General features: G+C 73.1%; 47 protein-coding genes (2 of these 47 only partly in view). 25 read left to right on the forward strand and 22 right to left on the reverse strand.

The genetic code is table 11. From position 1 onward, the window contains the following. On the reverse strand, positions 1–1,058 hold the 5' portion of the coding sequence (locus HCN51_RS02260) for an alpha/beta hydrolase (RefSeq protein WP_240972307.1). The gene continues 358 nt to the left of window position 1, outside the view; 1,058 of the gene's 1,416 nt are visible here — the first part of the coding sequence; its start codon is at positions 1,056–1,058; the stop codon falls past the left edge of the window. A gap of 153 nt (positions 1,059–1,211) precedes the next feature. Between HCN51_RS02260 and HCN51_RS02265 the strand changes: the two genes are divergently transcribed. Further along, entirely contained in the window at positions 1,212–1,580 is a 369-nt protein-coding gene (locus HCN51_RS02265; RefSeq protein ID WP_168006163.1) for a hypothetical protein, read from the forward strand. Between the two features lie 60 nt (positions 1,581–1,640). On the opposite strand, the gene HCN51_RS02270 is transcribed toward HCN51_RS02265, so the two are convergent. Continuing rightward, positions 1,641–2,060, reverse strand: a complete 420-nt coding sequence (locus HCN51_RS02270) for an SRPBCC family protein (protein ID WP_168006165.1) — start codon at positions 2,058–2,060, stop codon at positions 1,641–1,643. 143 nt (positions 2,061–2,203) lie between these two features. Between HCN51_RS02270 and HCN51_RS02275 the strand changes: the two genes are divergently transcribed. The 7 genes from HCN51_RS02275 to rhaS all read left to right on the forward strand — a co-directional run bounded on the left by HCN51_RS02275 (position 2,204) and on the right by rhaS (position 13,806). Further along, complete coding sequence (locus tag HCN51_RS02275) at positions 2,204–3,751, forward strand: TIGR02677 family protein (protein WP_206066406.1); 1,548 nt, start codon at positions 2,204–2,206, stop codon at positions 3,749–3,751. Beyond that, positions 3,748–4,947, forward strand: coding sequence for a TIGR02678 family protein (locus tag HCN51_RS02280; protein WP_168006167.1), 1,200 nt, complete (start codon positions 3,748–3,750; stop codon positions 4,945–4,947). Before HCN51_RS02275 ends, HCN51_RS02280 begins: the two co-directional genes overlap by 4 nt. Beyond that, on the forward strand, positions 4,944–8,978 hold the full coding sequence (locus HCN51_RS02285) for a TIGR02680 family protein (RefSeq protein ID WP_206066407.1): 4,035 nt from the start codon (positions 4,944–4,946) through the stop codon (positions 8,976–8,978). Before HCN51_RS02280 ends, HCN51_RS02285 begins: the two co-directional genes overlap by 4 nt. Before the next feature lie 181 nt (positions 8,979–9,159). After that, positions 9,160–10,677 carry a sugar ABC transporter ATP-binding protein gene (locus HCN51_RS02290; RefSeq protein ID WP_168006169.1) on the forward strand — a complete coding sequence of 506 codons (1,518 nt, stop codon included), beginning with the start codon at positions 9,160–9,162 and terminating at the stop codon, positions 10,675–10,677. Continuing rightward, on the forward strand, positions 10,674–11,699 hold the full coding sequence (locus HCN51_RS02295; RefSeq protein ID WP_168006171.1) for an ABC transporter permease: 1,026 nt from the start codon (positions 10,674–10,676) through the stop codon (positions 11,697–11,699). Before HCN51_RS02290 ends, HCN51_RS02295 begins: the two co-directional genes overlap by 4 nt. Next, complete coding sequence (locus tag HCN51_RS02300; protein WP_168006173.1) at positions 11,692–12,729, forward strand: ABC transporter permease; 1,038 nt, start codon at positions 11,692–11,694, stop codon at positions 12,727–12,729. Before HCN51_RS02295 ends, HCN51_RS02300 begins: the two co-directional genes overlap by 8 nt. A 9-nt stretch (positions 12,730–12,738) precedes the next feature. Beyond that, entirely contained in the window at positions 12,739–13,806 is a 1,068-nt protein-coding gene (gene rhaS / locus HCN51_RS02305) for a rhamnose ABC transporter substrate-binding protein (RefSeq protein WP_168006175.1), read from the forward strand. Positions 13,807–13,826: 20 nt separating this feature from the next. Here the strand turns inward: rhaS and HCN51_RS02310 are convergent, their stop codons facing one another. Then, complete coding sequence (locus tag HCN51_RS02310; protein WP_168006177.1) at positions 13,827–14,747, reverse strand: carbohydrate kinase family protein; 921 nt, start codon at positions 14,745–14,747, stop codon at positions 13,827–13,829. A 125-nt stretch (positions 14,748–14,872) separates the two neighbouring features. Between HCN51_RS02310 and HCN51_RS02315 the strand changes: the two genes are divergently transcribed. Genes HCN51_RS02315 through HCN51_RS02330 form a run of 4 tightly spaced genes read left to right on the forward strand, consistent with a single transcriptional unit; the run spans position 14,873 to position 18,680 of the window. Then, positions 14,873–15,856, forward strand: coding sequence for a sugar ABC transporter substrate-binding protein (locus HCN51_RS02315; protein ID WP_168006179.1), 984 nt, complete (start codon positions 14,873–14,875; stop codon positions 15,854–15,856). A 2-nt stretch (positions 15,857–15,858) separates the two neighbouring features. Continuing rightward, positions 15,859–16,830 (forward strand): ABC transporter permease, encoded by a 972-nt coding sequence (locus HCN51_RS02320; protein ID WP_168006181.1) that lies wholly within the window; start codon positions 15,859–15,861, stop codon positions 16,828–16,830. Beyond that, positions 16,827–17,636, forward strand: a complete 810-nt coding sequence (locus tag HCN51_RS02325) for an ATP-binding cassette domain-containing protein (protein ID WP_168006183.1) — start codon at positions 16,827–16,829, stop codon at positions 17,634–17,636. The genes HCN51_RS02320 and HCN51_RS02325 overlap by 4 nt, the downstream gene beginning before the upstream one ends. Positions 17,637–17,681: 45 nt before the next feature. After that, complete coding sequence (locus tag HCN51_RS02330; RefSeq protein ID WP_206066408.1) at positions 17,682–18,680, forward strand: LacI family DNA-binding transcriptional regulator; 999 nt, start codon at positions 17,682–17,684, stop codon at positions 18,678–18,680. 114 nt (positions 18,681–18,794) lie between these two features. Here the strand turns inward: HCN51_RS02330 and HCN51_RS02335 are convergent, their stop codons facing one another. Continuing rightward, the gene (locus HCN51_RS02335) at positions 18,795–22,250 is read right to left on the reverse strand and encodes a S8 family serine peptidase (RefSeq protein WP_168006187.1); all 3,456 of its coding nucleotides are present in this window, start codon (positions 22,248–22,250) and stop codon (positions 18,795–18,797) included. Between the two features lie 109 nt (positions 22,251–22,359). Here HCN51_RS02335 and HCN51_RS02340 point away from each other — a divergent pair, with 109 nt between their 5' ends. After that, on the forward strand, positions 22,360–23,367 hold the full coding sequence (locus tag HCN51_RS02340) for a helix-turn-helix domain-containing protein (protein ID WP_168006189.1): 1,008 nt from the start codon (positions 22,360–22,362) through the stop codon (positions 23,365–23,367). A 29-nt stretch (positions 23,368–23,396) separates the two neighbouring features. Here the strand turns inward: HCN51_RS02340 and HCN51_RS58870 are convergent, their stop codons facing one another. The 3 genes from HCN51_RS58870 to HCN51_RS02355 form a co-directional block, all read right to left on the reverse strand. Further along, a complete protein-coding gene (locus tag HCN51_RS58870) occupies positions 23,397–25,088 on the reverse strand; it encodes a PQQ-dependent sugar dehydrogenase (protein ID WP_168006191.1) in 1,692 nt (563 codons plus the stop codon). 160 nt (positions 25,089–25,248) lie between these two features. Next, complete coding sequence (locus HCN51_RS02350) at positions 25,249–26,076, reverse strand: PIG-L family deacetylase (protein ID WP_168006193.1); 828 nt, start codon at positions 26,074–26,076, stop codon at positions 25,249–25,251. 54 nt (positions 26,077–26,130) lie between these two features. Further along, complete coding sequence (locus HCN51_RS02355) at positions 26,131–27,528, reverse strand: tetratricopeptide repeat protein (RefSeq protein ID WP_168006195.1); 1,398 nt, start codon at positions 27,526–27,528, stop codon at positions 26,131–26,133. 156 nt (positions 27,529–27,684) lie between these two features. Between HCN51_RS02355 and HCN51_RS02360 the strand changes: the two genes are divergently transcribed. Further along, a complete protein-coding gene (locus HCN51_RS02360) occupies positions 27,685–28,506 on the forward strand; it encodes a DUF1206 domain-containing protein (RefSeq protein WP_230466353.1) in 822 nt (273 codons plus the stop codon). A 7-nt stretch (positions 28,507–28,513) separates the two neighbouring features. Here the strand turns inward: HCN51_RS02360 and HCN51_RS02365 are convergent, their stop codons facing one another. The 6 genes from HCN51_RS02365 to HCN51_RS02390 form a co-directional block, all read right to left on the reverse strand. Continuing rightward, positions 28,514–29,608 carry a glycerophosphodiester phosphodiesterase gene (locus tag HCN51_RS02365; protein WP_240972308.1) on the reverse strand — a complete coding sequence of 365 codons (1,095 nt, stop codon included), beginning with the start codon at positions 29,606–29,608 and terminating at the stop codon, positions 28,514–28,516. Positions 29,609–29,759: 151 nt separating this feature from the next. Next, entirely contained in the window at positions 29,760–30,878 is a 1,119-nt protein-coding gene (locus HCN51_RS02370) for a methyltransferase (RefSeq protein ID WP_428981525.1), read from the reverse strand. Positions 30,879–31,107: 229 nt separating this feature from the next. Continuing rightward, complete coding sequence (locus HCN51_RS02375) at positions 31,108–33,177, reverse strand: NACHT domain-containing protein (RefSeq protein WP_168006199.1); 2,070 nt, start codon at positions 33,175–33,177, stop codon at positions 31,108–31,110. A gap of 33 nt (positions 33,178–33,210) precedes the next feature. Further along, positions 33,211–34,821, reverse strand: a complete 1,611-nt coding sequence (locus HCN51_RS02380) for a GMC oxidoreductase (protein ID WP_168006201.1) — start codon at positions 34,819–34,821, stop codon at positions 33,211–33,213. Positions 34,822–34,831: 10 nt separating this feature from the next. Next, positions 34,832–35,389, reverse strand: a complete 558-nt coding sequence (locus HCN51_RS02385; RefSeq protein ID WP_168006203.1) for a carboxymuconolactone decarboxylase family protein — start codon at positions 35,387–35,389, stop codon at positions 34,832–34,834. Next, positions 35,386–36,474, reverse strand: coding sequence for an NAD(P)H-dependent amine dehydrogenase family protein (locus tag HCN51_RS02390; RefSeq protein WP_168006207.1), 1,089 nt, complete (start codon positions 36,472–36,474; stop codon positions 35,386–35,388). Before HCN51_RS02390 ends, HCN51_RS02385 begins: the two co-directional genes overlap by 4 nt. Positions 36,475–36,757: 283 nt before the next feature. On the opposite strand from HCN51_RS02390, the gene HCN51_RS02395 reads away from it, so the two are divergent. Continuing rightward, positions 36,758–38,818, forward strand: coding sequence for an ATP-binding protein (locus tag HCN51_RS02395; protein WP_168006209.1), 2,061 nt, complete (start codon positions 36,758–36,760; stop codon positions 38,816–38,818). Positions 38,819–38,865: 47 nt separating this feature from the next. On the opposite strand, the gene HCN51_RS02400 is transcribed toward HCN51_RS02395, so the two are convergent. The 7 genes from HCN51_RS02400 to HCN51_RS02430 all read right to left on the reverse strand — a co-directional run bounded on the left by HCN51_RS02400 (position 38,866) and on the right by HCN51_RS02430 (position 45,003). Beyond that, on the reverse strand, positions 38,866–40,200 hold the full coding sequence (locus HCN51_RS02400; RefSeq protein ID WP_168006211.1) for an amidase: 1,335 nt from the start codon (positions 40,198–40,200) through the stop codon (positions 38,866–38,868). Between the two features lie 73 nt (positions 40,201–40,273). Next, positions 40,274–41,107, reverse strand: a complete 834-nt coding sequence (locus HCN51_RS02405; RefSeq protein ID WP_168006213.1) for an ABC transporter permease subunit — start codon at positions 41,105–41,107, stop codon at positions 40,274–40,276. A 19-nt stretch (positions 41,108–41,126) separates the two neighbouring features. Continuing rightward, complete coding sequence (locus tag HCN51_RS02410; protein ID WP_080040528.1) at positions 41,127–41,795, reverse strand: amino acid ABC transporter permease; 669 nt, start codon at positions 41,793–41,795, stop codon at positions 41,127–41,129. Continuing rightward, positions 41,795–42,622 carry a glutamate ABC transporter substrate-binding protein gene (locus tag HCN51_RS02415; RefSeq protein ID WP_080040527.1) on the reverse strand — a complete coding sequence of 276 codons (828 nt, stop codon included), beginning with the start codon at positions 42,620–42,622 and terminating at the stop codon, positions 41,795–41,797. The genes HCN51_RS02410 and HCN51_RS02415 overlap by 1 nt, the downstream gene beginning before the upstream one ends. A gap of 33 nt (positions 42,623–42,655) precedes the next feature. After that, positions 42,656–43,399 (reverse strand): amino acid ABC transporter ATP-binding protein, encoded by a 744-nt coding sequence (locus HCN51_RS02420; RefSeq protein WP_080040526.1) that lies wholly within the window; start codon positions 43,397–43,399, stop codon positions 42,656–42,658. Positions 43,400–43,480: 81 nt separating this feature from the next. Then, the gene (locus HCN51_RS02425) at positions 43,481–44,323 is read right to left on the reverse strand and encodes a glutamate ABC transporter substrate-binding protein (protein WP_230466351.1); all 843 of its coding nucleotides are present in this window, start codon (positions 44,321–44,323) and stop codon (positions 43,481–43,483) included. Next, a complete protein-coding gene (locus tag HCN51_RS02430) occupies positions 44,320–45,003 on the reverse strand; it encodes a response regulator (RefSeq protein ID WP_080040525.1) in 684 nt (227 codons plus the stop codon). Before HCN51_RS02430 ends, HCN51_RS02425 begins: the two co-directional genes overlap by 4 nt. Positions 45,004–45,158: 155 nt before the next feature. Between HCN51_RS02430 and HCN51_RS02435 the strand changes: the two genes are divergently transcribed. From HCN51_RS02435 to HCN51_RS02470, 8 genes are all read left to right on the forward strand, one after another. Beyond that, positions 45,159–48,059 (forward strand): response regulator, encoded by a 2,901-nt coding sequence (locus tag HCN51_RS02435; protein ID WP_168006215.1) that lies wholly within the window; start codon positions 45,159–45,161, stop codon positions 48,057–48,059. Positions 48,060–48,136: 77 nt separating this feature from the next. Next, the gene (locus HCN51_RS02440; protein WP_080040523.1) at positions 48,137–48,523 is read left to right on the forward strand and encodes a hypothetical protein; all 387 of its coding nucleotides are present in this window, start codon (positions 48,137–48,139) and stop codon (positions 48,521–48,523) included. Further along, a complete protein-coding gene (locus tag HCN51_RS02445) occupies positions 48,523–49,401 on the forward strand; it encodes a WXG100-like domain-containing protein (RefSeq protein WP_168006217.1) in 879 nt (292 codons plus the stop codon). Before HCN51_RS02440 ends, HCN51_RS02445 begins: the two co-directional genes overlap by 1 nt. An 8-nt stretch (positions 49,402–49,409) precedes the next feature. Then, positions 49,410–49,724, forward strand: coding sequence for a YbaB/EbfC family nucleoid-associated protein (locus tag HCN51_RS02450; protein WP_168006219.1), 315 nt, complete (start codon positions 49,410–49,412; stop codon positions 49,722–49,724). Positions 49,725–49,814: 90 nt separating this feature from the next. Then, positions 49,815–50,720 carry an ATP-binding cassette domain-containing protein gene (locus HCN51_RS02455; RefSeq protein ID WP_168006229.1) on the forward strand — a complete coding sequence of 302 codons (906 nt, stop codon included), beginning with the start codon at positions 49,815–49,817 and terminating at the stop codon, positions 50,718–50,720. After that, positions 50,717–51,535 carry an ABC transporter permease gene (locus HCN51_RS02460; protein ID WP_168006231.1) on the forward strand — a complete coding sequence of 273 codons (819 nt, stop codon included), beginning with the start codon at positions 50,717–50,719 and terminating at the stop codon, positions 51,533–51,535. Before HCN51_RS02455 ends, HCN51_RS02460 begins: the two co-directional genes overlap by 4 nt. A gap of 62 nt (positions 51,536–51,597) precedes the next feature. Beyond that, positions 51,598–52,764, forward strand: a complete 1,167-nt coding sequence (locus HCN51_RS02465; RefSeq protein WP_346433502.1) for a sensor histidine kinase — start codon at positions 51,598–51,600, stop codon at positions 52,762–52,764. Beyond that, complete coding sequence (locus HCN51_RS02470; protein WP_168006236.1) at positions 52,755–53,399, forward strand: response regulator; 645 nt, start codon at positions 52,755–52,757, stop codon at positions 53,397–53,399. Before HCN51_RS02465 ends, HCN51_RS02470 begins: the two co-directional genes overlap by 10 nt. 4 nt (positions 53,400–53,403) lie before the next feature. Here HCN51_RS02470 and HCN51_RS02475 read toward each other — a convergent pair whose 3' ends face one another. Further along, on the reverse strand, positions 53,404–54,147 hold the full coding sequence (locus tag HCN51_RS02475; RefSeq protein ID WP_346433503.1) for a sulfotransferase family protein: 744 nt from the start codon (positions 54,145–54,147) through the stop codon (positions 53,404–53,406). A 101-nt stretch (positions 54,148–54,248) separates the two neighbouring features. Between HCN51_RS02475 and HCN51_RS02480 the strand changes: the two genes are divergently transcribed. Next, on the forward strand, positions 54,249–55,064 hold the full coding sequence (locus HCN51_RS02480; RefSeq protein WP_168006240.1) for an aldo/keto reductase: 816 nt from the start codon (positions 54,249–54,251) through the stop codon (positions 55,062–55,064). A 93-nt stretch (positions 55,065–55,157) separates the two neighbouring features. Continuing rightward, on the forward strand, positions 55,158–56,285 hold the full coding sequence (locus HCN51_RS02485; protein ID WP_168006242.1) for an acyl-CoA dehydrogenase family protein: 1,128 nt from the start codon (positions 55,158–55,160) through the stop codon (positions 56,283–56,285). A 33-nt stretch (positions 56,286–56,318) separates the two neighbouring features. Here the strand turns inward: HCN51_RS02485 and HCN51_RS02490 are convergent, their stop codons facing one another. Continuing rightward, positions 56,319–56,961, reverse strand: partial view of a maleylpyruvate isomerase family mycothiol-dependent enzyme gene (locus HCN51_RS02490; RefSeq protein ID WP_168006460.1) — the 3' portion only. The gene runs 149 nt beyond the window's last position; the window shows 643 of its 792 coding nt (coding positions 150–792); its start codon lies off the right edge, out of view — the gene reads right to left on this strand; its stop codon occupies positions 56,319–56,321.

The following is a 56,961-nucleotide window of genomic DNA, read 5'->3' on the forward strand; positions in this document are numbered from 1 at the left end:
GGCCGGCGCCCGTTGCCCTCGTCGGCCAGCAGCAGCAGCTTCGTGCCGTCGCCCCTGAACCCCGCCGCCAGCGCCTGGCGCAGCCTCGGCCACGTGTGCACGTCGTACATCGAGTAGTCCACGGCGGCGCTCACCACGGCCTCGGTGACCTGCCGGCCGTCGTACTCGTTGCGCAGCGGCGACCGGTCGGCGCGCGCGTACAGCTCATCGAGCTGCTTCATGCCCGCCTCGACCGTGTGCTCGCGGAACGGGCAGCCCTTGACCCTGAAGCAGTCCTTCAGGAACGACTTCGTCGCCACCTCGAACCCGCGGTCCTGGTCGGCCACCAGGTCATCGCCGTTCTGCGAGGGGTCCTCGGCGCCGTCGAGCACCATCGAGCGGATCCGCGTCGGGAACAGGTCCGCGTAGACGGCGCCCAGGTAGGTGCCGTAGGAGAAGCCCAGGTACGTCAGCCGCCGGTCGCCCAGCGCGGCCCGCATCACGTCCATGTCGCGCGCCGAGTCGGCCGTGCCCACGTGCGCCAGGAGTTCTTTCCCGGAATTCTTCGCGCAATATTTTGCGAAAGCCTGATCCCAGCTTTCCGCTTTCTTGACCTCCGCCTTGGTGTCGGGCGTGGGATCCAGCGCGAAATACGCGTCGAGATCCAGGGTACCGAAACACCGCACCGGAGAGGACGCGCCGACGCCGCGCGGATCGAAACTCACGACGTCGAACCGCTTGCGGATGTCCGCCGAGACGACGTCCTTGCTCGCCTTGAGCGAATCCACGCCGGACCCGCCGGGGCCGCCGAAATTCAGCACGATCGAGCCGATCTTCGGGCCCGTCGCGGGCAGCCGGACCATGCTGATCTTAATCCGCTTGCCGCCGGGCTTCGAATAGTCGAGCGGCACCGACAGTTTCGCGCACTCGTACCCGTTGCCGCAGCCGGACCAGGCCGGTCGCTGGCCGTAATAGGAGTCGAGCCGGCCCGGCGCAGCGGCCACCGCCGTCGCGGAGGTGCCCGTGACGGCGATGAGCCCGGCCAGGACCGGCATCAGGATTTTGCTTGCACGTCGCATAGGAGAACATTCGTTGGCAATACTTGCGGCGTTCTTTATAGGCGCTGTAATAGATCCAATGCAAACCGGAATAGATCCACTGCGAGAAGCGTTTCCGAAAGGGCAGTGACGTGGGGTGACCTGTACGCCTTATCCACGGGGGAGCGAGAGCCCATGTCGCAGCAGAACCGCCCGGTGCGGGGTGACCATCCGTACGAGCAGGAGATCACCTCGACGGACGAGCACGAGGAACGCGCCGGCCGCAGCCTCATCACCACCGACCACGACGTCATCCGCCAATGGGCGGAGGAACGCCAGGCCCGCCCTTCCACGGTGCCGGGCACGGAGCATGACGGCAGGGCGGGCGTGCTCCGCTTCGACTTCCCGGGGTACGGCGGGGGCGACCTGGAGGAGATCTCCTGGGACGACTGGTTCAGGACGTTCGACGAGCGCGGCCTGAACTTCATCTACCAGGAGCACCGCAAGGACGGGAAGCCCAGCAACTTCTTCCGCCTGGAGAACCCGGACCGCGAGGACGCCTGACGCGCGCGACCGTCACCACCGGCGCCTCGGTGGTGACGGTCCCAGCGGTAGCGCGGGCGGTCAGCCGGCGTCGGACACGCGCCGCTGCACCTCGTCGGCCAGCTGGTCCAGTGACCGGTCCAGCAGCTCCCGCACCTCCTCGGCCCGGGCGCCCGACTGGGCTTCGTCCAGCAGGCTGATGTGGACCGTCACCTCGCTGGTGCCGGCGGCGGAGTCGGCCACCTGGAGCCAGCCCGAGTAGTCGGGGTGGTCGCGGCCGCCCCACTCCACCCTGAGCTGGTCTTCGGAGGCGCGGAACAGACCCTCGTGCCGGCCGTCGCCCGGCACCAGCGAGCCGTCGGCCTCCACCGTGCCGGGGCCGCTGTCGTGTACCGACAGGCCCTGCGGCAGCCAGCGGTCCATGATCTCCACGTCGGACGCGACCCCGAAGACCACCATGCTCTCCGCCGGCATCCCGCGCGTCGCCTCGAACTCCGCCATGACCGCCCCCAGAAGGCTCTCCGGACTCCAATGCCAGCGCCGTACCCCTGTGATCTGCTCGCAAACAGCGGTCGCCGCGAGGCCGTCTCCCGCTACGGTTGCGGTGCGTGAGGTAGTCGTTACGGCGAGGGGAGAGCGGGGCGATGGCGCAGCCGCCACGGGTGCCGCCGGAGATGTTCCGGTTCACCAGCACCGAGCGGGCAGACCTGCACACCGCGGTCCTCCACGCGTTCGCCGAGGCGGGGGAGCGGCTGGAGACGGCGCCGGCGGTGGAGGAGGTGCGCGAGCGGCTGCGCGCGACCGGCTGGTACGCGCCGGTCTCCGAGCAGGACCTGGCCGCGACGCTCAAGCAGCTCGCCGGCTGGGGGCTGCTCGACGTGATCTTCGACCACGGGGGCAGCTTCGCGACCGCGGAGGAGTACGAGCGCAGGAACCTGCGCTACGCGCTGACCAGGCGCGGCGAGGCGGCCGTCGCCGGCGTGCGGCACGCGATGGCGATGCTGGCCTCCGGCGGGGCGCTGCGGGCCGCGTCGCTGGACGCGATCGCCGAGCGGCTGGAGGAGCTCGACGGGCTGCTGCGCGATCCCGACCCCGGCCGCGACCGGCGGATCTTCGCCTGCCTGCGCGAGCTGGAGGAGCACTTCGACGGGCTGCGCGGCGACGTGCGGCGCTTCAACGGCGAGCTGCAGCGGCTGCTGCGCGCCGAGGGCGCGGACCTGGCGACGTTCCACGAGGTCAAGGCCGCGACGGTGGCCTACTTGCAGGAGTTCGTGACGCGGCTGGAGCAGCGCGGCGAGCGGATCGCCGCCGCGCTGGAGGCGGTGGCCGGCCACGACGTGGAGGTGCTGCGCGCCCGCGCGCTCGGCGGCGCCGACCTGCCGCGCTGGCCCGGCACCGATCACGTCGCGCCGTGGCTGGCGGCGCGGGCCGAGCGGTGGGAGGGGCTGCGGGCGTGGTTCGCACCCGAGGACGGAAGCGAGCCGCGGGTGCGGCGGGTGCACGACGTGGCCCGGCGGGCCATCGTGTCGCTGCTGGAAGTGCTCGACCGCGTCTGCGAGGCGCGCCGCCGCTCCTCCAGCGCCGCCGCCGACTTCCGTACGCTGGCCCGCTGGTTCGCCGCCGCGCCCGGCGAGGACGACGCGCACCGGCTGTGGGACGCGGCCTTCGGGCTCGGCTCGGCCCGGCACGCGCATCTCGGGCACGCCGACGCGGAGCTCGTCCCGGCGGGCGTGCCGTGGGCGGAGGCCGCGCCGGTCGAGGTGTCGGCGCTGCTGCGCTCGCGCGGGCGCACCGAGCGGATGGGCCGCACCGGCAAGGTGCGGGACGTGGCCGCGCTGAAGGCCGCGCGCCGGGAACGGGCCGAGAAGGAACGGGCCGAGCTGGAGGCCGCCCGGGCGGCCCTGGCCACCACCGGGCCGCTGCGGCTGTCGCAGCTCGGCCAGCTCGGCCACGACACCTTCGGGCGGCTGCTCGACCTGCTCGGCCGGGCGCTGGCCGAGCGGCCCGACTCGACCGGGTTCCGGCGGGCGGTCACCTCCGACGGAAGGGTGGAGATCGTGCTGCGGGCGCCCGACGACGGCGCGGTGGCGGTGCTGCGCACCCCCGAGGGCTGGTTCCGCGGCCCCGACTTCCTCATCGACGTGCGCACCCTCGGCGAGCCGTGGGCGCACGGGCGGGCGGCGGGCGCATGAGCAGACTCGCCAACCAGCTCGTCAGGGCCGAGAAGGAAGAGATCGCGCGGGCGATCAGGACCCTGCTCGGCCGTCCCCTCGTCTCCGCGCACGACGACCCGGCCGCCTTCGACCTGATCAGGAAGCGGCGGGGGCCGCTCGTGCAGTGGTTCGACTACTTCTGCGGCTGGCGGCTCATCGTGGAGCCGCGCCAGGGGTACGCGCGCCTGGTCAAGGCGGGCCCGCCCGGCCCGCGCTCGGCGACCAGGCCCGCGCGGCGGCGCCGCACCACCCGCGCGCCCTTCGACCGCCGCCGCTACACGCTGCTGTGCCTGTGCGCCGCCGAGCTGCTCACCTCGCCGGTCACCACCATCGGGATGCTGGGCCGGCGGGTCGCGCAGGCGGCCGCGGTGGAGCCCGGCGTGCCCGCGTTCGACCCGGTCAGGAACGAGGAACGGGCCGCGTTCGTGGACGCGCTCAAGCTGCTGGAGCACTACGGCGCCGTCACCGCCATGGACGGCGACACCGAGACCTACCTGGGCGACGAGGACGCCAAGGTGCTCTACCGCGTGGACACGACGCGGGTGATCCGGCTGCTGGCCGCGCCGGTCCCGCCCTCCAGGGTGGCCGCCACCGACGGCGCCGGGGCGCTCGCCGAGCTGACCGCCGAGCCCAGGTACGGCGGCGACGAGCCGACCGGCATCCAGCGCGCCCTGTGGGCCCGCCACTCCCTCATCCGCCGCCTGCTCGACGAGCCCGCCGTCTACCACGACGAGCTCACCCCCGCCCAGCGCGCCTACGCCGGCTCCCTGACCGGCCGCCGGATGCTGCGCAGGGCCGCGGAGGAGGCCGGGTTCGTGCTGGAGGAGCGGGCCGAGGGGTTCCTCCTGGTGGACCCCGACGCCATCGCCACCGACACCAGGTTCCCCGACGACGGCAGCCACGCCAAGGTGGCCGCCCTGCTTCTGCTCGACCTGCTCGCCACCGCCGGCCCCGTCACCGCCGCCCGGCTCGACGCCGAGGCCGCCAGGCTGCTGCGCCGCTTCCCCCAGTGGGCCAGGGCGTACCAGTCCGACGGCGGCGGGCCGCGCCTGGCCGCCGACGCGCTGGAGGTGCTCACGCAGTTCGGGCTGGCCCGCCGTAGCGGTGACCAGGTCGCCGCCCTGCCCGCCGCGGCCCGCTACCGGGTCGGGCGCGCCGTACAGGAGGAATCGTGACAGTCACCGAGCTGGCCCCGCCGCGCGCCGCGCACGGGGTGGACGCCCGCTGGACGCCCGTCCGCGCCGGGATCGTGAACGTGTGGCGCTACTACGACGAGGTGTTCGAGTTCCACCGGGGCAGGCTGCTGCTGCGCGGGCCCAACGGCAGCGGCAAGTCCAAGGTGCTGGAGCTGCTGCTGCCGTACGTGCTCGACGCCAGCCTCAAGCCGAGCCGGCTGTCCACGTTCGGCGGCACCGAGCGCACCATGCACTGGAACCTCATGGGCGACGGCGCCTCGGGCACCACCCGCGTCGGGTACGTGTGGCTGGAGTTCCGCCACTCCGACGGCCGCTGGTTCACCTGCGGGGCCCGGCTGCAGGCCACCGTCCACACCAAGAACGTCACCGCCGCCTACTTCACCACCGAGGCCCGCGTCGACACGCCCGACGGCATCCGGCTCACCGGCGAGACCGGGCAGCCGCTCACCAGGGCGCAGCTCGCCGAGGAGCTGGGCACGTCCGGCGTGGTCCACGAGTCGGCGGAGTCGTACCGCACGGTGGTGCGGCAGACGCTCTACCGGGCGCTCAGCGAGCAGCGCTACGACTCGCTGCTCACCGCGCTGCGGCAGCTCCGCACGCCCAAGCTGTCCGAACGCCTCGACCCCGGGCTGCTGTCGGAGCTGCTGTCCAGCGCGTTGCCGCCGCTCGGCGAGGGCGAGATCCACGAGATCGCCGACGGGTTCGAGCGGCTCGACCGGCGGCGCGAGGAGCTGCGGCTGCTCGACCGCGACGTGGAGGAGGCCGACCGGCTCGCCGAGCGGCAGCGCGGGTACGCCCGCCGGGTGCTCGGCGCCGCCGCCGCGGCCGTCACCTCCGCCGCGCACGCCCTGGAGACGCTGACCGCCGAGGTCAAGGGCAAGCGGGAAGCCCTCAAGGAGGCCGAGCGGGAGCTCGACGCGACGACCGTGCGGCTGGGGGAGGAGGAGGCGCAGGAGCTGGCCCTGGCCGCGCGCATCGACGGGCTCAAGGAGAGCGAGGCGTACCGGGCGGGCGGCGACCTGCACCGGCTGCGCGCCGAGGCCCAGGCGGCGCACGAGGTCGCGGCCCGCATGCGCGACCAGGCGGGGCGGGCGGCGCGGGCGGTGACGGCCCGCCAGGAAGCGGCTGCCAGCGCCGCCGCCGACGCCCGCGCGGCGGCGGCACTCGCCGACCGCGCCCGCGCCGACGCCCGCCACGCCGCCGAACGCGCCGGCCTCCTCACCGCCCACGAGGAGACGGAACGAGCAGCGAACCCGGAGGACGGCAAGGACGGCGCGGAGGCCGTGCGGCGGGCGCGGGAGCTGTTGCGGGCCGCCGTCACCAGCCGGGCCGCCCAGATCAGGGAGGTCAGGGCGGGCGTGGCCCGGCACGACGAGGCGGTCGAGCGCCGCACCGCCGCCGAGCACGACCGCGACCAGGCCAGGGACGACCTCGCCACCGCCCAGGAGGCCCACGACCGGGCCGAGCGGCTGCGCGACGACCGGGCCCGCGACCTGGCCGCCGCCCTGGCCGACTGGGCGGCCGGCTGCACGCAGCTCCAGCTCGAACCGGCCGTGCTCGCCGGGCTGGCCGAGGACTTCGAGCGGGCCGACGAGCTGGTCTGCACCGCCCGTACGATGGCCGCCGTCGAGCTGGCCGCCCGCCAGCAGCACCTGACGGCCCTGCGGGAGCGGCTGGCCGCCGAGCGCGCCGGCCTGGCCAGGGAGCGCGACGGCCTCGACGACACCTCCGGGCCGGAGCCGCCCGCCCCGCACACCCGCGGCGCCGCCGCCCGGCGGGAACGCCCGGGTACTCCGCTGTGGCGGGCCGTGGCGTTCCGGTCGGGGCTCGACCCGGTGGCGCAGGCCGGCGTGGAGGCGGCGCTGGAGGCGTCGGGGCTGCTCGGCCTGTGGTTGCGGCCCGACGGCGGGTTCGACGCGGGGGAGCACGACGCGTTCGCCGTGGCCGCGCTGTCGCGGCCCGCCCCCGGCTACAGCCTGGCGCACGTGCTGTTCACCGAGGCGGGCTCGCCGGTCTCGGCCGACACCGTGCTGAGCGGCATCGCGTTCGCCCCGACCGCGATCGGCGTCGACCATCCGGCCGTCGTCGGCGCCGACGGATCCTGGCGGCTGGGCCCGGCGGCCGGGCGGTGGGTGAAGCCGGAGCCGTCCTACATCGGCGCCACCGCCCGCGAGCGGGCCAGGCGCCGCCGCGTCGCCGAGCTGGACGACCGCCTCGGCGAGCTGGCCGGGCGGCTCGCCGAGTGCGACCACCAGCTGGCCGTGGTGGACGCCGACCGCGACACCCTGGCCGCCGAGCTGCGGCGCAGGCCCGACCGGGGCCCGTACGCCGAGGCCGTCCAGGCGCTCGACGGCGCCGTGCGGCGGGTCGCGCTGCTGGAGGACCGGCTCCGGGCCGAGGAGGAGCGGCTGCGCGAGCGCGAGCAGGACGTCACCAGGTCGCGGCGCCGCCTGAACGAGCTGGCCGGCCGGCACGCCCTGTCCGCCGCGCCGGCCGCGCTCGGCAACCTGGAGGAGGCGCTGCGCGCCGCCGAGACGGCGGGCGCCGTCTGGCACGACCGCCGGGCCGACGCCCGCGCCGCCCGCGAGCGCGCCGCCCTGGCCGCGGAGACCGCCGCCGGGTACGAGCAGCTCGCGATCGAGGCCGTCGAACGCGCCGAGGAGGCCGCGGCCGCCGCCGTCGTGCTGGCGGAGCGGCTGGCCGCGATCGAGCCGGCGGCCGGCGCCGGGCACGAGGACGTCCTGGAGCAGCTCCAGCAGGCCCAGCACGCGCACCGGGCCTGCCGCCGCCTGATCAGGTCGGTCAACGACGACCTGGCCCGGCTCAACGCCACGCTCGGCCGGCTGCGCGGCGAGCTGGGCGCCGCCGAGGACAGGCAGGCCGAGGCGGGCCGGGCGCGCGACGAGGTGTGCGGCCGCTTCCGCCGCCTGGTGGCCGGGCACCTGCCGGTGGACGCCGGGGTGCGCGTCGAGCTGCCCCCGGAGGCGGGGGCGCGGGCCGTCCTGGAGGCGGCCAAGGGGGTGGCCGGGCAGCTCGCGTCCGTCCCGTGCGAGCACAAGAACGTCAGGGAGGCCGAGGCGCGCCTGCGGGACGCCTTCCACCACGCCAGGGAGGTGCTGTCCGGGCGGGCCGACCTGGAGCTGGCGCCCGACGAGGACGTCCAGGTGCTGACCGCCACCGTGCACGGCGTGCGGGCGGGGGCGGCGGCGCTGCGCGACGCGCTGCGCGAGGAGCGCGACGAGCGGCGCCGCGCCATCACGGAGGCCGAGCGGGACCTGTTCGACCGGACGCTGGCCGGCGACACGCGGCGGCACCTGGCCGACCGCATCAGGCAGGCGAGCGCCCTGGTGGAGGGCATGAACCAGCGCCTCGAACGCGTCCGCACCGCCTCGCGGGTCGCGGTGCGCCTGGTGTGGCAGGTGGACCCGGCCCAGTCGCCCGGCACCCGCGCCGCCCGCGACCTGCTGCTGCGCGACCCGGCCGGGCTGTCGGAGTCCGACAGGGAGGCGCTGTACGCCTTCTTCAGGGACCGGGTGGAGGAGGCGCGCGCCGACGACTCCTCGGCGAGCTGGGAGGACCAGCTGATGAAGGTGCTCGACTACACGGCCTGGCACCGGTTCGTGGTGCGGCTCGACCGGGGCGACGGGCAGGGCTGGCAGGACCTGACGAGGAAGCTGCACGGGGCGCTGTCGGGCGGGGAGAAGGCGATCGCGCTGCACCTGCCGCTGTTCGCCGCCGTGGCGGCGCACTACCAGAGCGATCCCGGGTGCCCGCGCTTCATCCTGCTGGACGAGGTGTTCGTGGGGGTGGACCGGGCGAACCGGGGCCAGGTGTTCGACCTGCTGGTGGATCTGGGGCTGGACCTGGTGCTGACGTCGGACCACGAGTGGTGCGAGTACCGCGAGCTGGACGGGATCGCGATCCACCAGCTCATCACGGGCGACGGCGACGACGCGGTGACGACGGCCCGTTTCGTGTGGAACGGCTACCGGACGGTCCCGGCCGAGTAAAGAGCATAAATCGATTTAAGATCATCGCTCCAATTCGCCAACCTACGCGTTGCCGTGTCGAGGCGTCAAGGGGTGATTTCCCCGGCCCGGCAAGCGCTTTCCTCCGTTGACACGTTACACGCCGCCGTTTTACGTTCTGGACACCTTAAAACGTTTTGCCGAAACGTTGGCCGGAGGGCACATGAGTGAACCGCCTCCTATCCTTTCGCTGCGTGACGTGAGCAAATCCTTCGGCGCCGTGCGGGCACTCCAGGACGTACGGCTCGACCTTCGGCCCGGAGAGGTCCACGGCCTGGTGGGCGAGAACGGCGCCGGCAAGTCGACCTTGGTGAAGATCCTGGCCGGCGCCCATCAGGCCGACACGGGAACGTTGACAGTGGACGGGAAGGAGCTGAGACTCGCCGGCCCCGGCGACGCGCAGGCGGCGGGCATCGCGGTGATCTACCAGGAGCCCACACTGTTCCCCGACCTGTCCGTGGCCGAGAACATCTTCATGAGCCGCCAGCCCCTGCGCTCCCTGCGCCGCATCGACGCCAGGGCGATGCGGGCCGCGACCGCCGAGCTGTTCGCCAGGCTCGGCATCCAGCTCGACCCCGACCGGCCCGCGCGCGGGCTGTCCATCGCCGACCAGCAGCTCGTGGAGATCGCCAAGGCGCTGGCGTTCGACGCGCGCATCCTGATCATGGACGAGCCGACGGCGGCGCTGTCGGGCGTGGAGGTCGAGCGGCTGTTCTCGGTGGTGGCCTCGCTGCGCGAGGCGGGCGCGGCGGTGCTGTTCATCTCCCACCGCTTCGACGAGATCTTCGCCTTGTGCCGGCGTGTCACGGTCATGCGCGACGGCCGCTGGGTCTCCACCGGGCCGGCCTCCGAGCTCACCGTCGAGGAGCTGGTGCGCCGGATGGTCGGCCGCGAGGTGTCGTCCCTCTACCCCAAGACGGGGACAGCGGCGGGGACGGCGGCGGGGAAGGCCCGGCTGGAGGTCAGGGGGCTGGCGCGGCACGGCGCCTTCACCGACGTCTCCTTCACCCTGCACGCCGGCGAGATCGTGGCGCTGGCCGGGCTGGTCGGGGCCGGGCGCAGCGAGGTGGCCCGTGCCGTGTTCGGCGTGGACCGCTACGACGAGGGCGAGGTGCTGGCCGGAGGCGAGCGGCTGCCGAAGGGCGACACGGCCGCCGCGATCGCGGCCGGGCTGGCCCTCGTCCCCGAGGACCGCCGCCAGCAGGGCCTGGTGATGGAGCTGTCCGTGGAGCGCAACGCGACCCTCACCCGGCGCTGGTCGCTGAGCCGGCTCGGGCTGCTGCTCGGCGGCGGCGAGCGGGCGGCGGCGCGCGAGTGGGGCGAGCGGCTGCGGGTCAAGACGGCCCGGCTCACCGACCCCGTCTCCACGCTGTCGGGCGGCAACCAGCAGAAGGTGGTGCTGGCCAAGTGGCTGTCCACGCGGCCGCGGGTGCTGATCGTGGACGAGCCGACGCGCGGCATCGACGTGGGCACCAAGGCCGAGGTGCACCGGCTGCTGTCGGAGCTGGCCGGGCAGGGCGTGGCGGTGCTGATGATCTCCAGCGAGCTGCCCGAGGTGCTCGGCATGGCCGATCGGGTGCTGGTGATGCACGAGGGCCGCCTGGCCGCGGAGATCCCGCGAGCGCGGGCGGACGAGGAGTCGGTCATGCTCGCCGCCACCGGCCAGAGCGGTGCCGCATGACGGCGGTCGGGGTGCTCGGCGGGGCCAAGGAGGGCACCCGGCTGGTGCACCGCGTGCTGGTGATCAGGGAGCTGGGCATCGCGGTCGCGCTGGCCCTGCTGGTCGGCGTGACGGTGCTGGTCAACCCGCGCTTCCTGACCGCCCAGGGCGTCAAGGACCTGCTGCTCGGCTCGACCATCCTCGCCGTGCTCGCGGTCGGCCAGAGCATCGTGGTCATCACCCGCAACGTGGACCTGTCGGTCGGCTCGGTGCTGGGCCTGTCGGCGTTCGCGACGGGCAGCCTGTTCGTGGCGAACCCGGGCCTGCCCGTGCCGCTCGCGCTGGCCGCCGGCGTGTTGCTCGGCGCGGCCTGCGGGGTGGTGAACGGCGCGCTGATCGCCGCCGCCCGCGTCCCCGCCCTGGTGGTCACGCTCGGCACCCTGTACGTCTTTCGCGGCGCCGACTACACCTGGGCGACGGGCCGCCAGATCAACGCCGCCGACATGCCGCCGGGCTTCCTGCGCATGGGCAGCGCCACGGTGCTGGGCGTGCCGGTGCTCGCGTTGTTCGCCGTGGTGGTGCTGGTGGCGGCCGGCTACTACCTGCGTACCTACCGCGGCGGCCGGGAGCTGTACGCGATCGGCTCCAGCCCGCCCGCCGCCCGTTTGGCCGGCATCCCGGTCGGTAGGCGGGTGTTCGCCGCGTTCGTCGCCAGCGGCGCCCTCGCGGGTTTGGCCGGAGTCCTGTACGCGGCCCGCTTCGGCACCCTGGACGCCAACGCGGGCACCGGCTTCGAGCTGAACGTGGTGGCGGCCGTCGTGGTCGGCGGCGTGGCCATCTTCGGCGGCAGCGGCTCGGTCTACGGCGCCGCGCTCGGCGCGGTCCTGCTCACCACGATCAGCAGCGCGCTGCCGGTGCTCGGGGTGAGCCCGTTCTGGCAGCGCGCCGCGGTGGGGGCGCTGATCCTGGCCGCGATCGGCCTGGACCGGGCGCTGGCGGTCCGCCTGGCCCGGTCCCTGAGAGGAAGGAACGGCAATGGCTGAGCGCGCGACGCGGGCTCCGGGAAGGGGCGAGCGCGCGACCCGCCTGCGAGCCGTGGCCGGCTCCTGGGACGCCGTCCTGCTCGTCGCGCTGGTCCTGGTGGCCGGGGTGGGCGCGCTGGCGATCGAGGGGGTGGCCAGCCCGCGCTTCTGGCGGTTCGTCACGCTGGAGGTCATCCCGATCGCGTTGATCGCGCTGCCCATGACCCTGGTGATCGTCACCGGCGAGATCGACCTGTCGGTGGCCAGCGTGCTCGGCCTGACCTGCACGGTCATGGGCCAGCTCTGGCTGTGGGGCGTCACCTCGCTGCCCGTGCTGGTCGTGGTGGCGCTGCTGCTCGGCGCGCTGCTGGGCGCGGTCAACGGCCTGTTCGTGACCGCGTTCGGGCTGCCGTCGCTGGCGGTCACGATCGGCACGCTCGCCCTCTACCGGGGGCTGGCGTACGTGGTGCTCGGCGACCGCGCGGTGGCCGACTACCCGCCGGAGTGGACGATGGGGGCGATCGCCCCGATCCCGGGCCTGACCATCCCGTGGATGATCATCGTGGTGGCGGTGCTCGCGCTCGTGTTCGGCCTGGTGCTGCACGCCACCCCGATCGGCCGCGGCCTGTACGCGATGGGCAACAACGCCGAGGCCGCCCGCTTCACCGGCATCAAAGTGGCCCGCACGAAGTTCTGGCTGTTCGTGGCCACCGGCACGATGTCGGCGCTGGCGGGGGTCTTCTGGACGCTGCGCTACGCCAGCGCCCGCGCCGACAACGGCAACGGCCTGGAGCTGGCCGTGGTGGCGGCCGTCCTGCTGGGCGGGGTGTCCATCTTCGGCGGGCGCGGCCGGCTGACGGGCGTGCTGGCCGCGGTCGTGCTGCTCGGCGTCCTGCGCAACGCGCTGCAACTGGCCTACGTCCCGGCCAACACCCTGACCATCATCACCGGATCCCTGCTCATCGTCTCGGTCGTGGGCCCCAACGTCGCCGCCATGCTGCGCGAGCGATGGCGCCGGCGGCGGCCCGTCACCCCCCTGCCCCAGGAGTGAGGACACACCATGTCAGCGAGAATGCGAGGCGGCCGGGCGGTCGCCCTGGCGATGCTCACCGCGCTCACCCTCGCCGCCACCGGCTGCGCCAGTGCCGAGGAGCCCGTCGCCCCCGCTCAGACGGGGGCGAGCGGCGGCGCGAAGACGATCAAGGAGGGCTTGAAGATCGCCTTCCTGCCCAAGCAGGTCAACAACCCCTACTTCGACGCCTCCGACAACAAGGGCGGCAAGGTCGCGGTGGCGGAGTTCAAGGGCGTCTACAGCCAGACCGGCCCGTCGGAGGCCAGCCCGTCCGCCCAGGTCTCCTACATCAACACGCTGTCGCAGCAGGGCACGGACGTGATCGTGGTCTCGGCCAACGACAAGGACGCCATCTGCGGCGCGCTGCAGGAGGCCCGCGCCGCCGGCGCGAAGGTGGTCACCTACGACTCCGACACCAACCCGTCCTGCCGGGACGCCTTCATCAACCAGGCCAGCGCCGAGGGCATCGCCGCCTCCCAGATCAAGCTGATCAGTGAGGCGGTCGGCCCGGACGGCGGGGAGATCGCGATCCTGTCGGCGACGGCGAACGCGACCAACCAGAACGCCTGGATCGCGATGATGAAGACCGAGCTGGCCAAGCCGGAGAACGGCAAGCTCAAGCTGGTCGCCACGGTCTACGGCGACGACGACGACCAGAAGTCCTTCCAGGAGGCCCAGGGCCTGCTGGCCAAGTACCCGAACCTGAAGGGCATCATCTCGCCGACCACGGTCGGGGTGGCGGCGGCGGCCCGCTACCTGTCCGGCTCGGCCTACAAGGGCAAGGTGCAGCTGACCGGCCTCGGCACGCCGAACCAGATGCGCGCCTACGTCAAGGACGGCACGGTCAAGTCGTTCGCCCTGTGGAACCCGTCGGACCTGGGCTACCTGGCCGCCTACACCGGCGGGGCGCTGGCCTCGGGGCTGATCACCGGCAAGGAGGGTGACAAGTTCACCGCGGGCAAGCTGGGCGAGTACACCGTCGGCAAGGACGGCACCGTGCTGCTCGGCGACCCGTTCGTGTTCACCAAGGACAACATCGACGACTTCGACTTCTAGACAGGCGCCCCGCCCCGGGCTCACAGCTGGTACGCCCAGGGCGGGTCGGCGCCCGCCACCGAGCAGGTCAGCGCCGACACCCGGGCCGCGAGCTCGGCCGCCGAGACCACCGTCTCCAGGTCGAGCCCGTCGAGCCGGCCGCCGAGCAGCCCCTTGGCCTCCAGGGCGTGCAGCAGCCCGGCGGTGAACGCGTCGCCCGCGCCCACGGTGTCGACCACCGCCACGCGCGGCGCCGCCACCTTGGCCCGCTCGCCGTCGAGCGACACCAGCGCCCCGGCCGCGCCCAGGGTGATGACGACGAGCCGGGCCCCGGCGTCGTGCCAGCGGTCGCAGGCCCGCTCCGGCGGCACGCCGGGCAGCAGGAAGGCGAGGTCGTCGTCGCTGAGCCGGAGCACGTCGGCGAACGCGCACCAGCGCTCCACCTGGTAGTCCTCCCGTGCGGCGAGGCTGGGGCGCACGTTGGGGTCGATCGAGATCGTGGCCCGCGCGGCGGCCGCCCTGGCGAACTCCTCCACGGCCGCCGCGCCCGGCTGCTTGACCAGCGCGAGCGAGCCGGTGTGCAGGCAGGAGGCGGAGCCGAGGCGGGCCTGGTCGAGCTCGGCGGGGGTCCACTGCCAGTCGGCGGTGCCGGCGGCGTAGAAGGTGTACTCGGCCCGGCCGCGCTCGTCGAGGGCGGCGACCGCCAGCGTGCTCGGCTCCCCGGCCACCACGCAGGCCGCCAGGTCGACCCCGGACGAGGACAGGTGCTCGCGGAACAGCGCGCCGAACACGTCGTGCGAGAGCCGGCCGAGGAAGCGCGCCCGCGTGCCGAGCCGCGCCAGCGCCACCGCCGTGTTCGCCGGACCGCCGCCGGGCAGCGCCCGCAGCACCAGCTCGGCGGAGCCCGCCGCGGGCCGGTCGGTGAAGCTGTCGGCCACGCACTCGCCCAGGACGGCGATCATCTGGTCGGCCCTTTCCGATGGGGGCGTTGACGTTTTCCGGATCGGAGTTCATCATCGCAGCACAGCCGATGTCAACGATGACATATGTCAACGATGACATCGAATCCCCCCTGATAGGAACCGCCATGAATGCGAAGCTTCCGGCCGGACTCCTCGTCACCGCACTCTTGCTCGCCGGCTGCGGAGGTAACGGGCAGAGCGCCTCCTCCGCCACCCCCAAGGTCGGCCTGATCACCAAGACCGAGACCAACCCGTTCTTCGTCAAGATGAAGGAAGGCGCCCAGAAGGCGGCGCAGGCCAACGGGATGGAGCTGATGAGCGCCGCGGGCAAGTTCGACGGCGACAACGCCGCCCAGATCACCGCCATCGAGAACATGGTGGCCGCCGGCGTCAAGGGCATCCTCATCACCCCGAGCGACACCAAGGCCATCGTCCCCGCGATCAAGAAGGCCCGTGACGCGGGCGTGCTCGTCATCGCCCTCGACACCCCCACCGAGCCGCAAGACGCCACCGACGCGCTGTTCGCGACCGACAACTTCAAGGCCGGCGAGCTGATCGGCCAGTACGCCAAGGCCGCCATGGCCGGCAAACCGGCCAAGATCGCCACGCTGGACCTGGCCCCCGGCATCACCGTCGGCCAGCTCAGGCACGACGGCTTCCTCAAGGGCTTCGGCGTCGCGGCGGGCGACCCGTCCGTCGTCTGCTCCCAGGACACCCGCGGCGACCAGGCCAAGGGCCAGACCGCCATGGAGAACTGCCTGCAGAAGGCCCCCGACATCAACCTCGTCTACACCATCAACGAGCCCGCCGCGCTCGGCGCGTACACCGCGCTCAAGGCCAAGGGCCGCGAGAAGGACGTGCTGATCGTCTCCGTGGACGGCGGCTGCACCGGCACCAAGGCCGTCCAGTCCGGCCAGATCGCCGCCACCAGCCAGCAGTACCCGCTCAAGATGGCCGAGGACGGCGTCAAGGCCGTCGCCGACTTCGCCAAGAACGGCAAGAAGGCCGCCGGCTACACCGACACCGGCGTCACCCTCATCACCGACAAGCCCGTCTCCGGGGTCGAGGCCAAGGACACCTCCTTCGGCCTGGCCAACTGCTGGGGCTGAGCATGGCCGTCATCGAAGCGCCACTGCCGCGCCGCCTCATCAGCACCCCCGTCGCCGGGCCCCTGGCCGCGCTCGTGCTGGCCTGCCTGTTCTTCGGGATCAACAGCGACCAGTTCTTCACCGGCCCCAACTTCTCGCTCATCATCCAGCAGGTCATGGTGGTCGGCACGCTGGCCATCGGGCAGACGCTGATCATCCTCACGGCGGGCATCGACCTGGCGTGCGGGGCGATCATGGCGTTCGGCGGGATCGTGATGACCAAGCTGGCCGTGGACTCCGGCCTGCCGCCGCTGCTCGCCCTGACCGCCGGGCTCGCCGTCTGCGCCGCGTTCGGGCTGGTCAACGGCCTGCTGGTGACGCGCATCTCGCTGCCGCCGTTCATCGTCACGCTCGGCATGCTGAACGTGGCGTTCGCCCTGACGCACATCTACTCGGGCGAGCAGACGGTGACCGAGCTGCCCGCGCTGCTCACGTTCCTCGGCCAGACCTTCCAGGTCGGGCAGACGAACGTCACCTACGGCTCGCTGCTGACGATCCTGCTGTTCCTGCTGTTCGCCTACCTGCTCGGCTCCACCGCGTGGGGCCGCCACGTGTACGCGCTCGGCAACAGCCCCGAGGTGGCCCGGCTGACCGGCATCAGGACCCGCCGGCTGACCGTCGGCGTCTACACGCTGGCCGGCCTCGTCTACGGCGTCGCCGCGCTGCTCCTGGTCTCCCGCACCGGCGTCGGCGACCCGCAGGCCGGCCAGACCGACAACCTCGACAGCATCACCGCGGTCGTGCTCGGCGGCACCAGCCTGTTCGGCGGACGGGGCCTGGTGCTCGGCACGCTCGTCGGGGCGCTCATCGTCGGCGTCTTCCGCAACGGCCTGCAGCTCATGGGCGTCCCGTCGATCTACCAGACGCTCATCACCGGCGTCCTGGTGATCCTCGCGGTCGCCGTCGACCAGCTCTCCCGCAGGAGGATGCGATGACCACTCCCGTGCTCCAGGCGCGCGGCCTGGTCAAGAAGTACGGGCACGTGACCGCCCTCGACGGCGCCGACTTCGACCTCATGCCGGGCGAGGTGCTGGCCGTCATCGGCGACAACGGCGCCGGCAAGACCAGCCTGATCAAGGCGCTGACCGGCGCCCTGCAGCCCGACGCCGGCGAGATCCGGCTCGACGGGAAACCGGTGCGCTTCCGCGACCCCCTCGACGCCCGCCGCCACGGCATCGAGACCGTCTACCAGGACCTCGCCATCGCCGCCTCGCTCGACATCGCGACCAACATGTTCCTCGGCCGCGAGCTGCGCAAGCCCGGCGTGCTCGGCAAGGTCTTCCGGATGCTGGACAAGAAACGCATGCGCGAGGAGTCGGCCCGGCACATGGCCGAGCTGAAGATCGGGCTGCGCTCGCTCACCCAGCCGGTCGAGTCGCTGTCGGGCGGGCAGCGGCAGGGCGTCGCCGTGGCCAGGGCCGTCGCGTGGGCCACGCACGTCGTCGTCATGGACGAGCCCACCGCGGCGCTCGGCGTCAAGGAGTCGGGCCAGGTGCTCGACCTCATCAGGCAGGTCCGCGACCGGGGCACGCCGGTCGTGCTGATCAGCCACGACATGCCGCACGTGTTCGAGATCGCCGACCGCGTGCACGTGCAGCGGCTCGGCCGCCGGGTCGCCGAGCTGAGCCCGCGCGAGCACAGCATGGCCGAGGTCGTCGCCATCATGACCGGCGCGCTCCAGGTGTCGGACGGCAAGTCCGTGGTGGCCGACCAGGACGCGGCGAAGGCCATCGGTCTCTGACCGGATGCCTGGTCTGACAAGATGTCTGGAATGCGGCGTCCGACGATGACTGATGTGGCCCGTGAGGTCGGAGTCACCGCGAAGACCGTCTCCCGGGTGCTCAACGACGAGGGCCCGGTCGCCGTGGAGACCCGGCGGCGGGTCATGGAGGCGGTCCGGCGGCTGGGCTACCAGCCCAACCTCATGGCCCGCAACACCCGCGTCGGCGCCCGCGACGCCGCGATCGGCCTCGTCGTGCCCGAGCTGGGCAACCCGTTCTTCGGCACCGTCGCCGGCGGCGTCGAGGGCGCCGTGCGGGCGCGCGGGCTCACGCTCATCGTCGGCTCCTCCGACGAGACGGCCGGGCACGAGCAGGCGCTCATCGCCACGTTCCTGGCCCGCCGGGTCAGCGCCCTCATGGTCGTCCCCGCCGCCGACGGCGACCACCGCCACCTGCGGGCCGAGCGGGTGGCCGGGCTGCCGATCGTCTTCCTCGACCGGCCCGCCGCCGGGCTGACCGCCGACTGCGTGGTCAGCGCCAACCGGGAAGGGGCGCGGGCCGGCGTGGCGCACCTGATCGCGCACGGGCACCGCAGGATCGGCTTCGTCGGCGACCTGCCGGCCGCCCTCTACACGCGCAGGGAGCGGCTCCAGGGCTACCGCGACGCGCTCGACGCGGCGGGGCTGCCGTTCGACCGGGCGCTCGTGGAGACCGGGCACGACCTGGAGGCCGCCGCCCGCGCCACGCTGCGGCTGCTCGCGCTGGCCGACCCGCCCACGGCGCTGTTCGCGGGCAACAACCTGGCCTCCATGGGGGCGGTGGTCGCGCTGACGCGGGCCGGGCGCAAGGACGTGGCGCTGGTCGGGTTCGACGACCTGCCGCTGGCCGAGGCGCTCGACCCGCCGCTCACCGCCGTCGCCCAGGACCCGGCGGCGGTGGGGGCCGCGGCGGCCGGGCTCGTGCTGGCCCGCCTGGACGGCGACCGCTCCCGGGCCCGCCGCGTCACGGTGCCGACGCGGCTCATCGTGCGCGGCTCGGGCGAACTGCCGCCACGCACGATTTAGGCCGCCGCGCACGGCCTAGGGCCTTTTTGGGCCGTCCCGCACGGCTCGGGGCCGTTCGGGCCGTTCCGCACGGTCCGGGGCCGTCCCGCTCGGGACGGCCCCGTTCCGCACGGCTCAGCGCTTCACCGTGAAGCGCCCGCTCAGCGGGCCCAGCTCGACGGTGTGCGGGCCCGCCGCCATCCGGCGCACGTCGAACGCGACCGTGGCGCTCCTGCCGGAGGCCAGCGGCACGCTGCGGCGCCGCACCTCCGCGCCGTCCACCACGAGCACCGCCTCGTACGAGCCCGCCCGCTCGCCCACGTTCTTCACCAGCGCCCGCACCCGCACCTCCCGGGAGCCCGAGATCTCCAGGCCGCTCACCGTGAACAGCGCCTCCGGCCCGGCCACCAGGTCGTGCACGAACACGTTGTCCCGGTGGTTGGTGTCGCCCTCTGCCAGGTTCGCCGAGCCGCTCTCGAAGGCCACGTACCGGCCGTCCTCGCTGATCGACGGCAGGCCGGCGCGGCCGTCGCCCTCCTCGCCCCGCGGGCCGGTGGACAGGCGCGTGGTGGTGCCCGCCGCGACGTCGCGGACGAACACGTCGTCGCGCCCGTTCGTGTCCCCGGCGACCAGCTCGGGGGAGTCGCTGGAGAAGGCGACCCGGCTCCCGTCGGCGGTGAGCGTCGGGGCGAAGGACATGGCACGGGCCGGCTGCCCGCCGGTCGTCGCCGACACCAGCGCGGACTTCCCGCTGCCGAGCACCTGGACGTACAGCTCGCCGAGGCCGGCGCCGTTGGTGAAGGCCACGGCGTTCCCACTGGCGCTGATCACCGGTCCGGTGGTCTCCTCGTCCGGGAACGGCACGGCGAGCCGGGTCAGCGTCCCCGTCTGCCGGTCCAGCACGTACGAGTCGATCACGCCGTTCGCGTCACCGGGGGTCAGGGCGTCGGCACCGCTCTGGAAGGCCACGTACCGGCCGTCGGCGCTGATCGTCGGCTCCCGCGAGTTCCCGTCCGCCTGCGTGCCGTCCCGCGTGACCGACAGCCGCTGGGTCGTGCCGGCCTGCCGGTCGCGCAGGAACACGTCGGTACGCCCGTTCGTGTCGCCCGGCACCAGGTTGGCCGCGTCGCTGTCGAAGACGGCGAACCGCCCGTCGGCGCTTAACCTCGGCGGCCCCGACGGCCCGTCGGCCGGCGTGCCGTCCGGCGCCACCGACAGCAGCTCGGTCGTCCCGGTCTGCCGGTCGTGCACGAACGCGTCCGACAGCTCGTTCGTGTCCCCGGGCACCAGGTTCGTGGCCCCGCTGTTGAACCCGACGAACCGCCCGTCCCTGCTGACCGTCGGCGACAGCGAGAACGCGTCGGCCAGCCCGCCGCCGCTCGGCACCGACACCCGCCGGGTCTCCCGGGTGCGCCGGTCGGTGGCGAAGATGTCCAGCTCGCCGTTGGTGTCCTCGTCGTCGGTCAGGTTGGAGGCGAAGCTGGCGAACACCACCACGTTGCCGTCGCCGCTCAGCTCCGGCCACCACGCGTCGTGGTTGCCCTGGCGCCCGTCCGGCCCCAGCGACAGCCGCTCGGTGCGGGGGCGGCGCGGCAGCACGACGTCCGCGCCCGCCCGGCCCCGGCCGACCGTCACGGCCACGGGATCCGACCTGGAGACGCCCGCCGCGTGCGCGGCCACCTGGTGGTCGCCGGCCGGCACGTCCTTGATCGTGTAGCGGCCGTTCGCGTCGGTCGTGCCCGTCAGCACGTCGGGGACGTTCAGCACGGTGACCGTCGCGCCCGGCACGCTCGCGCCGGTCGGCTCGTACGTCACCCGCCCCGAGACCGTGCTCCACCGGGTCCGCTCCAGCTCCAGCCGCACGTCCGAGAGCCGGTCGGCCTTCACCCTGAACGTCTTCGACGCCGTCACGTAGCCGAACCTGGACAGCGTCAGCGTGTGCGTGCCGGCGGGGAGCCGCAGCTCGAACCGGCCGTCCGCGTCCGTCACCGTGCCGCGCCCGTCGGCCCTGGCGACCTTGACGCCGCTCAGCGGCCGGTGGCCGCGTTCGTCGGTGACGACGCCGCGCACGCCGCTGGTCAGCGCCGCCTCCGCCACCGCGGCGTAGGCGTCGATGCGGCCCCGGCCGATGCGCGGGTTCGGGCGCGGGCCGTAGCGGTCGTCGGAGACCGACGTGCCGGCGAGGATCTCCTCGGCCGCCGCCACGGTCAGGCCGGGGCGCGCCTCCAGCATGAGCGCGACCGTGCCCGAGACGTGCGGGGTGGCCATCGAGGTGCCGTTCAGGGCGGCGTACTGGCCGCCGGGAATGGCCGACACCACGTCCACGCCGGGGGCGGAGACGTCCGGCACGACGTACTCGTCCGGCCACTCCGGCGGCGCGTCGAACCAGTCGGTGCGCTTGACCACGCCGCCGCAGGAGAAGTCGGGCACGTCGTCGTCGGCGTCGGTCGCGCCCACCGCCACGGCCTCGTACACGTTGCCCGGGCTGCCGGAGCCGCCGGGCGAGCACTCGTTGCCGATGGCGAAGGACGGGAACGCGCCCGCCCGGTAGATGTTCCTGGCCGGCTCGACCAGCTCGTCGGCGTAGCCCTCGGCGCCCAGCGACATGCTGACGACGTCGGCGGGCTCGCCGGCCGGGGTGCCGTCCGCCTTGTACGGCGCCAGCGCCCACTGCATGCCGGCGATGACCTGCGCGAGCGTGCCCCGCCCGCCGGGGATGACCAGCCCGGCCATCAGCTGCGCGCCCGGCGCGACGCCGATGCGCGTGCCGGAGGCGTCGCCGCCCGCGATCGTGCCCGCCACGTGCGTGCCGTGGTAGGCGCTGTCGTGCGGCTCGCTGGCCACCGGCTTGCCGTCGGCGTCGAACTCGATCCAGCCGCCGGGCGCCTTCGGGTCGGCGGCGTCGGTGCTGGCCAGCTTGCCCTTCAGGTCGGGGTGGGTGACGTCGATGCCGGTGTCGAGCACGGCCACGCGCACGCCCTTGCCCGTCAGCCCGCGCTCGTCCTGCACCCGGTCGGCGCCGATCTTGGCCAGGCCCCAGGTCGTGGCGCCGGCGAGCTTGGGCGCCGCGGCCTTGCCCGGCTCGGGGGCGGTGAGCGTGAAGTTGGGGATGATCCGCTCGACCAGGTCGAGCTCGGCCAGGGCGCCGAGCGTGCCGGGCGTGGCCCGGACGAGGATCATGTTCTTCAGCCAGAACGTGTTGACCACCTGGTCGCCGCGCGAGCGCACGAACGCGGCGACCGGATCCTGCACGGGCGCCGCGCTCTCGATCAGCGCCTCACGCGCCTCGGCGGCGGACTCGGCGGCGGACTCGGCGGCGGACTCGGTGGCGGACTCGGTGGCGGACTCGGTGGGCGGCGGCTCCTCGGCGGTGCGCAGCACGACGACCGCCTCCAGGCGGCCTCGGGCGCTGCTCATCCGTTCGGCCAGCTTGGCGTCGATCTTGGGTTCGCTGCCGGGCGCGACGGTGGCGGTTTCCGCCTGCGCCGGGCTCGCGACGATCATCCCGTACGTCCCTGAGGTCATCACAACGGCGGGTAAGACGGCGGCGAGCAGGCGCCGCCCGGCGGAACGGCGGGAGGTCAGCGGCATGGGGCTCCTTCATCATCGTGGCCGCTGGGGCCGGTGGTGCACCGAGAACGCTGACATCCTCCGATGTTTCCTGACAAGATCCGTTGATGACGCGTTTCAGTCACGTGACGTGAACCCGACACCCCCGGAGGCGGCGATGCTGGAGGCCATCGGACTCGGCCGTCAGGACGAGGAGGTCTACGACGCGCTCGTCCGCCGCACGCAGGCGACCGTCGCCGAGATCGTCGCCGACTGCCACGTGCCGCCCCCGTCCGCGCGGCGCGTCCTGCAGTCGTTCGTCGAGCTGGGCCTGGCCACCCGCTCGACCGGCCGGCCCGTCCGCTACGTCGCCGTCTCGCCCGACAGCGGGCTGGAGGCCATCCTGCGCCAGCGCGAGCGGGAGCTCGACGACGTGCGCGGCCACATCCGCACCCTCATGGACGTCTACCGCGCCGGCACCCGCTTCGCCCATCCCGGCGAGCTGATCGAGGTGGTCTCGGGGCGCGAGGAGGTCAACCACCGCTGGGTGCGGATGCAGCAGGACACGCGGGTGCAGATGCGCGGCTTCGACCGCCCGCCGTACGCCGCCCCGCAGGAGCACACCGAGCCGAACCCGGTCGAGCTCCAGCAGCTCCGAAACGGGGTGAAATATCGCGTCATCTACGACACGAGCGTGCTGGAGCTGCCCGGCTGGCTCGACGACGTCATGACCGGCCTCCAGCACGGCGAGCAGGCCAGGATCGCCGCCGTCCCGATGAAGCTCGGCATCTCCGACGACCGGCTGGCGATCATCCCGCTGCTGCGGGCCGGCGACAGCGTCGTGTCGGCCTCGTACCTCATCCACCCGTCACCGCTGCTCGACGCGCTGATCGCGCTGTTCGAGGCGCTGTGGGAGCGCAGCCGGCCGGTCCGGTTCACCGCGCAGGAACCAGGGGGAGAGCCGGGGCGGGAGCTGTCGCAGGACGAGGAGCGGCTGCTCACGTTGCTGGCCGCCGGCGCCACCGACAAGGCGGCCGGCCGGGCGCTCGGGTGGAGCGAGCGGACCGTGCAGCGGCACCTCACGCGGCTGATGGGGCGGCTCGGGGTGCGGACCCGCTTCCAGGTCGCGATGGAGGCGACCCGGCGCGGCTGGATCTGACGCGCTGGACCGCTCGGACGGTGCCGGGCTCAGGCGCAGGTGTAGCCCGAGGGGAGGCTCGTGTCGCCGCTCGGGCGGGTGGCCTGGAAGCCGAACGTGGTGCTCTGGCCCGCCCCCAGCGTGCCGTTGTGCGCGGCGTTCCTGGCCGTGACGGTCTGCCCGGAGACGGTCAGCACCGCGTTCCACGAGCCCGTGACCGCGTGCCCGGCGGGCAGCGTGAACGTCACCGTCCAGCCGTCGCGCGCCGACGTGCCCGTGTTGGCGACGGTGACCGGCTGGATCACGTAACCGGTGCCCCACTGCGTCTGCGTGGTCGCCATGGCCGTGCAGCCGCCCTGCGCGCCGCCCGTCGTGGTGGTCACCGTGACCGTGCCGGACACGGGGGACAGGTTGCCGGCCGCGTCGCGGGCCCGCACCTGGTAGCGGTAGGTGGTGCCCGCCGTCAGGCCCGTGTCGGTGTACGTGGTCGTCGCGGACGTGCCCGCCTGCGTGAACGAGCCGCCCGACGCGCCCGTGGCACGCAGCACGTCGTAGCCGGTCACGCCCACGTCGTCGGTCGAGGCGGCCCACGTCAGGGTGGTCGAGGTGGCGGTCGTGCCCGAGGCCGACGGCAGGCCGGGCGCGGTCGGCGGGGAGGTGTCGGTGCCGCCGGACGCGGGCGGGATCCGGATGATGCGGTCGTCCTGCGCCACCGGCGTGCCGCGGCCGTCGCGGTTGCTCGTCGCCACCCACAGCCACCCGTCGGGGCCGGCCGCCACCGCGCGCAGCCGCCCGTACGACGACTGCAGCTCCGCCACCGGCGTGCCCGCCCCGCCGCCGGACGTCAGCGGGACCACCCACAGCCGCTGGCCGCGCAGCGCCGCCGCGAACAGCGCGCCGTTCGCGTACGCCAGCCCGCTCGGCGACGCCTCGGCCGTCGTCCACGTGACGATCGGGTTGCGGAAGGAGGTGTTCGAGCAGGTGCCCTCGCAGGTCGGCCAGCCGTAGTTGCGGCCCGCGACGATCTGGTTGACCTCGTCCCACGTGTTCTGGCCGAACTCGGTGGCGTACATGCGGCCCTGCGCGTCCCAGGCCAGGCCCTGGACGTTGCGGTGGCCGTAGCTCCAGACGCGGGAGCCGGGGAACGGGTTGCCCGACGGGACGCCGCCCGTCGGCGTCATGCGCAGGATCTTGCCGGCCGGGCTGTCGAGGTTTTGAGCGTTGGCGGTGTTGCTCGCGTCGCCGGTGGCCACGTACAGCATGCCGTCGGGGCCGAACGCGATGCGGCCGCCGTCGTGGATCGTCGCGCTCGGCACCCCCGAGAAGATCACCGTCTGCGTCTGCGGGGCGCTGAGCTGGAACCTGACGAGGCGGTTGTCGCCGCTGGTGCTGGTGAAGTACGCGTACACCCAGCCGTCCTGCGCGTACGACGGCGAGACCGCCAGGCCCAGCAGCCCGCTCTCACCCGACGCGCTCACCCCGCTGACCGTCGCCACCTGGACCGGCGCCTGCCCGGGGCGCACCTGCATGACGCGGCCCGTGCCGCGCTCGGACACCAGCGCGCTGCCGTCGGGCAGGAACGCCATCGCCCACGGCACCTGCAGCCCCGTGACCGCCACCTCCGCCCTGGCGAAGTCGAACCCGCCCACGACCTGCGCCTGCGCCGGGGGGACGCCGAGGACGAGGGAGAGCAGGGGGGCGAGCAGGGTCAGGACCAGCACGGGGACGGCACGGGCACGCATGACACGCTCCTTGACCGGATCGGTGCCGGCACCGTAAGCACCCTCACGACCGGATCTCAACCGGCGCCGGCCGGGCGAGCCCGGTGATCTGCGCCGACGGCCGCCGCGACGATGAAACTTTCACGGCGCGGCCGGCCGGGACGCCCGGGGCGGGCTGGGGTCAGGGGGTGCGCAGGCCCGCGAACAGGTCCTCCTCGTGGTCGGGCGCGTCCACCTTGCTCAGCACCCGCTCGAACGCCTCGTGCGAGAACGCCTGCTGCTGCGCCTCCTCCGGCATGCGCAGCAGGAAGATGTTCTCCCCCTGGCTCTCGTGCGCCCGCAGGGCCTTGAGCTTGCGCTCGGTGTAGGGGGCGACGTCGACGACGGCGGTCACCCGCTCGTCGGGGGTGCCGAAGTCGTCGGAGGGCGTGAAGTCGCCCATGTCGGCGCCGTGCTCGCGCATCAGCTCGAACATGCGCTTGATCGCCGACCGGGGGATGGCGGTGTAGTAGAGCTTGTCGGGGATGCCGGTGCGCTCGGCGGCGGCCACCGTGACGCGGTGCGTCTGCACGTGGTCGGGGTGGCCGTAACCGCCGCCGCCCGTCTCGTCGTAGGTCACCACGACCTGCGGCCGGTAGTGCTCCATCAGCGCGGCCAGCCGGGCGGCGGCGGTCTCGACGGGCACGTTGGCGAACGCGTCGGGGTGGCCGTTGCCGTCCCAGCCGTCCATGCCGGAGTCGCGGTAGCCGAGCAGCTCCAGATGGTCGATGCCGAGGTGGGCGACCGACTCGCGCAGCTCGCCCAGCCGCCGCCGGGCCACCGCCTCGTCGTCGTGACCCGGCTCGCCCGGCTTGACGCCGCCCTCGCCGTCGCCCTGCTCGCCGTTGGTGCAGGTGACCAGGACCGTGCGGATGCCCTCCTCGCCGTAACGGGCGAGGATGCCGCCGGTGCTGAGACATTCGTCGTCGGGGTGCGCGTGCACGACCATCAAGGTGAGTTGCCGATCCATGTGAGCAGAAACTACCCGGCGCCTCCGACAATTCCGGATCGGGCGAACGCGTGATCAAGCGGTCGCGGAGCGGGCGAGCTCGCCCGCGCGGGCGCGGGCCAGGGCCGCCGCCGCGCCGTCGCCGAGCGCGTCGGCCAGGGCCGCCTGCTTGAGCCAGTTGTACGGGCTGCACGGCCGCACGCCGATCCGCTCGCTGATGAGCATCCTGGCGACGTCCGCCCGCCCCGCGCGCAGGGCGGCCTCCAGCAGCGTGCGCTGGACGGCGTCGCGCTGCGCGTGGCTGCCGCCGAACTCGTTGACCCGGTGCCGGATCGGCAGCAGCAGCTCGACCACGCTCTCGTAGTCGCCCCGCCCGAACGCCACGATGGCCCGGCACACCGGTAGCCCCACCCGGAGCGTCATGTCGTGGTTGGTCACCCCGGGGTGCGGCTCGGCGACGTACGCCGCCCGCCCCGCGACCAGCTTCTCCGCCTCCCCGATGCGCCCGGCGCCGACGTACGACATGACCGCGTGCATGTCGTTGAACGCGTAGAACGGCTCCGCGACCCGCTCCGGCCAGGCGTCGGCCAGCGCCCGCCAGCGTTCGTGCTGCTCAAAGCCCTCCAGATGGAGCCGCCACAGCAGCGCGGCGGCGTCGAGCAGCTCCATGCAGCCCTGCCCGGCGGCCAGCACCGCGTCGTAGATGGCGAGGACGCGGGGCACGTCGCCGGTCTCCAGCGCGTACAGGCAGTAGTGCCACCAGGTGTGGACGTTGAAGAACGTCCCGGACGACCAGTGGGGCGTGCGCGCGTCGAGGTAACGCAGCCCGTCGCCGAAGCGGCCCTGCATCTCGTACGTGTGCACCACCGCGTGGATCCCCCACACGTCGCGCGGGTTCAGCTCGACGGCCCGCAGCCCGATCTCCTCGGAGCGGTCGTAGTGGCCGGACTCCTCGAGGCCGAAGGCGTACATGCCGAGCACGTGCCCGAAGTGCGGGTCGTCGTCGTGCCAGGCGGTCAGCGCGCCGCCGACGCGGTCGCGCAGCATGCGCGCGTCGCCGGTGAAGAAGTCGATCTGGTGCCCGGCGGCCAGCGCGAGCGCGTCGCGCGGGTGCTCGGCGGTGATCCGGGCGAGCAGCGTCCCGCAGGTCAGGAAGTCGCCGCCGAGCAGCGCCCGCACGGCCGCGACGTGCGCCCGCTCGCGCGGCAGCAGCGCGGCGCCGCCGGTGCGGCGCAGGAACGCCCCGAACCGGGCCCGCGCCGTGCGGGCGTCCTCGGCCTCGGTGGTCAGCAACCCCAGGTACGCGCTCAGGACGTGGCCCATCGGGAAGTCGGGCGACTCGGCCAGCGCCGCGTTCGCCTCGGCGTCCACCTCGGCCCTGAAGTGCAGCAGCTCGTCGATCGCCCGGTCGTAGTGGCGCACCGCCGCGGCACTCGCGCCCGTCATCGCCAGGCCGTGCTGGTCGTGGGTCACCGCACCACTGTAACCAGCGGCACCCTCAACCAGCGGCACCCTTAACCAGCGGCACCCTTAACCAGCGGCATCGTCGCTGGCAGCGCCCTGTGGAGGCCTACATGCGCGATTCACGGGCACTCGGGGTGGTCTGAAAAGACCTCTCGGGAGGTAAGGGTGAATACTGCGCAACAGGCAGGACGCGAGGCCAAGGCCGCGACGCAGCGCGCGACGCGCAGCCGGCCGATGGCCGTGCTGACCCGGGTGGGCTTGGCGTGCCGCGGCGTGCTGTACGCGCTGATCGGCGTGCTGGCCCTGCAGATCGGCCTCGGTCAGGGATCGGGCGGGCAGGCCGACAAGTCGGGTGCCATCACCACGCTGGCTGAGCTGCCGTTCGGTGAAGTGTTGTTGTGGATCATGGTGGCGGGGTTCGTGGCGCTGGCGATCTGGCAGGCCACGGAGGCGTTGTTCGGCGTCGCGAAGGTGAAGGACCGGGTCGAGGCCGCCGCGCGGACCGTCGTGTACGTGCTGGTCGTCGGCACGCTGTGGAGCGTGATCACCTCCGGCCAGGCCGGCTCCGACGACCAGAAGTCGCAGGACGTGACCGGCAAGCTGCTCGACCTGCCCGGCGGCGACTGGATCGTGGGCGCGATCGGGCTCGGCCTCGTCGCGCTCGGCGTCTACTGGGTGCACCGGGGCGTCACGAAGGGCTTCAGGGAGGAGCTCGACCAGGGGCGGATGTCCCCGAAGGCCCGCATGGTCATGGACCGGCTCGGGGTCGGCGGGTACGCGGCCCGCGGGGCGATCGCCGGAATGGCCGGCATCTTCGTCGTCTACGCGGCGATCACCCACGACCCGGACAAGGCGGGCGGCATCGACAGCGCGCTGCGGCAGTTCGCCGACACCCCCGCCGGGCCCTGGCTGCTCGTGGTGGTGGCGCTGGGGTTGCTGCTGTTCGCCGGCTACTGCTTCGGCGAGTCCCGCTGGCGCCGTACCTGATCGGCCGCTAGGCGGAACGCTTCGCGACGACGGCCCGGCCCATGGCCGGGTCGTCGCAGAACGCCCCGTCGATCCCCAGCTCGATCAGCCGCGACAACCAGCCCATCACGTTCCCCATCGCCCTCGGGAAGACGGGGCTCGCCGGATCCCCGAGCCGGTAGTCGGCCGGGAGCTGCGTGTTCTCGTTCCGCACCGTCCACACGTGCACGTCCAGCCGCCTGCGGTGGGCGTCCGCGACGAGCGTGGTGGGGGCGGTCGTCGCGCCTGAGGTGTCCACCGGCACCACCCGCCGGGTGTCCACGCCGATCCCGTTCGCGTACGCCGCCACCTCGCGCAGCCCGTCCGGCTTGACCATGTCGTCGTAGGTCCTGGTGCTGCCGGCCGCCACCCAGTCGTAGGGCGCGCCGCCGTACGTGATGAGCTGGATCAGCGGCAGCCGCGTCCGGCCGCGCAGCTCGCGCAGGTTCGCCGTCTCGAACGACTGGATGTACGCCTTGCGCACCCGGTACCGGTTCAGCACGTCGAGCAGCGGCTCCTCCAGCGACAGGCCGATGGAGTCGAAGTAGGTGGGGTGCTTGGTCTCCGGGTAGACGCCGACGCCGTGCGCCAGCGCCAGCTTCACGACCTCCTCGAACGTCGGGATCTCCGCCAGCCCGTCGAACGCGGTGTTGTCCGGCCGCAGGTCGGGCACCCGCTCCTTGGCGCGCAGCGTCTTCAGCTCGGCCAGCGTGAAGTCCTCGGTGAACCAGCCGGTGACGGGCCGGCCGTCCACGGTCTTCGTGGTGCGCCGGTCGGCGAACTCCGGGTGCGCGGCCACGTCCGTGGTGCCGGAGATCTCGTTCTCGTGCCGGGCGACCAGCACGTGGTCCTTGGTGGAGACGAGGTCGGGCTCGATGTAGTCGGCGCCCATCGCGATGGCGGCCTCGTACGACAGGAGCGTGTGCTCCGGCCGGTGCGCGGAGGCGCCCCGGTGTCCGATCACGATGGGAGCCTGGCCACGGCGCTCGGCCGTGGCGCTCGGGGTCTGGGTCAGCACGACCGCGACCGTACCGCCGACGAGGACCGTGGACAGCACGCTCGCGAGTAACCTGCGCATCGTCATGCGCGCACGGTAGACCTTCGAGGTGGACCGCGAGTTACGCACGAGCACACAGCGCCGGTCGGGACGGAACGGGCCGCGTTCATCGGGCCGGGTTCACCGGGGCGTGGCCCGGGCGGCCTCGATCACGGGGCCGCGTTCATCGGGGCCGCGTTCATTGGGGCGTGGCCCGGACGGCCTCGATCACGCTCGTCGACAGGGCCAGCTCGGTCACCCCGGTCACCTCCAGCCCCGCCTCCCGCAACAACGCGGTGTACTGCGACAGCGAGCGCTCCCCGCCGGCCCCGAACACGCCCAGCATCCGCATGTCCAGCTCCTTGCCCATGTGCGGGGAGTCGTCATCGGGCAGCACCATGTCCACGAACAGGACCCGCCCGCCCTCCGGCAGCACCGCCAGCACATTCTGAATGATCTTGGTGGCTTCCGGGTCGTCCCAGTTGTGGATCACGTTGGACAGCAGGTAGACGTCCGCCTCGACCGGCACGCTGGAGAAGAAGTCACCCGTGATCACCCCGGCCCGGTCGCCCACCCCGCGCCCCGCCAGGTACGCCCTGGCCACCGGCGCCGTGTGCGCCAGCTCGAACACCACGCCCCGCAGCTGCGGATGCGCCCGCAGGATCGTGGCCAGGATGTGCCCCTTGCCGCCGCCCACGTCCACGATCGTCCTGGCGCCGGAGAAGTCGTAGCGCTCGGCCAGCTCCTTGGCGAACGGCCTGGACCGGGCGTCCATGAACGCGTCGAACCACCCGGCCAGCTCCTTGTCCGCGGCCAGGTGCTCGTAGAGCCCGCCGTACCGGTCGGCGAACGCCTGCCGGCCCGCGCGCACGGTCTCGGCCAGCGTCATCAGCCCGTACATCATGGCCGGATCCGCCGTGGTCAGCACGCCGGCGTGCAACGACCGCGGATGCCCGGGCACCAGGACGGCCCCGCTCTCGGTCAGCTCGTACGTGCCCGGCGAGACGGACCGCAGCAACCCGAGGCCCGCCGCCGCACGCAACACCCTGGCCAGCATGTCCGGCCGCGCCCGGCACCGCTCGCTCAGCTCGGCGACCGTATGCGGCCCGTCCTCCAGCGCCTGCGGCACCTCCAGCCGGACGACGGCGGCCAGCGCACTGAAACGCCACACACCCCGGATGAGATCCCAGACGGACGCCGTGGGATCGGGTGCTGTGCCATTGGGTCCTGTGCCATTGGGTGCTGTGTCATGGGGTGCTGTGCCATGGGGTGCTGTGCCATGGGGTGCTGCGTCATCGGGTGCGGTGGGATCCGACATGGAATTCCTTTCACGACAGGCGCCTCGCCCGCCGATCCCGGGCGAGCACGCGACGTCCGGCGGCCATTCCCGAAATGCGGCTCCCCACGATTCGCGACGAATACGCGGCCACCCCGATCACGACCCGCCTGCCGCCCGGTGAGATGCGGGGAGGTGATGAGGGAAGGCATCATGGTGACTCCTCGTGCAGGGCGCAAGCAAGGGTACTGGTGGGCTTTGCAATTTGTCATTACCGGGAATGGAAAAGGTCCGTGAAATACGGCCGGCCGCCGAAACGCGATAAAACGGCGGGGCGAAATTCGGCGGCCAGGTGGTCACGAAGTTCGGCGTGCCGGAACTGGTAGGCGATGCCGGAGATCCTGAGCAATCCGGCGCCGTAACACCAGTCGAGGAACCGGCCCAGACGCCAGGGGAGCCGGCCGCGGGTGCACAGGAGGAACGCCAGGTACCGCATGCTCACCGGGCCGCCAGTGATCGAGGTGCTGAAACCGAACAGCAGGCCGACGAGCGCGGTGGGGACGGCGAGCTCGGCGGAGCTGCCCAGAACGAGCCCGATGATCATGCACACGACCGCGGTGACGAGCGTGGGCACCAGATGCCCGACGACGTCACCCCTGAGCACCGACCTGGCGTCGATGATACCGGTGCTGTCGCTCGTGGCCAGCCCGAACACCAGCGCGGTGACGAGACCCAGCGCGGGCCAGAGCAGCAGCCCGAACGCCGGCTCGGTCGTCAGCCCGAGCAGGATCCCCACGGCGAGTCCGAGCGCGAGCCCGCGCCGCGCGCGCCGCAGCAGCGCCCGGCGGCCTTCGGCAGTGCGGGCACGAGAGGTGTCGAGGCGGCCAGGAGCGGGCCAGAGATCCCACCAGTCGCCCGTGCCGATCTGGATGGCGCCGACCAGGAACAGGGAGCCGCCGATCGTGACGGACCACCAGCCGGCGAAGGCGGATCGGGCGAAGACGGCGAACAGCACCGCCGCGATCAGGTTCACGGCCAGCATGAGCAGGACGGCGACGGCTCGGGGGCGGCGCCCCGCGAGAGGCCACAACTCGTGCAGCACGAGGTCGGTGCTGGACAACGGGCGTCCGGCGAGCGTCGGGCGCCCCTCGTTGGCGGCCAGGTAGGCGGCCAGGAGCGAGAGCCAGGCGTGCACCTGCTCCGAAGCGGGGGCCGGCTTCCCCGGACAGGCGGCGACCCGCGCGTGGACGAACCGGCTGAGCAGGTGGTGGTGTACGCTCTCCTCCCCGGCCAGCAGGATGAGGTCACGTGGGTCGCGCAGGAACCGGCCACTGACCGGGTCGCGTTCGTGGAAGACGCTCGTGACGAGGGTCAGCTGCCAGGGCGTGCTCAGGGACTTCGCGAGAGCGTGGTCTCCCTGGGTGAGGACGTCCAGCACCGGCTCCCAGCGGGCCGGATCCTCCTGGTCGGTCACGGCCTGGATGAATCGCCACGCCTTGTCGCCCGACACCGGTGCCATGTCGATCCGGGCGACCGCCTTGGCGCCCGCGCCGGCCTCGACGAACGCGTCATACTGGCCGGTCCTGCAGGTCACGACGAGCCGCGACCGCGTCAGCCCGTCCTGCTGGTACTCATCCAGCGCGACCAGCGCCCGGCCCGCGCGCGAGCCGAACCCGGGCTCAGGCGTGTCGTCCATCTCGTCCAGCCCGTCGACCACCGGCAGGATCCGCCCGGCCGCGACGAGGGCGGCGGCGGTCACCGGCGAGAGGGCGAACGTCGCCACCAGGTGCCCGGCGAGCCAGTCGGCCACCGGCACGCCGGTGTCCCAGCTCGCCGCCGACAGCCGGACCGGGACGGGGTCGTCCGCGTCGCGGCCGGTGAGCAACCCAATGATCAACTGCACCGCAAGGACCGTCTTCCCCGATCCGGCGGGCCCCGTGATCACCAGCCGTTCCGGCGCTTCCAGCCCCCGGAAGTAGGCCACGACCTCCCGCAGGCTCCCGTCCGGCGCGGCGGAGACCGGGCTGCCCTGGCGGCGGAAGGTGAACTCGACGTCGATGACCTCCTTCTCGCCCACCAGTTGCGTGCCCTGCTTGGTCTCCGCCTTCCGCACCGCCTCCGCCAGCCGTGCCGACCACACCTGGACGTCGGCGTCGGCGATCCGCTGCGCCGCCCGTCCCTGTCGCCACGCCGTCCCGGCCAGCGCCGCGGACACCAGCCCGATGCCGGCGCCGACCGGATCGACGTCGCCCTTGTACTCCGACCACGTCCACACCGCGGCCGAGACCGCGACCACGGCGAAGACCACGGCGGTCGCCCTGCACCACCACGCCCGGCCCATGGCGCCATCATCCCCGCATAACGGGGCCGATGCTCACAGATCGGTGGCGATGATGTGCTCGATGTTGCGCTCAGCCAGTGCCGTGATCGTCACGAACGGGTTGACGGTCGTGTTGCCCGGGATCAGCGCCCCGTCGATGACGTACAGCCCCGGGTACGCGGTCAGCCGGCCGTAGTTGTCGGTGGCCTTGTCGAGCACGGCGCCCCCGAGCGGGTGGTAGGTCAGGTGGTCGCCCCAGATCTTGTAGACGCCGAACAGGTCCGTCCGGTAGATCGTGCCCTCCTTGGCGTTGATCTTGTCGAAGATGCTCTTGGCCATGTCGATCGACGGCTGCTTCCAGGCGGTCTGCCAGCTCAGCTCCACCCGGCCGGCGCTCGCGTTCCAGGAGAACCGGGCGCGGTTCGGGTTGTCGGTGATGGACAGGTAGAACGAGGCGTACGTCTCGATGCCGGTGGGCAGCGGGGCCACCTCGGCGAAGGCGCCGCCGGCCGTCCAGTTGTCGATGCCGCAGCACGGGATGGCCGACTGGAGCTTGCCCGTCGGGTCCCACAGGTGGTTGGCGCGGCCGCACATGACGTTGCCGTTGTCGCCCCAGCCCTTGCCGACCTCGCCGTTGAGCGCGGGCAGCACGCCCGTCGCCTTCAGCTTGACCAGGAGCTTGCTGGTGCCGACGCTGCCCGCGGCGAAGAACACCCGGTCGGCCGTGACCGTCTTCGTGGTGACGACGGCGCCGGTCGTGTCGATCTGCTCGATGGTGACCGTGTACGAGCCGCCCGCCGGGGCGACCGAGGTGACCCGGTGCAGGGGGGAGACGGTGACGCGGCCGGTCGCCGCGGCGCGGGCCAGGTACGTCTTCTGCAGCGACTTCTTGCCGTGGTTGTTGCCGTAGAGGATCTCGCCGGCCAGGGCCGACTGGGGGACGGTGCCGGCCGCCTCCTGCTCCATGTAGTCCCAGTCGTAGACGTCCGGGACGAACACGAACGGGAAGCCGGAGCGCTGGGCGTGCTTGCGGCCGACGCGGGCGTACTGGTAGCAGGCGGTCGTCTCGAACCAGGCGGGGTCCACCGTGGCGACGCCCAGGCCGGCGTTGGCGCGCGGGTAGTAGACGCCGTACATCTCGGCGGGGTCGACGGAGGGGAGGACGGCGGGGAAGTTCTCGCGTTTCGGGGTGACCGCCATGCCGCCGTTGACGAGGGAGCCGCCGCCGACGCCGCGGCCCTGGTAGACGGTGATGCCGGCGAACTCCTCCGCGTCCAGGATGCCCGTGTGGCGGGGGATGTCGCGGTCGATGGGGAAGCCGAGGAAGTAGTTGAGCGGGGCTTTGGTGCGGGTGCGCAGCCAGTAGGAGCGGTAGTCGGGCTCGCGCGTGTTGCAGAAGATCTTGCCGTCGGTGCCGGGGGTGTCCCAGGCCTTGCCCATCTCGATCATGTGGACGTCCACGCCCGCCTGGGCGAGGCGCAGGGCGGCCACCGAGCCGCCGTACCCGGTGCCGATGACCAGGGCGGCGACGTGCGCGCCCGAGCCGATCGGGCCGGCGGTGCGGGCGCGGGCGGCGGGGGAGTGGGCGCCGAGGGCGGCGGTGCCGAGCAGGGCGCCGGTGGCGGTCAGGAAGCCGCGGCGGGAGACGTCGTCGGTGGTGCTCATGGGGCCGGCCTCACTCTCGGCTCGGGGTGGGTGCGGGGTCGCCGGACGGGCTGCGGGCGGATGACGGTGCCGAGGAGAGGGCGGGGGAGGGGGCGTGCGGAAGGCGGCAGACGGTGTCCAGGCCGAGGACGTGGTTGAGGCGGCCGAAGGCCAGCCACGAGCCGATGCACATGCTCAGCTCCACGATCTCGAGCTGGCTGTAGTGCGCGCTCATCCGGCCCCAGAACTCCTCGTCGAGCCCGTGGTGGTCCAGGGTGTACCGCTCGGCGTACTCGGCGGCCAGCCGGGTGCGGGCGTCGAAGCCGCCGGTGGTGCGCCATTCGGTGACCGCGTCGGCGAAATCGTCCTCGACCGTCTGCCCGTCCCGCTCGGTCCGCCAGTCGAGGCAGAACGCGCAGCCGTTGATCTGCGCGACCCGCAGTCTGGCGGCCTCGAACTCGCGCAGCCCGAGCGTCGTGTGCGCGTACACGGCCATGGAGTAGCCGGACGCGGCGGGCCCGATGCCGGGCACCATCTCCCCCCACACGTACGCGATCGCGTCCTTCCCCTCAGGGATGTCGATCTTCACCCGTTCCTCCTTCCGGCGTTGCCGAGCTTGCCGATGGCGGGCCGCAGCGGTACGTCGAGCGCGTCGTAGAGGCCCGGCCCCGCCTCCACGAGCCATTCGATGGCGCCCACCAGGCGGCCGGCGGCGGTCGCGTTGCCGCCGGCGGAGTGGTTGCCGTCCTCGTCGCTGGCCTGCACGGTGACCTCGATACGCGGCCGGCCCTCGATGATCACGCGGTGCGCGCCGGCGCCACCGGGCGGGGCAGGCCAGTCGGGCGCGCACGACGGGTGGATGCGGGTGACGTGCTCCAGCACGATCCTGGGCGCTCCGCCGACGATCCCCCGCACCTCGAACCGCACCGCGCCCTGCGTGCCCGCCTCGAACGCGCCCATCGACGCGGTCTTGACGGCGGACTCCAGCGGCCGGCGCTCCACGTGCTCGCGCACGTCGTCGAGGTCGGCGCCGAGCGCCCTGGCGATGAGCCGCACCTGGCCGCCCCACACCATGGAGGGCACGGACGGCGCGAGCATCGGCGGCTCGTAGTCCATCGGCTGGCCCATGCCGACCAGGTAGCGGACCGCGTCGGGCTGGTCGTAGGTGGAGTAGTCGAAGATCTCCTGGCAGCGTACGGCGTCCACGGTCGAGGCCAGCCCGCTGACCAGCAGCGGCAGCACGTCGTTGGCCCAGCCGGGGTCGACGCCGGAGGTGAACAGGGAGCCGCCGCCCTCCTCGATCGCGGCCAGCACGGGCCCGCGGATCTCGGGCGGGGCGCCGCGGTGGTCGTAGAGGGCGTACAGGGAGGGGGTGACGACCACGGCGCCGGCGCGCAGGGCGCGGACCACGTCGTCCAGCGCCTCGGACGGCCGCATGTCGCCGGAGGCCGCGTACACGACGGCCTCCGGACCGGCGGCGAGCGCGGCCTCGACGTCGGTGCTCGCGGGGACGTCGAGGCGGTGGCCGAGCCCGGCCAGCTCGCCGGCGTCGCGGCCGATCTTGGCGGGGTCGTGGACGAGGACGGCGGTCAGGTCGAGCCCGGGATGGGCGGCGACGGCGCGGATGGCGGCGCGGCCGACGTTGCCGGTACCCCAGACGATCGTGGACACCATGGGCGGAGCGTAGCAAGCGCTTGGTTAAGTGTGAAGGGCCCGCCGACCCGGCGCTTTCCATGGTCGAGCCGCGGCCCGCCGGACGAACCCGGCGAACCCCCCGAAGGCCGGACGGTATTAAGAAACGCCCGCAACCCCGTCGGTTGCGTAGTCACTTTCTCACTTTTCGTGGCGGATCCTGGCCGCTTCCGGCAAGCTGCTGTCACCGAACGCGGTGGACCGAGCCGGACAGGTGAGGATCATGAACATGGGTGGGCGGCATGCCGGGAATCTGCCGCCGGAGATGACCAGTCTGGTGGGCCGCCGCGAAGAACTCGCCCGGATCCGCCGGTTGTGCAGGGAATTTCGCATGGTGACGCTGACCGGGGTGGGCGGGGTCGGCAAGACCCGGCTCGCGCTGCGGGCCGCCGCCCTCATGCAGCCCGGCTACGGCGACGGGGCCTGGCTCGTCCCGCTCTCGGCGCTGGACCAGGGGGCGCTGCTGCCGTACACGATCGCCGAGGCGCTGCCGCTGGCCGACCGCACGACCAGGCCCATGATGGAGGTGCTGACCGAATACCTCATGGACCGGCACCTCCTGCTCGTCCTCGACACCTGCGAGCACCTGGTCGAGGAGGTCGCCGTCACGGCGCGCGACCTGCTCGTCGCCGCGCCCCGGCTGTCGATCCTGGCCACCAGCCGCCGCCCCCTGGGCGTGCCCGACGAGCAGGTGCTGATCATCGACCCGCTGCCCGTGCCCGACTCCGGGGGCGGCGGGCGGCAGGACGCCGTCACGCTGCTCGCCGACCGCACCGCGCAGAGCGTGCCCGGCTTCGCCGTCACCGACGGCAACCGCGCCGACCTGGCCCGCCTGTGCCGCCGCCTGGAAGGGCTGCCCCTGGCCATCGAGCTGGCCGCGGCCCGGCTGCGCGACCTGCCCGCCGCCGAGCTGTGCGAGCGGCTCGACGACCGCTTCGAGCTGCTCGGCGACAACGAGGCCGAGGTCAGCCAGGCCGACCCGCCCTGGCACCAGGCGCTGCGCACGGCCATCGGATGGAGCCACCAGCTCTGCACCCCGGAGGAGCGGCTGCTGTGGGCCCGCACGTCCGTCTTCGCCGGCAGCTTCGACGACGCCGCCGTGGCCGAGGTCTGCTCCGACGCGCTGCTGCCCGCCGCCGCCATCCCCGACCTGCTGGCCGAGCTGGTCGACAAGTCGATCCTGATCTGGTCGCCCACCGGCGGCGGCGAGCGTTACCGCATGCTCGACACCATCCGCGAGTACGGCGCCATCTGGCTGCGCGCGCTCGGCGAGCAGGACGGGCTGCGGCGCCGGCACCGCGACTTCTACCTCAAGCTCGCCCGCCGCGGCGACGCCGCCTGGCTCGGCCCCGACCAGATCTCCTGGAACGACCGCGTCAACGCCGAGCACGACAACCTGCGCACCGCGCTCGACTTCTGCCTGTCCAACTCCCGCGACCACACCGCCCTGGAGATGGCCGCCGCGCTGTGGTTCTTCTGGTACCCGTGCGGCTTCCTGCGCGAGGGCCAGCACTACCTGGAGCGCGCACTCAACCTCGACGTCGAGCCCAGCGTCGTGCGCAACCGCGCGCTGTGGGTGTGCAGCCTGACCCTCATGGTGCAGGGCGACCCCGACGCCGGCATGGCCTGGGCCGCCGAGTGCGCCGGCATCGCCGAGCAGCTCGGCGACACCGCCGCCGCGCAGGCCGCGCAGGCCATGGTGATGGCCGCGGCCACCATCAGGGGCGACCTCGCGCTCGCGCTGGCGCTGGCCGACAGCCTGCTCGCCGTGCACCGGCCCGAGCGCGGCCTCACCCTGCCCACGATGCTGGCCCGGCTGGGCCAGAGCCACGTGCACACCGCGTACGGGCGGGTCGAGGACGCGGTCAAGGCGCTGGAGGAGATGTGCGCCGAGTGCGACAAGTACGGCGAGCGCTGGATGCGCGCCTACGCCGACCTGTTCCGCGCCCAGGCGGAGCTGTCGCTCGGCCGCAACGACGCCGCCCAGACCTACGCCCGCTCGGCGCTGGAGGTCAAGCACCGGCTGCACGACAGCATCGGCATCGCCCTCGCCCTCGACGTGCTGGCCTGCGCCGCCTCCGCCTCAGGGCACGGCGAGCCGGCCGCCCGCCGGCTCGGGCTGGCCCAGCAGGTGTGGGACACGATCGGGCGCGCGCAGATCGGCATCCACGAGTGGGTCAGCGCGCGGGAGACGTGCGAACGGCAGGCGCGCGCGATGCTCGGCGACGAGGCGTACCAGGCGGCCTTCCGCGCCGGCTACGACACGATGCTCGACACCGGCATCCTGCACGCCCTGCACCCCACCCACCCGGCACCGGAACACTAGCGGGGTGCCAGGCGGGGGATCGCCACCGGAGCGCGGCGGGAGCGCCGTCAGCCGAGTGCGGCGGGTGCCAGGCGGGCCGCCGCCGTGAAGAGGCGGGCCTCGTCGCCCGGCCGGCACACGAGCTGCAGCCCGACCGGCAGCCCGGCCACCGTCCCGGCGGGCACGGTCAGCGCGGGCAGGCCGAGCACGTTCCACGGGCTGGTCAGGGCGAGCAACGCGGGACGCACGGCGACGCTCCGCCCGTCCAGCTCGATCTCGCGCTGGTCGATGATCGGCGCGATGATCGGCACGGTCGGCATCGCGAGCACGTCGTGCCGCCCGAACAGCGTCTCGACCATGCCGGCCAGCCGCCGTCGGCTGTCGAGCGCCCGCACGTACCGCCAGCCGGGCACCTCGAAGGCGGCGCGCAGCCGCTCCAGCACCTCGGCGTCGAACAGTTCGGGCGCCCGCTCCAGCCGCCCGGCGTGCACGGCGGCGGTCTCGCAGCTCTGCACGACCGTGTACGTCTCCCACACCTCCCCGGCGAACCCTTCCGGCAGCCGCACCTCCACCGCGTCCTCCACCGCGTCCTCCAGCAGGGCCCGCACGGCCGCCGTCACCCGGGCGTCACCGTCGAACAGCCCGGCGGGATCCACCCAGCCGACCGTCGGGCTCCCGTCGCCGGACACCTCCCCGCCCAGGCAGCGGTAGGCGATCAGGCAGTCCCGCGCGCCGCCCGCCAGCACGCCCACGTGGTCGTAGCTGGCCGACAGGGGGAACACCCCGTCCGCCGGGATCGCCCCGTACGCGGGCTTGAACCCGGCGATCCCGCACAGAGCCGCCGGGATGCGCACGGACCCGCCCGTGTCGGTGCCGAGCGCGAGCGGGACGATGCCCGCCGCCACGGCCGCCGCGCTGCCGCCACTGGAGCCGCCCGACATGCGTGCCGGGTCCGCGGGGTTGCGCGAGGGGCCGTTGGCGGAGCGGTCGCCGGTCGGCCCGTACGCGAACTCGTGCGTCGTCGTCTTGCCCACGATGACCGCCCCGCACGCGCGCAGCCGCGTCACGCACGCGGCGTCGGTGTCGGGGACGTACCGGGCGAAGTGCCGCGACCCCATTGTCGCGGGCAGCCCGGCCACCATGATCAGGTCCTTGACCGCGACCGGCAGGCCGTGCAGCGGGCCCCGGTCGGTGCCCGCCGCCAGCTCCTCGTCGGCCTGGCGCGCCGCCTTCAGCGCCCCGGCGGCGTCCACGGTGACGAAGGCGTTCAGCTCCGGGCCGAGCGCCTCGGCGGCGGCGAGCGCCCGCTCGGTCAGCGCGGTGGCGGTGACGCGCCCGTCGCGCAGGTCGCGGGCGAGGCCGGTGAGGTCACGGCCGGCGAAGAAACCAGGGGAAATCGGCATGAGGTCATCATGCGGGACGAAAGGGCCCCGCCGTCATCGGAAGCGTCCCGCCGTCATCGGGCGCGTCCTGCCGTCATCGGGAGCGCCGTGCGGACGAGCCGGAACGCCGTGCGGAGGAGGCGCCGAGACGGTGCGCCAGCCGGTCGAGCGCCATGTTGATCACGATGAAGATGGCCGCGATGAGGATGGCCGCCGGGATGACGTTGGAGAAGTTGGCCGCGATCCCGTTCAGCCCCCTGTCCACCAGCTCGTCGTAGCCCACGATCAGGCCCAGCGCCGAGTCCTTGAGCAGCACCACGAACTGGCTGATCAGCGCGGGCAGCATGGCCTTGACCGCCTGCGGCAGCAGGACCAGCCGCATGACCTGCCCCTTGCGCATGCCCACCGCGTACGCCGCCTCCCGCTGCCCCTTCGGCAGGCTCAGCACCCCGGCCCGGATGATCTCCGCGATCACCGACCCGTTGTAGAGCGTCAGCCCGAACACGACGGCGGCGAACGCCGAGATGTTCACGCCGATGAGCACGAACGACCCGAAGAAGGCGAAGAAGATCAGCAGCAGCAGCGGCACGGACCGGAAGAACTCCACCACCATGGCCGCCGGCACCCGGATCCACCGGTGCTCCGACAGCCGGGCGACGGCGAACACGAGCCCGAACAGCGCCGCCAGCACCACCCCGGCCACGGCCGCCGCCAGCGTGCCGGCCAGGCCGGGCAGGATGAACGTGGCCCACACGTCGGCCCGCAGCAGCGGCGTCCACTTCTCCGCCGCCCACTGGTCCTTCTCGTCGAAGCGGACGTAGACGACGTACGCCACGGCCAGCAGCGCCAGCGCGACCAGGGCGGTCAGCACCCGGTTGCGGCGCACCCCGCGCGGGCCGGGCCTCTCGTACAGGTTCGCGTAAGTCACGCGTCCACCTCCAAGGGAATCACCGGGCCACCGCCAGCCGCTTCGACAGCCAGCCGAACAACAACCCCATCGGCAGGCACAGCAGCACGAACCCGGCGGCGAAGCCGAGGAAGATCTCGATGACCTGGTCGCCGTACGTCTCGATCAGCTCGCGCATCCGCACCGACGCCTCCGCGACGCCCACCACCAGGGCGATCGTGGTGTTCTTGGTCAGCGCGATGAGGATGCTGCCCAGCGGCGCCACCACCGCGCGGAACGCCTGCGGCAGCGTGATCAGTGCCAGCGTCTTGACGAAGCCGAGCCCGAGCGAGCGGGCCGCCTCCGCCTGCCCCACAGGCACCGTGTTGAGGCCCGAGCGCAGCGCCTCGCACACGAACGCCGAGGTGTAGGCGGTCAGCCCGATCACGGCGAGCCAGAAGTTGTTGGTCGCGATGTCGTCCGACAGCTCCAGGCCCAGGTTCGCGCCGATGCCGAGGCCGGTGAACAGCAGCACCAGCGTCAGCGGCGTGTTGCGGGCCACGGTCACGTACACGGTCGCGGTGGCCCGCAGCGAGGCCAGGGGGGCCACCCGCATGGCGGTCAGCAGCGTGCCCAGCACCAGCGAGCCGAGCGCGCTGACCGCCGTCAGCCGCACCGTCATCCAGAAGGCGGCCAGGATGGTGCCGCCCTCGTTCAGCAGCGCTTCCATCAGTACCGCTCGAGCTGCGGGGCCTGCGGCAGGGCGAAGCCGGAGGCGCCCACGCTGGCCTGCAGCGCCTTGGTCCAGCTCCCGTCGGAGAACATCTTCTCCAGGGCGTCGTTGATCGCCTTGCGGCCGGCCGTGTCGTCCTTCTTCAGCCCGATGCCGTACTTCTCGGTGCTGAACGTCTTGCCGACCACCTTCAGCTTGCCGGTGTGCTGGGCGGCGTACCCGGCGAGGATGACGTTGTCGGTGGTGATGGCGTCGAGCTGGCCGCCGAGCACGCGGTCCACGCACGCCGAGTACGTCCGCTCCTCCTGGAGCTGCACCTCCTTGGCGTACTCCGCCTTCACCTTCTGCGCGGGCGTCGAGCCGGCCACCGAGCACAGCTTCTTGCCGTTGAGCGCCTCGGGCCCGGTCAGCGCCGTGTCGTCGGCGCGGACGAGCAGGTCCTGCCCGGCCACGAAGTACGGCCCGGCGAAGGACACCTTCTGCTTGCGGGCGTCGGTGATCGAGTACGTGGCCACCACCATGTCGACCTGGCCCTGCTCGATGAACGCCTCCCGGTTGGCCGACACGGTCTCCTTGAACGTGATGCCGCTCGGCTCGACCCCGAGCTGCTTGGCCACGTACTTGGCGACCTCCACGTCGAAGCCGGTGAAGCTGCCGTCCGGCGTGCGCAGGCCGAGGCCGGGCTGGTCGGCCTTGACGCCGATCACCAGCTTCTTGTCGTTCTTGGCCTTGTCCACGATGGAGGCGTAGCTCTCGGAGCCGCCGCCGCACCCGGAGGCGACGGCCACGACGGCGAACACGGCGAAAAGGGATCTGCCGAACATGACAACTCCTCAGTAATGAACGATCTCGGCGAGTCAGTGGGTCAGGATCTTGGCGAGGAAGGACTGGGCGCGGTCGCTGGCGGGCGCGCCGAAGAACGTGTCAGGGGTGTTCTGCTCGACGATCTCGCCGTCGGCCATGAAGACGACCCGGTCGGCCGCGCGGCGGGCGAAGCCCATCTCGTGCGTGACGACGACCATGGTCATGCCCTCGCGGGCCAGCCCCGTCATGACGTCCAGCACCTCGTTGACCATCTCCGGGTCCAGCGCCGAGGTGGGCTCGTCGAACAGGATCGCCTTCGGGTCCATGGCCAGCGCCCGGGCGATGGCCACCCGCTGCTGCTGCCCGCCGGACAGCTGGGCGGGGAACTTGTCGGCCTGCCCGCCGATGCCGACCCGGTCGAGCAGCTCGCGGGCCTTGCGCACGGCCGCGTCCTTCGATCGCTTGAGCACGTGGACCTGCCCGAGGACGACGTTGTCCAGGACGGTCTTGTGCGCGAACAGGTTGAAGGACTGGAAGACCATGCCGACCTCGGCCCGCAGCCGCGCCAGCTCCTTGCCCTCAGCGGGCAGCGGCGTCCCGTCGAGGGTGATCGTGCCGGAGTCGATCGTCTCCAGCCGGTTGATCGCGCGGCACAGGGTGGACTTGCCCGCCCCGGACGGGCCGATGATCACCACGACCTCGCCCTGCCGTACGGTCAGGTTCACGTCCCTGAGCACATGGTGGTCGCCGAATCGCTTGTTGACCTGGTCCAGGACGATCAGGTCCGCCTGGGTCATGCCTCACGCTCCTCGTGTCGGTCAGCGTTGGCGTAACCGTAGGAGCCGCATGTTCCGCGAAAAGGCTTGTGATCGTTCTGCTCAGCAATTGGCCCGGGGAGGTGCCGGTTTGGCGGATTCGGAGGTGGCGCCGGAGACCCCGACGGTGGCCATGTAGGCGCGGTCCCACTCGCCGTTGCACAGCCAGCGCGCGATCAGCCCGTTGAGGTAGTCGCGGAAGGCGGTGTCCTGCTTGCGCATGCCCATCCCGTACGGCTCGCGCGCGAACGGCTTGCCGACCAGCCGCAGCGTGTCGGGGTGCTGGGCGTACAGGCCGAGCAGGATGGTGTCGTCGGTGCTGACCGCGTCGACCCGCCCGGCGATCAGCGCGGGCACGCAGATGCTGTACGCGTCCACGACCGTCAGGTGGATGCCGGGCACCGTCGTCTCCAGCCGGTCGACCGAGGTGGAGCCGCGCGCCGTGCACACGGTCTTGCCCTTGAGGTCGGCGACCTGGTTGATGGTGGAGTCTCCGACCCGGACGAGCAGGTCCTGGCCGGCGTAGTAGTACGGCTCGGTGAAGGTGACCCGCTTGGCCCGGGTCGGCGTGATCGAGTACGTGGCGATGACGAGGTCCACCACGCCCTGCTCGATGAAGTCCTCGCGCTTGCTGGAGACGGTCTCGACGAAGCGGATGTTGCGCTCGCTGCCGGTCAGGTCCTTGGCGACCAGGCGGGCCATCTCCGCGTCGAACCCGGTGATCCGCCCGCTGGCGGGATCCTTGTAGCCGAAGATCGGCTGGTCGAACTTGATGCCCACGGTCAGGATGCCGCGTGCCTTGATGCGGGCCATCGTGGTGTCCTCGGGGAAGGCGTTCGCCTCGCCGCAGGCGGTGGGCAGCAGGCCGACCAGCACGGCCGCCAGCAACGCCCGCAACGCCCTCATCGGATGCGGTACCGGTGCTGGGGGCGCCCCGTCGTGCCGTACTTGGGCCGGCCCTCGACCAGCCCCCGCTCGGCCAGGTGCTCCAGGTAGCGGCGGGCGGTGGCCCGGCTGACGCCGACCTTGGCGGCCAGCTCGTCGGCCGAGGCGTCCTCGACCTCCGACAGCGCGTCGAGGACCGTCTGCTCGGTGGAGGCCGAGATGCTCTTGGGGCGGGTGCCGACATCGAGGTGGAGCGAGCGGAAGAGGTTGTCGATCTCCTGCTGGTCGGTGAACCGGGACTCGGACTCGAGCTGTTTGACGGTGGCGGCGTAACGCAGCAGGGCCTGCTCCAGGGTGCCCGCCCTGGTCGGTTTGACCAGGTAGTTGAGTGCGCCGCGCTGGATGGCGGCGCGGACCGTGGCCGACTCCTTGCGGCCGGAGATCACGATGACGTCGGCGGGTGGCTGGTCGGGGCGGCGCAGCCGGTGCGCGACCTCCAGACCGGGCATATCAGGGAGGTGCAGATCGAGCAGCACGAGGCGGGGCGCGAACCGGCCGGCCGCGGCCAGCGCCGCGTGGCCGGTGTGGGCGATGCCCACGACTCTGAACCCGAGCACCCGGTTGACCTGCGCGTGCAGGGCCGCCGTGACGACCGGGTCGTCGTCCACGATGAGAACGGTGATGTCCCTGAGCTCAGGCATCGCCACGCTCCTCGTCATTCTGGTCGATCACTGCAGCTTAGGCGGGTTTTATTAAAAAAGATCGTCTTTTGCTCGTTCTGCTCACGGAGAACCGGCGCGCGCGCCGGTTTCCTCCTAATCTGTACCCGAGCGAGTGGGGGGAGGGACGGACGCCCGTGCGATGGTTGCTCGCGGTGACGGCCCTGTGGACGCTGCTCGGCCTGCTGCCCCTGGCGCTGCTCACCTCCTCCAGCATCTCCCTGTCGGAGAACGCGATGTTCGACGAGGTCGGCGACCGCGTCAGGACCACCGCGTCGGTCAGCAGGGTCGTGGTGGACCAGCAGATGGCCTCGCTCAAGCAGCTCGTCACGGGCTTCGCGCAGCGGCGCGAGGTGCGCGAGGCGGTGGACGAGGTGACCAGCGCCACGATGCGCGACTGGCTCGGCGAGCTGGAGCGGCTGCGCGACGGTGTCAGCGGCCTGATCGTCAACTCGCCCGAAGGCAAGATCAGAGGCGCGGAGCCGCCCAGCGTGCTCCCGCAGGACATCACGACCACCGACTGGTATCGCGCGGTGCGCGACCGGCGCCAGGCCCACGTCTCGCAGGCGTACACGCCCACCATGGTAGGGGTGTCGAGGGCCGTCGCGGTGGCCGCGCCCATCCCGAGCGCCGACGGCACCCGCATGCTCGGCATGTTCACCGTCGTCTACAGCCTCGACGCCATCCAGGAGTTCGCCGAGGAGGCCGCCGAGGCGCAGGACATCTCGCTGCTCATCACCGACGACGCCGGCGTGCTCGTCGCCGACCCGGGCAGGAAGCTGTTCGCGCTGACGTCGCTGCGCGAGGACCCCCGCGTGGACGCCGCGCTGGCCGGGCGGCGCTGGAGCGGCGAGTACCACGGCGTGGACGGCACCGTCCTGTCGGCCTCCGAGCCCATCCCCGGCATCGGCTGGACCGTCACCGCCGAGGTCTCCGCGAGCGAGGCGCTGGCCTCCGCCGACAAGCTGCGGGCCAACGTGCTCACCGTCGCGCTCCTGCTCGCCCTGCTCATCCTCATCGGGCTCGGCCTGCAGATCCACAGCACGCGGGGTCGCCGCCGCGCCCAGGCCAGCCTGTCCAGGACCGCCGCCGAGCTGGCCGTGGCCAGGGACGAGGCGATCAGCGCCTCCAGCGCCAAGTCGGAGTTCGTGGCCAAGATCAGCCACGAGATCCGCACCCCCATCAACGGCGTGCTCGGCATGAACTCCCTGCTCATGGGCACCCGCCTCGACGAGGAGCAGCGTTACTACGCCAGCACCGCCCAGGAGTCGGCCCACAACGTGCTGCGCCTGCTCGACGACTTCCTCGACCTGTCCAGGATCGAGGCCGGCCACCTCCAGGTCGACGACGCGCCGTTCGACCTGCCGCGCCTGTGCGACGAGGTCGTGGCGCCGTTCGCGCCGCACGCCTACGAGCAGGGGCTCTGGCTCACGCTGCGGCTCGACGAGAACGTGCCGCGCCAGGTGTCCGGCGACCCGGCGCGCCTGCGCCAGGTGCTGACGAACCTCGTCGGCAACGCGCTGAAGTTCACCTTCCAGGGCGGCGTGGACCTGCACGTCGCCCTCGACGAGGGCGCGCCCGGCGACGAACGGGTGGTGCTGCGCTTCGCGGTGGCCGACACCGGCATCGGGGTCGGGCCGCAGGACAGGGAGCGCGTCTTCGGCGTCTTCCGCCAGGTGGACTCGCCCATTACGCGCAGGACCGGCGGCAGCGGGCTCGGGCTGGCCATCAGCAGGCAGCTCGTCGAGCTCATGGGCGGGCACATCGGGCTCGACAGCGTGGAAGGCGTCGGCAGCCGGTTCTGGGCCACGCTGCCGATGGACGTCCTGACCTGGTCCGAGCCGGGCGCCGGGGTGCTGGAGGGGCGGCGCGCGCTGGTCGCCGACCCGCGCCCGGAGGACCGCACGCTGGCCGCGCGCTGCCTGGAGCAGGCCGGGGCCGAGGTCGAGGAGGCCAGGGACGAGGCGTCGGCGCTGGCCCGCCTGCGTGCCGCCGCCGCGGACGGGCGGCCGTACGAGCTGGCCGTGGTCGCCCTCGACCTGGGCGCGGGCCTGGGGAACGCCGGCTACGGGAGCGCGGGCGCCGTGGCCCCGGGGCAGGCCGAGCCGGGCGGCGGGCCGCGCTCGCTCGCCGACGTCATCCTCAGCGACCCCTCGCTCCAGGCCACCAGCGTCATCGTGGTCATCACGCCGGGCCGCTCCGGGTTCGCCTGGCCGGGCGCGGCGGGGGAGCGGGCCGTGCAGTCGATCACCCGGCCGCTCAGCCGCCGCCGCCTGCTCGCCGCCGTCGAGAACGCCCTCGGCCTCGCCGAGTGCGACGGCGAACCGCGCGAGGGCGTGCCGCCCGCCGGCCTGACCGAGGGCGCCCGCATCCTGGTGGCCGAGGACGACGAGGTCAGCCGCCAGGTGGCGATGCTCGTGCTGGGCCAGGCCGGGCACGAGGTGGACGTCGTGGACGACGGCAGGCAGGCCGTGCGCGCCGTGCTGGCCGGCCACTACGACCTGGTGTTCATGGACTGCCAGCTCCCCCTGCTCGACGGCCTGGCCGCCACGCAGGAGATCAGGGAGCGCGAGGAGAGCCACACCCCGATCATCGCGATGACCGCCGCCGCCATGCCGGACGACCGGATCCGGTGCCTGGAGGCGGGCATGGACGACCACCTGGCCAAGCCGGTCGACTGGCCGCGCGTGCTGGCCAGGATCCCGGAGTGGACGGCCTCGGCCGGGCTGCCGCCCGAGCTGGCCGGGCTGTCGCAGGAGGCGCTGGCCGACGTGGCGCGGGCGTACCTGGCGACCGCGACCCGCACGTTCGAGGAGCTGCGGCAGGCCGTGCGGGACGGCGACCAGGAGGCGGCGGCCGGGCTGGCGCACCGCCTCAAGGGCGCCTGCGCGACGGTCGGCGCGACCCGCGAGGCCGAGCTGTGCGAGCTCATCGAGGACGCGGCCCGGGCGGGGACGGCGGCCGACGGCGATCTCCTGGAGGAGCTGGGCGGGCTGCTCAACAAGGTGCCCGGATGGATGAACGCCGCGTATTCGTGACTGAACGCGCCCTTAACACCGCAGAAATTCACCGCCGTTAGGGTGCGTGAACAGTTGTTTTCCCGTTTGGAGGGTTAATGGCGGATTTGTCCGGCGAATCGGGCAATGACGGGGTCCTCATCGACTGGACGTCCATCCGCAGGCTCGCCCGGCTCTTCGACCGGACCGGCGACGACGTGACGGCCCTGCTGCGCACCTCCTCCCCCCTCGCCACCACCTCCGACCTGGTCGGCGGCGACGACGAGGGCCGCGCGTTCGCCGAGTGGTACGCCGACGGCTACGACTCCCTCGCCGACGCCCTGCGCCGCATCGCCGACAAGAGCTTCACCTCCGCCGCCGGGCTGCGCGACTTCGACGCCCTCTGGGACTACCTGGAGCTGCAGATCATCCGTACCCTGCCGGAGATCCCCGACCTCCCCGCGCCGCCGATCCCGCAGGCCCCGCCACGGAAGGAGGGCGCCTGATGTTCGACCCCTTCCAGGCGCTGGCCTGGTTCGCCGGCGTGCACGTGCCGGCGGCCGACGTCACCAACCTGCGGGCCAGGGCCACGGCGCTGCGCGAGCTGGCCGCCGCCATCGGCACGCTCGCCCGCGACACCGGCACCGCGGTCGGCCAGGCCCGCCTGGCCAACGACAGCCGCACGGTGTCGCGCTTCGCCGACGTCTGGCCGTACGAGCTGGGCCCCCGCTACGCCGCCCTCCAGGAGGAGATCGAGGACCTGGCGGCCGGCTGCGAGGAGTACGCCGAAGCCGTCGAGCGGCACCGCGAGCAGCTCCTCGTCATCGGCACCCAGCTCGCCGCCATGGCCTTCACCATGCTGTTCGGCTACGTCTACCCGGCCGCCAGGATCGCGGCCGAGCAGGCGTTCAAGTGGCTCGTGGCCAGGGCCAGGCTGGAGCGCACGATCTTCCAGAAGATCGCCAAGATGATCCTGGAGCAGCGCGTCCGCAACCGCCGCGTCGGCACCTACCTCGTGCGCGAGGGCCTCGACGCGCTGGCCGACTCCGTCGTGTGGGCCGGGCTCAAGACCGGCGTGCACGCGGCCAGCTCCGCCGCCACCGGGCAGCCCATGGGCAACCTGTGGGAGTACGCGGGCAAGCACTTCGTCGCCGAGCTGGCCTACAACGGCGGCATCAAGGCGCTCAGCGACGTCAGGACGTTCTTCCCGCCGAACCGCGTCACCGAGACCGCGCTCGGCACCGGCCCGGCCGGCAAGTTCTTCCGCCGCACCCTGTCGGCCGCCACCGTCTACCCCCTGGTCGCGAGCGGGAGCCTGTCGGACGAGGGCGCCCTGCGCTCGGCGCTGGCCCACGCGCCCAGGGCGTTCCTCCTCAAACGCTAGGAGCCGCCATGACGACGACACCGCCGCGCACCGGCGACCCCGAGCTCGACCACGCCCTCGCCGAGCTGGCCGCCCGCACCACCCGCCTGGAGGAGGTGAGCCGCCTGCTGAGCGAGACGACCGGGCGCGGGGAGAGCGCCGGCGGGCAGGTGGCCGTCGAGCTGTCGGCCACCGGCTCCCTGGCCGGGCTGCACCTCGACCCCCGCGCCCTCCGGCTGGGCTCCCACGGCCTGGAGGAGGCCATCACGGAGGCGTTCAGGCGGGCGGAGGAGGACGTCGCGCGCCGCTCCCACGACCTCGCCAGAACCGCCTTCGACCCCTGACGGCCCCGCGCGCTTTACGGTTTTCCGCCATCGAGGTCGGCGGGCCGCCCCCATGGCCGCCCGCCCCGCCCCCTCCTAGCGTGAGGGAGCGTGATCAGTCTCAAGGGTTTGACCAAGAGGTACGGCGACCGGCTCGCGGTCGACGACCTCACACTGGAGCTGAGACCGGGCACCGTCACCGGTTTCCTCGGCCCCAACGGCGCCGGCAAGTCGACCACGATGCGCCTCGTCCTCGGCCTCGACCGTCCCACCGCCGGCACCGCGCTCGTCGGCGGCGTCCCGTACCGGAAGATCAGGAACCCGCTGCGCACCGTCGGCGCGCTCCTCGACGCCCGCGCCGTCCACCCCGGCCGCAGCGGCCGGGCCCACCTCGTGGCGCTGGCCCGCAGCAACGGCATCCCGCGGCGGCGCGTGGAGGAGGTGCTGGAGACGGTGGGCATGGCGGGCGCGGCGCGCAAGCGCGCCGGGACGCTGTCGCTCGGCATGAGCCAGCGGCTAGGGATCGCGGCGGCGCTGCTGGGCGACCCCGAGGTGCTGATGTTCGACGAGCCCGTCAACGGGCTGGACCCGGACGGGGTGCGCTGGGTGCGCGGGTTCATGCGGTCGCTGGCGGCCGAGGGGCGCACGGTGTTCGTCTCCAGCCACCTCATGAGCGAGATGCAGCTCACCGCCGACCACCTCGTCGTGATCGGCAAGGGGCGGCTCATCACGGACGCGCCGCTCGCCGACGTCCTCAAGGGCAGCTCGCTGACGGCCGTGCTCGTCCGCACCCCGCACGCCGGCGACCTCGCGGCGCTGCTGCGCCGGGCCGGGATGGCGGTCGAGCGGTGCGGCGAGAACGAGCTGGAGGTCACCGGGGCCGCGATCGAGCGGGTCGGCGACCTGGCGCACGAGGCCGGGATCCGGCTGCACGAGCTGCGCGCCAAGGAGGCGTCGCTGGAGCAGGCCTACCAGGAGCTGACGTCCGGCAGCGTCGAGTACGGGGTGGGCGCGTGACGGCGACCCTGTGGCGGACCGCCGGGGCCGAGTGGGCGAAGCTGTGGTCGGTCAGGGCCACGTGGTGGTGCCTGGCCTGCGCGTTCGCGCTCACCGTGCTGATCGCCGTCACCCTCGGCGGCGCGTCCGCGACCGGCGCCCTGCGCGAGCACGACGGCGACGCCGGCGCGGCCGGGGCGGCCGGGGTGCGGGTCGTCGCCAGCGAGGCCGTGGTCTCGGCCACCTCGTTCGTGCAGTTCGCGCTGGTCGCGCTGGCCATGCTGGCGATCACCTCCGAGTACGCCTCCGGCGCCATCCGCGTCACCTTGCAGGCCACGCCCGTGCGCGGGATGGTGCTGGCGGCCAAGGCGCTGGTGGTGGGTCCGGTGATGTTCGCCGCGGGCGTGCTGTCCGGGGCCGTGGCGACGGCGGTCGTGTACGCGGTGCTGTCGGCCGACGTGTTCGGCGGGCTCGTGGTGCTGCCGGCCGGCGACGCCGTGGCCGATCTGCTGGGCACCGGGGTGTTCTACGCGCTGGTGTCCGTGACGACGCTGGGAGTCGGCGCCGCGATGCGCGGCGCGGCGGGCACGCTGACGGTGATGTTCATGCTGCTGTTGGGGCTGCCGCTGGTGATCCTCATGACCGGGGTGCCCGCGCTGCTGGACGCCTCGCTGCGGATGCCGACGTTCGCCGGGCTGGCGTTCATGGGCAGCACGGACAACCTCACCGGCGGGCCCATGCCGTACCCGGCGGGGGAGGGGCTGCTGTGGCTGCTGGCCTGGGCGGCGGCGGCCATGGCGGCGGGCCTGGCCGTCCTGCGCCGCCGCGACGCCTGATGACCGTGCGTCATGCGGGGCCGACGACCGTACGCCCTGGCGGGCGCCTAGACTTCACGCCCGTGTCAGGCACCCGCATCGCCCGCCTCCTGGCCGGGGTCGTTCTCGGAACGGCTCTCGGCGCGGCCGAGCTGATCTTCCTGGGCGTCGCGGCGCCCGCCGCGCTGATCCCCGCGCTGCGGCCCGCCGCCGCGCGCGGGCGCGCCCGGCTGACGGCGCTGGAGCGGGCCCGCCTGTCGCGCTGGCTCGGGCACGAGCCGGCGCGGGCCGACGGCGGGTACGCCTTCCTCGCCGCCCGCGCCGCCCTGGGAGTCCTCGGCGGCTACCTCTGCGCCAGCACCCTGTTCCTCACCCTGCTGCTGCTGTGCGGCGGCACGTGGGACCTGGTCTGGGGCGAGTCCGAGCCCGTCCCCCTGGAGCTGCCGGGCGTGAAGCTCGTCACCAGCGGCGGCGCGCTCGGCATCACGGCCGGGCTGGCCCTGCTCGGCGTGCTGATCCTCATGGTCGCGGCCGCCGCCGCGCTCGATCGCCGCCTGGCCGCGCACTTCCTCGGGCCCACGGGCGAGGAGCTGATGCGCCGGCGCATCGCCGAGCTGACCGAGACCCGTTCCGGCATCGTCAGGGCGGTGGACGACGAGCGGCGCAGGATCGAGCGCGACCTGCACGACGGCGTGCAGCAGCGCGGCGTCGCCCTGGCCATGCTGCTCGGCCGCGCCCGCCACGCCATCGGGACCGCGCCCGCAGCGCGTCAGGACGGGGTCGCCGAGCTGGTGGCGCAGGCGTACACGGAGTCGCGCCAGCTCCTCGACGAGCTGCGCAGCGTCGCCTGGCGCATCTACCCGACCGCGCTCGACGAGCTCGGCCTGCGCGCCGCGCTGGCCGGCGTGGCCGAGCGCGCGGGCCTGCCCGTCACCGTGCACGACGGCCTGACCGCCCGCCCCGTCTCCGAGATCGAGACCGCCCTGTACTTCGTGGCCCGCGAGGCCATCACCAACGCGGTCAAGCACGCCGGCGCCCATGACATCCTGGTGGTCCTGACCGAGGACGAGCGGACGGTGAGCGTGGCGATCTCAGACGACGGCGGAGGCGGCGCCGACCCGTCCGGCGGCGGCCTGTCGGGGCTGGCGCGGCGGGTGCTGGCGCTCGACGGCACGTTCACCGTCGACAGCCCGCCCGGCGGCCCCACCAGGGTCACCGCGACGCTGCCGAAGGCGCCGCCGTGCGGGTGATCCTCGCCGACGACTCCGTGCTGCTGCGCGAGGGCCTGACCCGGCTGCTCGCCGACGCGGGCCACGAGGTGGTGGCCGCCGTCGGCGACGCCCCCGCACTGCTCGACGCGGCCGGACGGCACCGCCCCGACGTGGCCGTCATCGACGTGCGCATGCCGCCCGAGCACAAGGACGACGGGCTGCGAGCCGCGCTGGAGATCCGCGAGCGGCTGCCGGGCGTCGGCGTGCTCGTCCTGTCGCAGTACGTCGAGCCGCACTACGCCGCCAGGCTGCTGGCCGGGTCCCCGGAAGGGCTCGGCTACCTGCTGAAGGACCGGGTCTCCGAGGTGGCCGAGTTCCTCGGCTCGCTGGAGCGGGTGCGGGCGGGCGGCACGGCGTTCGACCCGGAGGTGGTGCGGCAGCTCATGGCCCGCACCACTCGCACCGACCCGCTGAGCAGGCTCAGCCCCCGCGAGGGCGAGGTGCTGCGGCACCTCGCCCAGGGGTTCGTGAACGCCGCCATCGCCGAGCGGCTGCACGTGTCGCTCAGCACGGTGGAGAAGCACGTCAACGCCATCATGGACAAGCTCGACCTGCCCCGCGACCCCGGCTACAGCCGGCGCGTGCTGGCGATCCTGCGGTACCTGGAGAGCTGAGCGCCTAAGCGTTCGTGGTGAACGACGGGTGCGAGACGTCGCCCCGCATCAGCCGGCCGAGGAACTCCCGCATCGACTTGCCGTCGTTGAGATGCGGGAACGGCTCGTCGGGCACGTCCACCTCCAGGAACCGGCACAGCGGCTCCCACCCCTCCCGCACGTCGAAGACCAGCAGGCGCTCCGGCGGCAGGCTCTCCTTCACGGTGGCCGTGTGCCGCTCGAACGCCGCCACGGCGGCGTCCTCGTCCACCGGCCCGTCGGCCATGGTCCGGCCCGGCCCGAACGTGGCGGCGGCCATGCGGTCGAGCACCGGCCGCATCCGGCCCATGCCCTCGAAGACGGCCCGGGACGCCGGGGGCAGGTCGGGCGCCGGGCCCTCGCCCATCATGCTCCTGGGCCCGTTGTCGATCAGCGTCATCATGCTCGCGTACCAGGCGCGCGGGTCGCGTACGGTGAGCACGATCTTCGCCTCCGGGTACGCCTGCGCCAGCTCCCGCCAGAAGAAGGAGGCCGGCCAGTCCTGCGTCGAGCGGAACCCGTCGAACAGTTTCCCCCAATCCGCCTCGTCGCTGCCGGCCAGCCGCGCCCAGTCGTCGGCGCGGCCCGGCTCGGTGAGGATGGTGAACATGTGGAAGCAGGGCCCGAACCCGAGCCGCTCCAGCGCGGCTTTCATGGAGCTGGTTCCGGTGCGCGGAAAACCCGCGCCTATCACGGTCAGCACATCGCACCTCCAGTGGTTCTCTACCACATAGGTCGAAATAGTGCGGGAAAGTGTGACGAGCCCCCGCAGGTTGGTGGATGTGGCCGTGGGGTAAGGAGCACACTCAGCCGCACGAAGGGGAAACGCTCATGACCGTCATGCTCGCCGACGGCCGCCCGATGCCACGCCTCGGCCTCGGCACCTGGCCCATGAACGACGAAGAGGCCCGCCAGGCCGTCACCCACGCCATCTCGCTCGGCTACCGGCTCATCGACACCGCCGCCAGCTACGGCAACGAGGCCGGCGCCGCCGTCGCCCAGGCGTCCGTGGCGCGCGAGGAGCTGTTCGTCACCACCAAGCTGCGCGGCTCCCACCACGGCTACGACGCCGCCCTGCGCGGCTTCGAGGAGAGCCGCGCCCGCCTCGGCCTCGACTACGTCGACCTCTACCTCATCCACTGGCCGCTGCCCGGGCGCGGCCTCTACATCGACACCTGGCGCGCCTTCGTCCACCTGCGCGAGCAGGGCCTCGTACACTCGATCGGCGTCTCCAACTTCACTCCCGAGCAGATCGATCGGATCACCGGCGAGACCGGCGTCGCGCCCGTCGTGAACCAGGTCGAGATGCACCCCGGCTTCCCCCAGGACGAGCTGCGCGCCTGGCACGCCGAGCACGACATCGTCACCGAGTCGTGGAGCCCGCTCGGGCGCGGCTCCAAGCTGCTCGACGAGCCCGCCGTCACCGACCTGGCCGCCGCCCACGGCCGGACCCCGGCCCAGGTGGTGCTGCGCTGGCACGTCCAGATGGGCGCCGTGCCCATCCCCAAGTCGGCCGACCCCGAGCGCATGCGCCAGAACCTCGAGGTGTTCGACTTCAGCCTGTCCTCCGAGGACCTGGCCCGCCTCGAACCGCTCGCCACCGGAGGCCGCCTCGGCGGCGACCCTGACACCCACGTCGAGCTGTGAGTAGGATCGCCTGTGGGAGCGCCGGCGCCCGCCGGTGTGACCTCCCTTCCTGACGGCGGGCCCTCCTGACGGCGGGCCGACGAGGGGGCGGCGATGACCGCGCACGACGACCCGTTCGAGGAGATGCTCACCGAGCTGGCCCGGCGCCGCGAGGAGTTCCGCGACCTGCGCCACGTTCCCAAGGACTTCGTCGACCGGCTGAAGCGGCTCGGCCTCTACCGCGTCTCCACGCCCCGGCGGTTCGGCGGCGAGCCGATGCCGCCCGCCGACTTCCTGCGGCGCGTCGAGCGCATCTCGGCCGTCGACGGCTCCACCGGCTGGGTCGCGAGCTTCGGCTGCGCGCTCGTCTACCTCGGCTCGCTGCCGCTCGACACCCAGGCCCGCCTGTACGCCGACGGGCCCGACGTCGTCCTCGCCGGCGGCCTCTTCCCCGTCCAGGAGGCCACCCCCACCCGGCACGGCTTCCTGCTCAACGGCCGGTGGAAGTTCGCCAGCGGCTGCGTGGCCGCCGACATCCTCGTCGTCGGCATCCCCGGCGACGACTCCACCTCCGGCAAGCCGCGCGGCGCGCTCGTGCCGCCCGAGCGGCTGCGCGTCGTCCGCGACTGGGACGTCGTCGGCATGCAGGCCACCGGCTCCTTCGACCTGGTCGCCGAGGACGTCGAGGTCGCCCGCGAATGGACCTTCATCCGCGGCGGCGCCCCCGTGATCGACGAGCCGCTCTACCGCTACCCCGCCATCACCTACTCCGCGCAGGCGCTCGCCGTCGTCTCCGCCGGCGTCGCCCGCGCCGCGCTCGACCTCGCCGAGGGCACCGGCGCCGGCCGGGCCGGCATCACCGGCGCCCCCAAGCTCGCCGACCGCGCCTACTACCGCGCCGGCATCGCCGAGGCCGAGGCCGCGCTCCGCTCCGCCCGCGCCTACTTCTACGAGGCCACCGGCGAGGCGTGGCAGGCCATCACCGACGGCGGGGCGGTCAGCGACGAGCAGAACGCGCACCTGCGGCTGTCCGCCGCCCACCTCGCGCGGGTCGGGGCGGAGGTGGTCGCCAAGGTCGTCTCCCTGTCCGGCACCGCCGCCATCCACCGCGCCCACCCCCTCCCGGCCCTGTTAGGCGACGTCATGGTGGTGCAGGAGCACGCCTTCCTCAGCCCCGCCATGTACGACGCCGCCGGCGCCGTCCTCATGGGCCGCCCGCCCACGGTGCCCGCCTTCCGCTGAACCCGCGCCCGTACTGACATGAGGGTGTGCTGCTCATATCAGGGTGTGCTCCAGCCAGTGCTTCAGCAGCGCCCGATCGCCCGTCACCTCCACCGTCACCTCGCCCGCCACCTCGCCCGTCACCTCGCCGGTCGGTCTGCGCCGCGCGAGCACCAGCATGACCTCGGTCAGCGTCCCCGACACCACCACGTCCGCCGGCCCGTTCCCGCGCTCCCACCGCAGCCCCTCGGGCAGCCGCGTGATCACCCACCCGTCCATCCCGTACGGCCGGAACGCCAGCCGCTCACCCGCCCCCCTCAGCAGGGCCAGCTTCGGCACCGCCGTCTCGGCGCGGGGATCGGCCATCAGCTCCATGCCCTCGGTGATCACCTCGGCCGCCAGGTCGCCGGCGATCCGGAACGCGGCGCCGGTCGTCTGCGCCGCGTCGCAGTGGTGGATCGCCGTCTCGGACAGCATCCTGCGCACCCAGAACGCGGCCGGCACCGTCCCGAAGAACGACCACGCCTGACTCTCCTCGCCCGCCTCGCGCACCGCCCCGACCAGCTCGTCCGCGCCCGCCCGCAGCCACGTGCCCCACTCGTCAGGAACGCCCGGAACGCCCGGATTCATGGCGGCCGGATCGGGCGCCGGCACCGGCCGCCCCGTGCGCACCAGTTCCGCCGCCCACCGATCGGCC

It is taken from the genome of Nonomuraea composti (assembly GCF_012034275.1).
In the GTDB taxonomy this organism is placed as follows: Bacteria; Actinomycetota; Actinomycetes; order Streptosporangiales; family Streptosporangiaceae; genus Nonomuraea; species Nonomuraea composti.

Coding starts and splice junctions, on each gene's coding strand:
- HCN51_RS02310 (WP_168006177.1), bottom strand. CDS start 14,747: ATGATCGCCGTCCTGGGCGAGTGCGTGGCCGACAGCTTCACCGACCGG.
- HCN51_RS02440 (WP_080040523.1), top strand. CDS start 48,137: ATGGCGGATTTGTCCGGCGAATCGGGCAATGACGGGGTCCTCATCGAC.
- HCN51_RS02270 (WP_168006165.1), bottom strand. CDS start 2,060: ATGGCGGAGTTCGAGGCGACGCGCGGGATGCCGGCGGAGAGCATGGTG.
- HCN51_RS02320 (WP_168006181.1), top strand. CDS start 15,859: ATGGCCGTCATCGAAGCGCCACTGCCGCGCCGCCTCATCAGCACCCCC.
- HCN51_RS02335 (WP_168006187.1), bottom strand. CDS start 22,250: ATGCCGCTGACCTCCCGCCGTTCCGCCGGGCGGCGCCTGCTCGCCGCC.
- HCN51_RS02275 (WP_206066406.1), top strand. CDS start 2,204: ATGGCGCAGCCGCCACGGGTGCCGCCGGAGATGTTCCGGTTCACCAGC.
- rhaS (WP_168006175.1), top strand. CDS start 12,739: ATGTCAGCGAGAATGCGAGGCGGCCGGGCGGTCGCCCTGGCGATGCTC.
- HCN51_RS02370 (WP_428981525.1), bottom strand. CDS start 30,878: ATGTCGGATCCCACCGCACCCGATGACGCAGCACCCCATGGCACAGCA.
- HCN51_RS02400 (WP_168006211.1), bottom strand. CDS start 40,200: ATGCCGATTTCCCCTGGTTTCTTCGCCGGCCGTGACCTCACCGGCCTC.
- HCN51_RS02380 (WP_168006201.1), bottom strand. CDS start 34,821: ATGAGCACCACCGACGACGTCTCCCGCCGCGGCTTCCTGACCGCCACC.
- HCN51_RS02295 (WP_168006171.1), top strand. CDS start 10,674: ATGACGGCGGTCGGGGTGCTCGGCGGGGCCAAGGAGGGCACCCGGCTG.
- HCN51_RS02375 (WP_168006199.1), bottom strand. CDS start 33,177: ATGGGCCGGGCGTGGTGGTGCAGGGCGACCGCCGTGGTCTTCGCCGTG.
- HCN51_RS02445 (WP_168006217.1), top strand. CDS start 48,523: ATGTTCGACCCCTTCCAGGCGCTGGCCTGGTTCGCCGGCGTGCACGTG.
- HCN51_RS02450 (WP_168006219.1), top strand. CDS start 49,410: ATGACGACGACACCGCCGCGCACCGGCGACCCCGAGCTCGACCACGCC.
- HCN51_RS02395 (WP_168006209.1), top strand. CDS start 36,758: ATGACCAGTCTGGTGGGCCGCCGCGAAGAACTCGCCCGGATCCGCCGG.
- HCN51_RS02425 (WP_230466351.1), bottom strand. CDS start 44,323: ATGAGGGCGTTGCGGGCGTTGCTGGCGGCCGTGCTGGTCGGCCTGCTG.
- HCN51_RS02420 (WP_080040526.1), bottom strand. CDS start 43,399: ATGACCCAGGCGGACCTGATCGTCCTGGACCAGGTCAACAAGCGATTC.
- HCN51_RS02265 (WP_168006163.1), top strand. CDS start 1,212: ATGTCGCAGCAGAACCGCCCGGTGCGGGGTGACCATCCGTACGAGCAG.
- HCN51_RS02430 (WP_080040525.1), bottom strand. CDS start 45,003: ATGCCTGAGCTCAGGGACATCACCGTTCTCATCGTGGACGACGACCCG.
- HCN51_RS02480 (WP_168006240.1), top strand. CDS start 54,249: ATGACCGTCATGCTCGCCGACGGCCGCCCGATGCCACGCCTCGGCCTC.
- HCN51_RS02315 (WP_168006179.1), top strand. CDS start 14,873: ATGAATGCGAAGCTTCCGGCCGGACTCCTCGTCACCGCACTCTTGCTC.
- HCN51_RS02415 (WP_080040527.1), bottom strand. CDS start 42,622: ATGTTCGGCAGATCCCTTTTCGCCGTGTTCGCCGTCGTGGCCGTCGCC.
- HCN51_RS02300 (WP_168006173.1), top strand. CDS start 11,692: ATGGCTGAGCGCGCGACGCGGGCTCCGGGAAGGGGCGAGCGCGCGACC.
- HCN51_RS02350 (WP_168006193.1), bottom strand. CDS start 26,076: ATGGATCGGCAACTCACCTTGATGGTCGTGCACGCGCACCCCGACGAC.
- HCN51_RS02485 (WP_168006242.1), top strand. CDS start 55,158: ATGACCGCGCACGACGACCCGTTCGAGGAGATGCTCACCGAGCTGGCC.
- HCN51_RS02410 (WP_080040528.1), bottom strand. CDS start 41,795: ATGGAAGCGCTGCTGAACGAGGGCGGCACCATCCTGGCCGCCTTCTGG.
- HCN51_RS02365 (WP_240972308.1), bottom strand. CDS start 29,608: ATGACGATGCGCAGGTTACTCGCGAGCGTGCTGTCCACGGTCCTCGTC.
- HCN51_RS02325 (WP_168006183.1), top strand. CDS start 16,827: ATGACCACTCCCGTGCTCCAGGCGCGCGGCCTGGTCAAGAAGTACGGG.
- HCN51_RS02290 (WP_168006169.1), top strand. CDS start 9,160: ATGAGTGAACCGCCTCCTATCCTTTCGCTGCGTGACGTGAGCAAATCC.
- HCN51_RS58870 (WP_168006191.1), bottom strand. CDS start 25,088: ATGCGTGCCCGTGCCGTCCCCGTGCTGGTCCTGACCCTGCTCGCCCCC.
- HCN51_RS02280 (WP_168006167.1), top strand. CDS start 3,748: ATGAGCAGACTCGCCAACCAGCTCGTCAGGGCCGAGAAGGAAGAGATC.
- HCN51_RS02330 (WP_206066408.1), top strand. CDS start 17,682: ATGACTGATGTGGCCCGTGAGGTCGGAGTCACCGCGAAGACCGTCTCC.
- HCN51_RS02390 (WP_168006207.1), bottom strand. CDS start 36,474: ATGGTGTCCACGATCGTCTGGGGTACCGGCAACGTCGGCCGCGCCGCC.